At 68.5% G+C, this 53965-nt stretch carries 62 protein-coding genes (2 of these 62 cut by a window edge); 26 read left to right on the plus strand and 36 right to left on the minus strand.

All coding sequences use genetic code 11. The annotated features are described in order from the left end of the window. From AB0E63_RS07220 to AB0E63_RS07230, 3 genes are all read right to left on the minus strand, one after another. A protein-coding gene (locus AB0E63_RS07220; protein WP_360362742.1) for a hypothetical protein crosses the window boundary here: on the minus strand, window positions 1-16 show its start. It extends 503 nt beyond the left edge of the window; 16 of the gene's 519 nt are visible here — the first part of the coding sequence; it begins with the start codon at window positions 14-16; the stop codon falls past the left edge of the window. Window positions 17-193: 177 nt separating this feature from the next. Further along, on the minus strand, window positions 194-982 hold the full coding sequence (locus tag AB0E63_RS07225; RefSeq protein WP_360362744.1) for an ATP-binding cassette domain-containing protein: 789 nt from the start codon (window positions 980-982) through the stop codon (window positions 194-196). Continuing rightward, a complete protein-coding gene (locus AB0E63_RS07230) occupies window positions 970-2304 on the minus strand; it encodes a 2-isopropylmalate synthase (RefSeq protein ID WP_360362746.1) in 1335 nt (444 codons plus the stop codon). Before AB0E63_RS07230 ends, AB0E63_RS07225 begins: the two co-directional genes overlap by 13 nt. 198 nt (window positions 2305-2502) lie before the next feature. Between AB0E63_RS07230 and AB0E63_RS07235 the strand changes: the two genes are divergently transcribed. Beyond that, window positions 2503-3171 carry a FadR/GntR family transcriptional regulator gene (locus AB0E63_RS07235; protein ID WP_360362748.1) on the plus strand — a complete coding sequence of 223 codons (669 nt, stop codon included), beginning with the start codon at window positions 2503-2505 and terminating at the stop codon, window positions 3169-3171. Here AB0E63_RS07235 and AB0E63_RS07240 read toward each other — a convergent pair. From AB0E63_RS07240 to glpX, 3 genes are read right to left on the minus strand one after another with little or no spacing between them, the layout of a single operon-like run. Continuing rightward, window positions 3168-3644 (minus strand): hypothetical protein, encoded by a 477-nt coding sequence (locus AB0E63_RS07240; RefSeq protein WP_360362750.1) that lies wholly within the window; start codon window positions 3642-3644, stop codon window positions 3168-3170. The two genes, AB0E63_RS07235 and AB0E63_RS07240, sit on opposite strands and share 4 nt — an antisense overlap. After that, a complete protein-coding gene (locus AB0E63_RS07245; RefSeq protein ID WP_360362752.1) occupies window positions 3641-4594 on the minus strand; it encodes a carbohydrate kinase in 954 nt (317 codons plus the stop codon). Before AB0E63_RS07245 ends, AB0E63_RS07240 begins: the two co-directional genes overlap by 4 nt. Continuing rightward, window positions 4591-5625: a class II fructose-bisphosphatase gene (glpX, locus tag AB0E63_RS07250; RefSeq protein WP_360362754.1), complete on the minus strand. Its 1035-nt coding sequence runs from the start codon at window positions 5623-5625 to the stop codon at window positions 4591-4593. The genes AB0E63_RS07245 and glpX overlap by 4 nt, the downstream gene beginning before the upstream one ends. A gap of 69 nt (window positions 5626-5694) precedes the next feature. Here glpX and AB0E63_RS07255 point away from each other — a divergent pair, with 69 nt between their 5' ends. Together AB0E63_RS07255 and AB0E63_RS07260 are read left to right on the plus strand one after the other, a co-directional pair. Next, window positions 5695-6342, plus strand: a complete 648-nt coding sequence (locus tag AB0E63_RS07255) for a DUF4245 domain-containing protein (RefSeq protein ID WP_360362756.1) — start codon at window positions 5695-5697, stop codon at window positions 6340-6342. A gap of 189 nt (window positions 6343-6531) precedes the next feature. Continuing rightward, entirely contained in the window at window positions 6532-7221 is a 690-nt protein-coding gene (locus AB0E63_RS07260) for a nucleotidyltransferase family protein (protein WP_360362758.1), read from the plus strand. 319 nt (window positions 7222-7540) lie between these two features. Here the strand turns inward: AB0E63_RS07260 and AB0E63_RS07265 are convergent, their stop codons facing one another. Next, on the minus strand, window positions 7541-7861 hold the full coding sequence (locus tag AB0E63_RS07265) for a multidrug efflux SMR transporter (RefSeq protein WP_360362760.1): 321 nt from the start codon (window positions 7859-7861) through the stop codon (window positions 7541-7543). Beyond that, entirely contained in the window at window positions 7861-8460 is a 600-nt protein-coding gene (locus AB0E63_RS07270; RefSeq protein ID WP_360362762.1) for a flavodoxin family protein, read from the minus strand. The genes AB0E63_RS07265 and AB0E63_RS07270 overlap by 1 nt, the downstream gene beginning before the upstream one ends. Window positions 8461-8500: 40 nt before the next feature. Here AB0E63_RS07270 and AB0E63_RS07275 point away from each other — a divergent pair, with 40 nt between their 5' ends. After that, on the plus strand, window positions 8501-9127 hold the full coding sequence (locus AB0E63_RS07275; RefSeq protein ID WP_360362764.1) for a TetR/AcrR family transcriptional regulator: 627 nt from the start codon (window positions 8501-8503) through the stop codon (window positions 9125-9127). Here AB0E63_RS07275 and AB0E63_RS07280 read toward each other — a convergent pair. Both AB0E63_RS07280 and xseA read right to left on the minus strand, forming a co-directional pair. Then, window positions 9124-9339, minus strand: a complete 216-nt coding sequence (locus tag AB0E63_RS07280; protein WP_132208222.1) for an exodeoxyribonuclease VII small subunit — start codon at window positions 9337-9339, stop codon at window positions 9124-9126. The genes AB0E63_RS07275 and AB0E63_RS07280 overlap by 4 nt on opposite strands. Continuing rightward, complete coding sequence (xseA, locus tag AB0E63_RS07285; protein ID WP_360362766.1) at window positions 9336-10556, minus strand: exodeoxyribonuclease VII large subunit; 1221 nt, start codon at window positions 10554-10556, stop codon at window positions 9336-9338. The genes AB0E63_RS07280 and xseA overlap by 4 nt, the downstream gene beginning before the upstream one ends. A gap of 186 nt (window positions 10557-10742) precedes the next feature. Between xseA and AB0E63_RS07290 the strand changes: the two genes are divergently transcribed. Both AB0E63_RS07290 and AB0E63_RS07295 read left to right on the plus strand, forming a co-directional pair. Next, on the plus strand, window positions 10743-10934 hold the full coding sequence (locus AB0E63_RS07290; protein WP_360362768.1) for a hypothetical protein: 192 nt from the start codon (window positions 10743-10745) through the stop codon (window positions 10932-10934). A 121-nt stretch (window positions 10935-11055) separates the two neighbouring features. Then, the gene (locus AB0E63_RS07295; protein ID WP_360362770.1) at window positions 11056-12096 is read left to right on the plus strand and encodes a 4-hydroxy-3-methylbut-2-enyl diphosphate reductase; all 1041 of its coding nucleotides are present in this window, start codon (window positions 11056-11058) and stop codon (window positions 12094-12096) included. Here AB0E63_RS07295 and AB0E63_RS07300 read toward each other — a convergent pair. Then, window positions 12089-12484 carry a helix-turn-helix domain-containing protein gene (locus AB0E63_RS07300; RefSeq protein WP_360362772.1) on the minus strand — a complete coding sequence of 132 codons (396 nt, stop codon included), beginning with the start codon at window positions 12482-12484 and terminating at the stop codon, window positions 12089-12091. The genes AB0E63_RS07295 and AB0E63_RS07300 overlap by 8 nt on opposite strands. An 81-nt stretch (window positions 12485-12565) precedes the next feature. Here AB0E63_RS07300 and AB0E63_RS07305 point away from each other — a divergent pair, with 81 nt between their 5' ends. Further along, window positions 12566-13174 carry an NAD(P)H-binding protein gene (locus AB0E63_RS07305; protein WP_360362774.1) on the plus strand — a complete coding sequence of 203 codons (609 nt, stop codon included), beginning with the start codon at window positions 12566-12568 and terminating at the stop codon, window positions 13172-13174. Here AB0E63_RS07305 and AB0E63_RS07310 read toward each other — a convergent pair. The 4 genes from AB0E63_RS07310 to AB0E63_RS07325 are packed head-to-tail and all read right to left on the minus strand — an operon-like array spanning window position 13158 to window position 16327. Beyond that, window positions 13158-14279, minus strand: a complete 1122-nt coding sequence (locus tag AB0E63_RS07310; RefSeq protein ID WP_360362776.1) for an aromatic ring-hydroxylating dioxygenase subunit alpha — start codon at window positions 14277-14279, stop codon at window positions 13158-13160. The genes AB0E63_RS07305 and AB0E63_RS07310 overlap by 17 nt on opposite strands. Before the next feature lie 33 nt (window positions 14280-14312). Next, window positions 14313-14762: an SRPBCC domain-containing protein gene (locus AB0E63_RS07315; protein WP_360362778.1), complete on the minus strand. Its 450-nt coding sequence runs from the start codon at window positions 14760-14762 to the stop codon at window positions 14313-14315. Further along, window positions 14759-15097, minus strand: coding sequence for a metalloregulator ArsR/SmtB family transcription factor (locus AB0E63_RS07320; RefSeq protein ID WP_360362780.1), 339 nt, complete (start codon window positions 15095-15097; stop codon window positions 14759-14761). Before AB0E63_RS07320 ends, AB0E63_RS07315 begins: the two co-directional genes overlap by 4 nt. A 39-nt stretch (window positions 15098-15136) precedes the next feature. Beyond that, window positions 15137-16327 carry a glycoside hydrolase family 64 protein gene (locus AB0E63_RS07325; RefSeq protein ID WP_360362782.1) on the minus strand — a complete coding sequence of 397 codons (1191 nt, stop codon included), beginning with the start codon at window positions 16325-16327 and terminating at the stop codon, window positions 15137-15139. A gap of 251 nt (window positions 16328-16578) precedes the next feature. On the opposite strand from AB0E63_RS07325, the gene AB0E63_RS07330 reads away from it, so the two are divergent. After that, window positions 16579-17748, plus strand: coding sequence for a DNA recombination protein RmuC (locus tag AB0E63_RS07330; RefSeq protein WP_360362784.1), 1170 nt, complete (start codon window positions 16579-16581; stop codon window positions 17746-17748). Here AB0E63_RS07330 and AB0E63_RS07335 read toward each other — a convergent pair. Together AB0E63_RS07335 and AB0E63_RS07340 are read right to left on the minus strand one after the other, a co-directional pair. Then, the gene (locus AB0E63_RS07335; protein ID WP_360362785.1) at window positions 17745-18521 is read right to left on the minus strand and encodes a polysaccharide deacetylase family protein; all 777 of its coding nucleotides are present in this window, start codon (window positions 18519-18521) and stop codon (window positions 17745-17747) included. The genes AB0E63_RS07330 and AB0E63_RS07335 overlap by 4 nt on opposite strands. Window positions 18522-18594: 73 nt before the next feature. Then, entirely contained in the window at window positions 18595-19461 is an 867-nt protein-coding gene (locus tag AB0E63_RS07340) for a DUF817 domain-containing protein (protein ID WP_360362787.1), read from the minus strand. Between the two features lie 72 nt (window positions 19462-19533). Here AB0E63_RS07340 and AB0E63_RS07345 point away from each other — a divergent pair, with 72 nt between their 5' ends. Both AB0E63_RS07345 and ychF read left to right on the plus strand, forming a co-directional pair. Beyond that, entirely contained in the window at window positions 19534-20064 is a 531-nt protein-coding gene (locus tag AB0E63_RS07345; RefSeq protein WP_360362789.1) for a GNAT family N-acetyltransferase, read from the plus strand. Window positions 20065-20104: 40 nt separating this feature from the next. Continuing rightward, window positions 20105-21181, plus strand: coding sequence for a redox-regulated ATPase YchF (gene ychF, locus AB0E63_RS07350; RefSeq protein ID WP_360362791.1), 1077 nt, complete (start codon window positions 20105-20107; stop codon window positions 21179-21181). 39 nt (window positions 21182-21220) lie between these two features. Here ychF and AB0E63_RS07355 read toward each other — a convergent pair whose 3' ends face one another. Continuing rightward, window positions 21221-22156: a WYL domain-containing protein gene (locus AB0E63_RS07355; RefSeq protein WP_360362793.1), complete on the minus strand. Its 936-nt coding sequence runs from the start codon at window positions 22154-22156 to the stop codon at window positions 21221-21223. Between the two features lie 61 nt (window positions 22157-22217). On the opposite strand from AB0E63_RS07355, the gene AB0E63_RS07360 reads away from it, so the two are divergent. From AB0E63_RS07360 to AB0E63_RS07375, 4 genes are all read left to right on the plus strand, one after another. Continuing rightward, window positions 22218-23195: an ATP-binding cassette domain-containing protein gene (locus AB0E63_RS07360; RefSeq protein WP_360362795.1), complete on the plus strand. Its 978-nt coding sequence runs from the start codon at window positions 22218-22220 to the stop codon at window positions 23193-23195. Then, window positions 23192-23959 (plus strand): ABC-2 family transporter protein, encoded by a 768-nt coding sequence (locus AB0E63_RS07365; protein WP_360362797.1) that lies wholly within the window; start codon window positions 23192-23194, stop codon window positions 23957-23959. The genes AB0E63_RS07360 and AB0E63_RS07365 overlap by 4 nt, the downstream gene beginning before the upstream one ends. Beyond that, entirely contained in the window at window positions 23956-24741 is a 786-nt protein-coding gene (locus AB0E63_RS07370; protein ID WP_360362799.1) for an ABC-2 family transporter protein, read from the plus strand. The genes AB0E63_RS07365 and AB0E63_RS07370 overlap by 4 nt, the downstream gene beginning before the upstream one ends. 69 nt (window positions 24742-24810) lie before the next feature. Then, window positions 24811-25539, plus strand: coding sequence for a class I SAM-dependent methyltransferase (locus AB0E63_RS07375; protein ID WP_360362801.1), 729 nt, complete (start codon window positions 24811-24813; stop codon window positions 25537-25539). Here AB0E63_RS07375 and AB0E63_RS07380 read toward each other — a convergent pair. Further along, window positions 25526-26413, minus strand: coding sequence for an aminoglycoside phosphotransferase family protein (locus AB0E63_RS07380; RefSeq protein ID WP_360362873.1), 888 nt, complete (start codon window positions 26411-26413; stop codon window positions 25526-25528). The genes AB0E63_RS07375 and AB0E63_RS07380 overlap by 14 nt on opposite strands. 68 nt (window positions 26414-26481) lie before the next feature. Next, on the minus strand, window positions 26482-27132 hold the full coding sequence (locus tag AB0E63_RS07385) for a LysE family translocator (RefSeq protein WP_360362803.1): 651 nt from the start codon (window positions 27130-27132) through the stop codon (window positions 26482-26484). 172 nt (window positions 27133-27304) lie between these two features. On the opposite strand from AB0E63_RS07385, the gene AB0E63_RS07390 reads away from it, so the two are divergent. Beyond that, entirely contained in the window at window positions 27305-27481 is a 177-nt protein-coding gene (locus AB0E63_RS07390; RefSeq protein ID WP_360362805.1) for a DUF5302 domain-containing protein, read from the plus strand. A 112-nt stretch (window positions 27482-27593) separates the two neighbouring features. Here AB0E63_RS07390 and AB0E63_RS07395 read toward each other — a convergent pair whose 3' ends face one another. The 3 genes from AB0E63_RS07395 to AB0E63_RS07405 are packed head-to-tail and all read right to left on the minus strand — an operon-like array spanning window position 27594 to window position 29427. After that, entirely contained in the window at window positions 27594-28022 is a 429-nt protein-coding gene (locus AB0E63_RS07395) for an SRPBCC domain-containing protein (RefSeq protein WP_360362807.1), read from the minus strand. Then, on the minus strand, window positions 28012-28329 hold the full coding sequence (locus tag AB0E63_RS07400; protein WP_360362809.1) for a metalloregulator ArsR/SmtB family transcription factor: 318 nt from the start codon (window positions 28327-28329) through the stop codon (window positions 28012-28014). The genes AB0E63_RS07395 and AB0E63_RS07400 overlap by 11 nt, the downstream gene beginning before the upstream one ends. A 33-nt stretch (window positions 28330-28362) precedes the next feature. Further along, window positions 28363-29427, minus strand: coding sequence for a class I SAM-dependent methyltransferase (locus AB0E63_RS07405; protein ID WP_360362811.1), 1065 nt, complete (start codon window positions 29425-29427; stop codon window positions 28363-28365). A 90-nt stretch (window positions 29428-29517) separates the two neighbouring features. Here AB0E63_RS07405 and AB0E63_RS07410 point away from each other — a divergent pair, with 90 nt between their 5' ends. The 4 genes from AB0E63_RS07410 to AB0E63_RS07425 all read left to right on the plus strand — a co-directional run bounded on the left by AB0E63_RS07410 (window position 29518) and on the right by AB0E63_RS07425 (window position 35344). Beyond that, window positions 29518-32208, plus strand: coding sequence for an AAA family ATPase (locus tag AB0E63_RS07410; protein ID WP_360362813.1), 2691 nt, complete (start codon window positions 29518-29520; stop codon window positions 32206-32208). After that, window positions 32205-33386, plus strand: coding sequence for a cytochrome P450 (locus AB0E63_RS07415; protein ID WP_360362815.1), 1182 nt, complete (start codon window positions 32205-32207; stop codon window positions 33384-33386). Before AB0E63_RS07410 ends, AB0E63_RS07415 begins: the two co-directional genes overlap by 4 nt. A gap of 98 nt (window positions 33387-33484) precedes the next feature. Next, window positions 33485-34114, plus strand: a complete 630-nt coding sequence (locus tag AB0E63_RS07420) for a DedA family protein (protein WP_360362816.1) — start codon at window positions 33485-33487, stop codon at window positions 34112-34114. 90 nt (window positions 34115-34204) lie between these two features. Further along, window positions 34205-35344, plus strand: a complete 1140-nt coding sequence (locus AB0E63_RS07425) for a hypothetical protein (RefSeq protein ID WP_360362818.1) — start codon at window positions 34205-34207, stop codon at window positions 35342-35344. Here AB0E63_RS07425 and AB0E63_RS07430 read toward each other — a convergent pair. The 10 genes from AB0E63_RS07430 to AB0E63_RS07475 form a co-directional block, all read right to left on the minus strand. Next, window positions 35341-36165: an acyltransferase domain-containing protein gene (locus AB0E63_RS07430; RefSeq protein WP_360362820.1), complete on the minus strand. Its 825-nt coding sequence runs from the start codon at window positions 36163-36165 to the stop codon at window positions 35341-35343. The genes AB0E63_RS07425 and AB0E63_RS07430 overlap by 4 nt on opposite strands. A gap of 46 nt (window positions 36166-36211) precedes the next feature. Then, window positions 36212-37285: a hypothetical protein gene (locus AB0E63_RS07435; protein WP_360362822.1), complete on the minus strand. Its 1074-nt coding sequence runs from the start codon at window positions 37283-37285 to the stop codon at window positions 36212-36214. A gap of 105 nt (window positions 37286-37390) precedes the next feature. Then, window positions 37391-37678 carry a 4a-hydroxytetrahydrobiopterin dehydratase gene (locus tag AB0E63_RS07440; RefSeq protein ID WP_360362824.1) on the minus strand — a complete coding sequence of 96 codons (288 nt, stop codon included), beginning with the start codon at window positions 37676-37678 and terminating at the stop codon, window positions 37391-37393. Window positions 37679-37688: 10 nt separating this feature from the next. Next, window positions 37689-39101, minus strand: coding sequence for an MFS transporter (locus AB0E63_RS07445; RefSeq protein ID WP_360362826.1), 1413 nt, complete (start codon window positions 39099-39101; stop codon window positions 37689-37691). A gap of 34 nt (window positions 39102-39135) precedes the next feature. Beyond that, on the minus strand, window positions 39136-41112 hold the full coding sequence (locus AB0E63_RS07450) for an AarF/UbiB family protein (protein ID WP_360362828.1): 1977 nt from the start codon (window positions 41110-41112) through the stop codon (window positions 39136-39138). Between the two features lie 272 nt (window positions 41113-41384). Continuing rightward, on the minus strand, window positions 41385-42137 hold the full coding sequence (locus tag AB0E63_RS07455; RefSeq protein ID WP_360362829.1) for a succinate dehydrogenase/fumarate reductase iron-sulfur subunit: 753 nt from the start codon (window positions 42135-42137) through the stop codon (window positions 41385-41387). Next, window positions 42134-44011, minus strand: a complete 1878-nt coding sequence (locus AB0E63_RS07460) for a fumarate reductase/succinate dehydrogenase flavoprotein subunit (RefSeq protein WP_360362831.1) — start codon at window positions 44009-44011, stop codon at window positions 42134-42136. Before AB0E63_RS07460 ends, AB0E63_RS07455 begins: the two co-directional genes overlap by 4 nt. Before the next feature lie 31 nt (window positions 44012-44042). Then, complete coding sequence (locus AB0E63_RS07465) at window positions 44043-44843, minus strand: hypothetical protein (protein WP_360362833.1); 801 nt, start codon at window positions 44841-44843, stop codon at window positions 44043-44045. Between the two features lie 79 nt (window positions 44844-44922). Then, window positions 44923-45225 (minus strand): hypothetical protein, encoded by a 303-nt coding sequence (locus AB0E63_RS07470; RefSeq protein ID WP_360362835.1) that lies wholly within the window; start codon window positions 45223-45225, stop codon window positions 44923-44925. Between the two features lie 107 nt (window positions 45226-45332). Beyond that, entirely contained in the window at window positions 45333-45959 is a 627-nt protein-coding gene (locus AB0E63_RS07475) for a hypothetical protein (RefSeq protein WP_360362837.1), read from the minus strand. A gap of 49 nt (window positions 45960-46008) precedes the next feature. Here AB0E63_RS07475 and AB0E63_RS07480 point away from each other — a divergent pair, with 49 nt between their 5' ends. The 5 genes from AB0E63_RS07480 to AB0E63_RS07500 all read left to right on the plus strand — a co-directional run bounded on the left by AB0E63_RS07480 (window position 46009) and on the right by AB0E63_RS07500 (window position 50284). Beyond that, window positions 46009-46377, plus strand: a complete 369-nt coding sequence (locus AB0E63_RS07480) for an NUDIX domain-containing protein (protein ID WP_360362839.1) — start codon at window positions 46009-46011, stop codon at window positions 46375-46377. Between the two features lie 151 nt (window positions 46378-46528). Continuing rightward, entirely contained in the window at window positions 46529-46825 is a 297-nt protein-coding gene (locus tag AB0E63_RS07485; RefSeq protein WP_360362841.1) for a LuxR C-terminal-related transcriptional regulator, read from the plus strand. A gap of 43 nt (window positions 46826-46868) precedes the next feature. Continuing rightward, the gene (gene mshB / locus AB0E63_RS07490) at window positions 46869-47780 is read left to right on the plus strand and encodes an N-acetyl-1-D-myo-inositol-2-amino-2-deoxy-alpha-D-glucopyranoside deacetylase (RefSeq protein ID WP_360362843.1); all 912 of its coding nucleotides are present in this window, start codon (window positions 46869-46871) and stop codon (window positions 47778-47780) included. 72 nt (window positions 47781-47852) lie between these two features. Continuing rightward, window positions 47853-48368 (plus strand): flavin reductase family protein, encoded by a 516-nt coding sequence (locus AB0E63_RS07495; protein ID WP_360362845.1) that lies wholly within the window; start codon window positions 47853-47855, stop codon window positions 48366-48368. Between the two features lie 137 nt (window positions 48369-48505). Then, a complete protein-coding gene (locus AB0E63_RS07500; RefSeq protein ID WP_360362847.1) occupies window positions 48506-50284 on the plus strand; it encodes a VanW family protein in 1779 nt (592 codons plus the stop codon). 44 nt (window positions 50285-50328) lie between these two features. Here AB0E63_RS07500 and AB0E63_RS07505 read toward each other — a convergent pair whose 3' ends face one another. Next, window positions 50329-50766 carry a type II toxin-antitoxin system PemK/MazF family toxin gene (locus tag AB0E63_RS07505; protein WP_360362849.1) on the minus strand — a complete coding sequence of 146 codons (438 nt, stop codon included), beginning with the start codon at window positions 50764-50766 and terminating at the stop codon, window positions 50329-50331. A 213-nt stretch (window positions 50767-50979) separates the two neighbouring features. Between AB0E63_RS07505 and AB0E63_RS07510 the strand changes: the two genes are divergently transcribed. After that, entirely contained in the window at window positions 50980-52356 is a 1377-nt protein-coding gene (locus tag AB0E63_RS07510; RefSeq protein WP_360362851.1) for an MFS transporter, read from the plus strand. Here AB0E63_RS07510 and AB0E63_RS07515 read toward each other — a convergent pair. Continuing rightward, entirely contained in the window at window positions 52338-53264 is a 927-nt protein-coding gene (locus AB0E63_RS07515; RefSeq protein ID WP_360362853.1) for a GNAT family N-acetyltransferase, read from the minus strand. The two genes, AB0E63_RS07510 and AB0E63_RS07515, sit on opposite strands and share 19 nt — an antisense overlap. Window positions 53265-53391: 127 nt before the next feature. Here AB0E63_RS07515 and fdxA point away from each other — a divergent pair, with 127 nt between their 5' ends. Next, window positions 53392-53718, plus strand: coding sequence for a ferredoxin (gene fdxA / locus AB0E63_RS07520; RefSeq protein WP_131285641.1), 327 nt, complete (start codon window positions 53392-53394; stop codon window positions 53716-53718). A gap of 44 nt (window positions 53719-53762) precedes the next feature. Here the strand turns inward: fdxA and AB0E63_RS07525 are convergent, their stop codons facing one another. After that, window positions 53763-53965 carry the final stretch of a hypothetical protein gene (locus AB0E63_RS07525; RefSeq protein ID WP_360362855.1) on the minus strand. 769 nt of this gene lie beyond the right edge of the window, so the window shows 203 of its 972 coding nt (coding positions 770-972); its start codon lies beyond the right edge, outside the window; it ends in the stop codon at window positions 53763-53765.

Genomic DNA, 53965 nt, shown 5'->3' on the forward strand with positions numbered 1-53965 from the left:
CGCCCATCACCGTCATGTGTCCCCCAGCCCGCACGACCCCGCCCCCGAAGCACGCTCACTGTAGTGCACGACAAGCCCCGTGCGTTCGGCGAGAATTGGCGGATGGGGGCGGGTCCGCGCGGTGCTCAGGTGTCCGTGCGCGGCCCCGAACCGACGGGGTGTCCGGATTGGTGGTGCGCCGGGCTCGGTGTGCTTAGTGGGGTCGGGTGCCTGGTTGGGCGGTGGCGGTCCAGCGGCCGGATTGGTGGGTGATGTGGATGGGGTGGTTGAAGGCTTGGGAGACCAGGTCGGTGGTGAGGACGTCGTACGCCGGGCCGGCTGCCAGGACTCGGCCTTCGTGGAGGAGGGCGGCGTGGGTGGTGCAGGTGGGGAGTTCTTCGAGGTGGTGCGTGACGAGGACCCAGGCCAGGTGGGGATGTGAGGCGTTGATCTGGTCGAGGGTTTCGAGGAGTTGCTCGCGGGCCGCCACGTCGAGACCGGTCGACGGCTCGTCGAGCAGCAGGAGACTCGGGTCGGAGATCAGCGCGCGGGCGATCAGCGCCCTCCCGCGTTCCCCCTGGGACAGGGTCGTCCAGGAAGACGAGGCCAGCGCGCTGATGCCGAGCAAATCGATCAGCTCGAGCGCGCGGGCCCGCTGAGCCGGAGTCGCCTGCCAGCGTGGCATCAGCTCGATGGTCCCGGTCAGCCCGGTGAGGACGATGTCCACGATGCTCAGCGGCGACCGCAGTGGGTGCCGCGGATTGACGTGGCCGATCGATTCGCGCAACGTGCGGATGTCCACGGTGCCGAGCCGGCGGCCGAGGATCTCGACGGTCCCGCGGGTCGGGTGCGCGATCGCGCCACACAACCCCAGCAGGGTGCTCTTTCCCGCGCCGTTCGGCCCGAGCAGCGCCCACCGCTCGCCCTCGCCGACCGTCAGCGACACCCCGCCGAGCAGCAGCTTGCCGTCCCGGACGAAGTCGACATCCTTCAGTTCGAGCACCCGAAAACCTCCTCGTACAACGCCTTCAACTCCTTCGCACTCGCTTCCCGCCCGGTCCCGTCGGTGTGCCGCTGCACGTGCTGCGCGAACTCTCGTTCCTGCTCGGACGACAGTCGAACCCCGTACGCCGACTCGAGGACATGCGCGATCCCGCCCTTCCCCGACTGGCTGTTCACCCGGACGACGGCCTCGTATCCCCGACCCACGTCCATCGGATCGATCGGCAGATACGGCACCTCCCAAACACCAGGACCCTGTACGGCGAAGCCCTTCCGGATCGCGTCCTGATGGGTCCCCGAGAACGCGGTGTACACGAGCTCCCCGACGTACGGGTGCCGTGGATGGATCGGCATCCGCGTGCAGTACTCGACCACGTCCCGGATCCGGTCGATCTCGGAGAAGTCGATCATCGGGTCGACCCCTTGGGCGTGCAGGTTCAGCGCGAGCGTGGCGATGTCGACGTTCCCGGTCCGTTCGCCGTTGCCGAAGATGCAGCCTTCGACCCGCTGCGCACCGGCGAGTACGGCGAGCTCCGCGCAGGCGATGCCCGCGCCACGGTCGTTGTGCGGGTGCACCGAGAGGATCACGCCGTCGCGCCGCGGCAGGTTCTTGTGCATGTACTCGATCTGGTCGGCGTACACGTTCGGTGTCGCGGCCTCGATCGTGGCCGGCAGGTTGAGGATCACCGGCCGCTCCGGCGTCGCATCCCACTGCTTGGTCAGGTGATCGCTCAACTCGAGCACGTAATCCGGCTCGGTCAGGTTGAACACCTCGGGCGAGAACTGGAACCGGACCGAGTCGCCGGCCAGCCGCAGGATCTCCTCGGACCCGGCGTAGATCATCGACGCCAGTTCGTCCTGGGTACGACGCAGTACGACGTCCCGCCACACCGGAGCGGTCGCGGCGTACATGTGGATCACCACATCGCCGCGCATCCCGGCAACGGATTCCACCGTCCGCGCGATCAGGTCGGGCCGGGCCGGCGTGAACACCACGATGGTGACGTCGGCAGGCACGAGGTCCGAGGTGGCGAGCATCCGGACGAAGTCGAAGTCTGTCTGCGAGGCGGACGGGTAACCGACCTCGATCTCTTTGTAGCCGATGGCAACCATCAGTTCGAAGAACGTGCGCTTGCGCTCGGGGTCCATCGGCTCGGCCAATGCCTGGTTGCCGTCGCGGAGGTCGACCGGCACCCACAGCGGTGCGGTGCTGATCCGGCGGTCCGGCCACTCCCGGTCGATCGGCTCCACCGGGACCTTGGCGAAGATGTCGCGGTAGCGGTGGCTGGGCATGGGGGAGTGCTGCTGGCGGTTCCAGTCCATGAGGTGTCCTTCGGTTGCTGCCAGGGGACCGGCGGACGACGGCACTCCACGGAGGGAGCGCCGATCGAGTCAGCTCCCGCCGTGGCGGCCAAGAAGGAGGAGGCCCGCAAGCAGGAGGTTCGAGGACATGGCAGCCACGCTAACCCGAAACCAACTCCTCAGACAAGCTGAGAACTTTGAGCCACTAGACTGACCCGCATGATTCGCCGTCACCCGCTCGCCGAACAGGCCGCCGAGGAGTTGCTCCGCCGGATCGGCGGCGGCGAGTGGGGGCTCGGCCAGAAGCTCCCCGGCGAGACGACCCTGGCCGCGCAACTGGGCGTCGGCCGGTCGACCATCCGCGAGGCGGTCCGTGAGCTGGCCGGTCGCCGGGTGCTCGAAAGCCGGCAGGGCGCCGGGGTGTTCGTGATCGCGCAGCAGGCCGCCGAGGACTGGGACAAAGTACTGCGGAAGGCCGACATCACCGATGTTCTGGAAGGCCGGCTCGCGATCGAGACCGAGGCGGCCCGGCTCGCCGCCGAGCGCCGTACGCCGGCTGACCTGAAGACCTTCCGCTACACGCTGGCCGACCGGAAGAAGGCGTCCGAGAAGTCACCGGACGACTGGTACGTCGAGGCGGACCTGGCCTTTCACCGGGCCGTGGTGATGGCCGCGCACAACGCCGTACTGGCTGAGCTGTTCGACACGTTCGTACCGCGGATCCGGCGGGCGATGATCGACATGCTGAAGCTCGACGACCAGCATCGGCACCGCCACGATCAGGCCGCCCACGAGGCGATCGCCGACGCGATCCGTGCTCGCGACCCCGAGCTGGCGGCGGCTCGCTCACGCGAACACCTCAGCGCGGTCCGGAGCAGCGTGTCCTAGGACCTGTGCTGGTCGAGCAGGGCGCGCAGCCAGGGAGTCAGGGCGGCCAGATCTTCGACGTTGTCCTGGGAGATGGTGATCGGGCGGGTACGCCGATCTGTCGGCCGGACCTGGACAGCCCGGATCCCCGGTAGCCCGGCTGGGTCGTCGATGCTGGTGATCCCGGACCACCGCAGGCTCCGGCCGCGAGTGATGCCGTCGGCATCGATCCTGACGACCGGGCGCTGGGCGACCAGCTGCCAGACCGTCAGCCCGGTGCCGTAGACGAACGCGGCCAGCGCCGTCAGCCGCAGTACGCCGAGCGCGCCCGACACATCGTCCGCCCGGAAATGGTCGACATTCGTCCACGCGGACAGCACCATCAGCAGGCCGAACCCGGCCAGCCGAAGCACGAGCCGTCCCCGGCGCGGCAGGAACACCACACTGCCTTTGGACTCCAGCTCGGAAGTCCAAGCCTCGGCAGACACCGTCATGAACCCCACTTTGCCGCGTGCTCGGCGGCGGTGGGCGGGTCGGCGCCGTGTCGCGTGCAGGTGATCGCGGCAGCCTTCACCGCGTAGTCCACGACCGCTCGCAGGTCCTCGGGGGTCAGCCCGGCCAACCGAGTCGCGCCGAGCAGACCGCGAGCCTGCAGTCCGGCGATCAATGCGGCCATCAACGAGTCGCCCGCGCCGACGGTGTCAACCACCTCGATCGCCGGGGCCGGCACCTCGAGGCGGTGGTCCCGGGTGACCCCGAGCGCGCCGTCGCCGCCGAGGGTGATCACCACGCACTTGGTCCGCTCGGCAGTCAGCAATTCGGCCGCTATGTCGTCCGGCGTACGCCCGGGCTGCAGGAACGCGCAGTCCTCGTCGCTCAGCTTCACCAGGTCGGACCATTCGGCCAGCTCCCGGACAGCGGCCCACGTCGACACCGGATCCGGAGTGATCGCCGGCCGGGCGTTGGGGTCGAAGGTCACGGTGACCGGCTGCCCGGCGACCGCCTTCAGGAACTCGCGGATCGCCGTCGCCCCGGGCTCGAGCATGGTCGCGATCGAGCCGGTGTGGATCGCCGGGCACCCGCGCGTCAGTGAGAGCGCCGGTGGGTCCCACGTCATGTCGAACTGGTACGACGCGACCCCGGCCGCATCGAGTGTCGCCGTCGCAGTGCTGGTCCGGAAACCCGGGTCGACGGCGCCGGGCGCGAGCTGCACCCCGTTCCCGAACAGGTGCGCTCCGAGCATGTCGCCGTACGCATCGGTCCCGAACCGCGCCACCAACTCGGTCGGTACGCCGAGCCGCGCGAGCCCCACCGCGACATTGGCAGCAAACCCGCCGGGCACCGCGCTCGGCTTCCCATTCCCGTTGCCGTTCCGCGGCGTCCGCGGCGCCGGACCGACGATGTCCACGAGAGCCTCGCCAATGACGAGGACAGGTGCGCTCATCGGGCGTGCTCGAAGTCGATGGCCGAGTACGCGCGGAGCTTCTCCAGTTGGTGGACGCTCTCGATGCTGCGGATTGTGCCGCTGCGGGATCGCATCACCAGTGAGTGGGTCCGGGCGGTGGATCGGCCGTACCGCACGCCGCGGAGCAGTTCTCCGTCGGTGATTCCGGTTGCGACGAAGAAGCAGTCGTCACCGCTGACCAGGTCGTCGGTGCTGAGCACGCGGTCGAGGTCATGGCCGGCGTCGATCGCCTTCTGCCGCTCCTCGTCGTCACGCGGCCAGAGCCGGCCCTGGATCAGGCCGCCCAGGCACTTCATCGCGCAGGCGGCGATGATTCCCTCGGGCGTACCGCCGATGCCGAGCAGCATGTCCAGACCGGTGTCCGGCCGAGCCGCCTCGACCGCACCGGCCACGTCCCCGTCGCTGATGAACTTGATCCGCGCGCCGGTGGCCCGGACCTGCTGGGCGAGGTCCTCGTGCCGCGGCCGGTCGAGTACGACGACCGTCACGTCATCGACCGTCGATCCCTTCGCCTTCGCGACCCGGCGGATGTTCTCGGCGACCGGGAGCCGGATGTCGACCACGTCGGCCGCCTCCGGACCGACCACGAGCTTCTCCATGTAGAACACCGCGGACGGGTCGTACATCGAGTTCCGCGCGGAGACCGCCATCACCGCGATGCCGTTGTTCATGCCCTTGGCGACGAGCGTCGTACCGTCGACCGGGTCGACCGCGACGTCGCACGCCGGTCCGTCGCCGGAGCCGACCTGCTCGCCGTTGTAGAGCATCGGGGCGTTGTCCTTCTCGCCCTCGCCGATCACCACCACGCCGTTCATCCCGACCGTGCCGATCAGCGTCCGCATCGCGTTCACCGCCGCGCCGTCGGCGCCGTTCTTGTCGCCACGACCGACCCAGCGGCCCGCCGCCATCGCCGCGGCCTCGGTGACCCGGACCAGTTCGAGGGCGAGGTTGCGGTCAGGCGCGTGCGCGTCGACCTCCAGATGGGCAGGTGGCGTGGTCGGGTCGCTCATGCCACCGGATCGTAGCCAACTGGTGTGGGCGCTGTTCGGGCGCATTGGGGGTCGCGAGACACTGGTGGCATGAGTTCGACAGGTCAGGGCCCTTCCAACGACGGCGCTCCCGCGGCGACGGAAGATCCGCGGGCGGTTGCGGCTGCCCGGGAGAAGGCGCGGGCGCGGGCCGAGGCGATCGCTTACCGGGAGCAGAACCGGAAGGATCGGGCGAAGGCGCGCACGCTGCCGAATATGGTCTGGGCGCTGGTGGCCTGTTTCATCGTGGTCGCGTTCCTGATGATCGTCACGTGGCGGCCAAAGGCAGAAAAGGTCAACGCGGTCGAGTACTCCGCTCAACTGGAGGACGCCCGCAAGGTCGCCCCATGGGTCCGCGGCCCGGAGCCGATGCCGACCGGTTGGACCGCGACCAGCGTGGAATTCCGCGCCCCGGAGCAGCGGCCCATGACGTGGCACCTCGGCATCGTGACGACCGAGAAGAAATACGTCGGTCTCGAGCAGTCCAATGTCACCGGCGGACAATTCCAGTCCGACAAGATGGGGCGGACCAGCGACGACGGGACCAGCACGGTCAGCGGAGTGACCTGGCAGCGCAAGGTTCTGCTCGACCGCAAGGAGGAGAACGCCTTGGTGCTGGTCGGTTCCGGAGTCACCACGATCGTCACCGGAAATGCCGGATATCCCGCGCTCGAAGCGTTTGCTTCGACATTGCGTTAAACGGTCGTTGCGGACTGTCACCCGTCGTACTGCCCAGAATTCCGGGGGTTACTGACCACGTTCCGGACGGTCGTTGACACATGTATCCGGTGCGAGGTTCCATCGATTCTTCGGCTTGTACACGCTCGGGGAAAAGCGCGAAGGAGCCCTCACGTGGTTGCGCCATCTCCGGGCGGGAGCTGATCTGCCATGTTCGTCACCGGGCTTCTGCTGGGCGCCGACAGTTCACCACACCTCGGTGTGCCCTGGCAGTTGCTGGCTTACCACGGCGAAACCCTGCTCGGCGCGACTCTTGACGTCGCGCGGGAATGCTCCTTCGACCAGCTGATCGTCACCCTGGGCAGCGCGTCGGAGCAGATCCATGATCGCGTCGACTTCGACGGTGCCCGGGTGGTCGAGTCACCGCACGCGGATACCGGCAGTTCGTCGATTGTGCCTGCGCTGGACGCGGTCGATCGCCGCACGGACGGCATCGTCGTACTGCTCGGCGACCAGCCCGGCGTCACCTCGGCCACCGTCTGGTCCCTGGTGGCTGAGGTCGCCGGACCGGCCACCCCGATCGGGGTCAGCCGGTACGACGACGGCCACGGACATCCGTGCTGGTTCGGCAAGGAGCTGTTCGGCGAACTGCGGCAGTTGCGCAACGACGCCGACCTCTGGGAGCTCATCGAGGGCGGCCGCTACCCGCTCACCCAGGTCGATGCCATCGGCAACGTTCCGCCCCGGGCCGGCACCTGGGACGACTACCGCCGCCTGGTCTCCGGCTACACCCCCGCCGCCGGCGCCTTCACCCCCGGCGCCTTCGAAGGCCCACCCGTCGACACCCACCCCGTCCCCCTCCCCACCCGCTCCCGCCCCCGCCGCCGAACCGCCCACTGACCCAAACCCGCGGACCCCCACTGACCCAACCTCGCGGACCGCCAGGCCATCACAATCACGCGCTCCAAGCCCCCCGCAGGCGGCGCACGGCTCTCGCCGGCCGATTGCGATGGCCTGGAGGTCCGCAACCACGCCCGGGCCGGACGGTGGCCTGGAGGTCCGCGGTCTCGGGGCGGACCGGACGTCGGCCTGGAGGTCCGCGGCCTCGGGCTGGGGCGGACGCCGGCCACTCACCAACCCGGCTGCTCGGCTGAGGTTCAGGCGTGCGCACGCCTGCGGGGTGGGGTGTGGGTGGGGTTGGTGAGTGGTGGGGTCCGCGTCAGTCGGCGCCGGCCAGGCGGAGGCCTACGACGCCGGTGACGATCAGGGCTATGCAGGCCAGGCGGGCCGGGGTGATGGGCTCGCCGAAGAGGACGATGCCGAGTGTCACCACCCCGACCGAGCCGAGGCCGGTCCAGATCGCGTACGCCGTGCCGACCGGGAGCCGGTCCAGCGTCTTGGCCAGCAGAACGACCGAGATGACCCCGAACACGAGCACGCCGACGGTCGGCCACAGCCGGCTGAACCCCTCACTCGGTTTCAGGCTGAGAGCGAACGCGATCTCGAACGCCGCGGCCGCGAGCAGCACCAGCCACGTCATCAGGCCGCCATGGCTCCGCGCAGATGCCGCTGGGTGACGGTCGCAACCCGGGCGCCGAGGGCAGCCGCGGTCCGCAGGTCCGTTTCCGGCGGCGCCTTCTCGGCGGACAGATCGGCGTCGGACTGCGCCATCGCGCCGAGCCAGCTGCCGAGCCGGTTGAGGTCCTCGATGCTCGCTGTGCTCTCCGCCCAGCCGGGGTAGAGGTCCAGCCCGACCCAGATCATCCCGTGCTGCGCGGCGAACACAGCGAGGTCGACCAAGCTGTTCAGCTTGTCGCCGGACATCGCCTTGGAGTTGGTGAACCCCGCGGCGATCTTGTCCCGCCAGGCGAGGTCGGCGGCCCACACCCGCACGCTCTCCTCCGCGAACTTCTTGAACACCGCGCTCGGACTGCCCATGTACGTCGGTGCGCCGAAAACGATCGCGTCCGCGGCGGTGAGCCGGTCCCAGACGTCCTCGGTCAACTCGTCGAGCGGGACAAGCTCGACCACGGTGCCCGGCACGGACTCGGCACCGGCGGCGACCGCCTCGGCCTGCTTGGCGGTGTGGCCGTACCCGGAGTGGAACGCGACCGCGATCCGGGCGGGGGTAGTGCTCATGTGCTTCCTCCAAAGTCGTTAGCGGACTACAGTCCGTCTTATGAACGACAGTACCGGACCGCAGTCCGCTTCACAACGGGGTCTGCCGGTCGTCGGCGAACCACGCCCGGAACGCGCCGACGCCCGGCGTAACCGGCTGCGGGTGCTGGAGGCGGCCGACCGGCTGTTCACCGAGCACGGCGTGAAGAACGTGTCGCTGGACTCGATCGCCGCGGCGGCGGGCGTGGGTAAAGGCACGGTGTTCCGCCGCTTCGGCGACCGGGCCGGCCTCGCGGTCGCCCTGCTCGACGAGCGCGAACAGGAATTGCAGGCGAAGATCCTGAGCGGCCCGCCGCCGCTCGGCCCGGGCGCCCCGCCGGTCATCCGGGTGATGGCTTTTCTGGATGCCTATCTGGATCTACTCGATCGGCATGTCGAGCTGTTCATGGACAGCGAGAACGCCTCGGACGGCGCCCGCTACCGCATCGGGTCGTACCACCTCTGGCACCGGCACTTAGCGATGCTGATCGAGGGCGCCAACTCGGATCTCGATGCCGACTACACCGCCCACATCCTGCTGGCACCCTTGGCCGCCGACCTGCACCACGCGCTCCGCACCCAAGGCTTCGACCTCGCCCGGATGAAGTCCGGCCTGCAAGCAGTCGTCACCAACCTGCTGGGACCCTAGTTCGGCTTCTCCTCGTGGGCGGCCTGGGCTTTGGCGAGGCGTTCGCGGGCGCCATCCAGCCAGCGCTGGCAGGTGGCGGCCAGTTCCTCACCGCGTTCCCACAGCGCGAGGGACTCCTCGAGGCTGGTGCCGCCGGCCTCGAGTTTGCGGACCACCTCGACGAGCTCCTCGCGGGCCTGCTCGTAGGAAATCTCCGGTCGGTCGCCGCTCACGTGTTCTCCTCGGACTTGACTTCGACCGCGAAACGGCCGTCACTGACCCGCGCCTGCAGCAGGTCGCCGGGCGCCACCTGCGCCACTTCCCGTACGGCGGTCCCGTCGGCCAGCTGGAGCACGGAGTACCCCCGCTCCAGCGTCGCCTTCGGGGACAGCGCCCGTACGCTCGCCAACCGGTGCGTGATGTCGTCACTCGCACGGTCCAGGCGATGCGTCAGCGTCCGCCGACTCCGCTCGATCAGGGCCGCGACCTCCTCGGATCGCCGCTGCAGACCAGTCACTGGAGCCGCGAGTGCGGGCCGGCTCCGGATCGCGGCCAGCGCGTGCATTTCCCGATCCAGCCACGAGGTGATCGCCCGCTGCCCGCGCTCCCGCAGCAGGCGGACTCCGTCGAGCTCCTCGCGCACATCCGGCACGATCCGCTTCGCCGCATCCGTCGGCGTCGACGCGCGCAGGTCCGCGACCAGGTCGAGCAGGGGTGAATCCGGCTCGTGCCCGATCGCGCTCACGATCGGCGTCTTCGCCTGCGAGACCGCCCGGATCAGCCCTTCGTCGGAGAACGGCAGCAGATCCTCGAGTGAGCCGCCGCCGCGCGCGATCACGATCACCTCGACCGTGTAGTCCCCGTCGAGCTTCCGCAGCGCCGTCATCACGTCACCGGCCGCCGCCGGCCCCTGCACCGACGCGTACTCGACCCGGAACGCGACCGCCGGCCACCGCCGCTTCGCGTTCTCCAGTACGTCGCGTTCGGCCGCGGAATCGCGTCCGCAGATCAGCCCGATCGTGTGCGGCAGGAACGGCAGCTTCTGCTTGCGGTACGACGCGAACAGTCCCTCGGCCGCGAGTAGTTGCTTCAGCCGCTCGATCCGGGCCAGCAGCTCACCGATGCCGACGTGCCGGATCTCGCTCACCGCGAGGGCGAGCGTGCCGCGCCGGGCGAAGAAGTTCGGCTTCGCGTTCACGACGACCCGGGATCCGTCGGTCACGGGCGGATCCACCGCCTCGAACACGCGCCGGTTGCAGGTGAACCGCAACGAGATGTCCGCGTCCGTGTCCCGCAGCGTCCCGAACACCGTCGTCGTACCGCGCCCGATCGAGACGTCCGTCAGCTGGCCCTCGACCCACACGGCGCCGAGCTGGTTGATCCAGCTGGCGATCCCGTTCGCAATCGTGCGAACGGCCGCAGGCGCATCCGGTGAGGTCTCCAAAGCCACCCCCAGACCCTACGACCCGCCACCGACAAACCCATAACGTTGAGTGATGCGACCGCTCCTCCTCCTCGACTTCGACGGCCCGCTGAACCCCCACCGCGCCACTGAAATCCCGCCTGGATACGTCTGGCCGTCGAGGGGAGGCCAGTACTACGTGGCTCGTGGAAGACGCCGTACGTCGCGAGCTGGGTGGGGGACCGTCCGTTCGTCTGGGTCGACGACGAAGTGGGTGAGCCCGAGCGGATCTTCTTCGCCGGCGAGCATCAGTTGGTCCATCAGGTCGACGCGCAAACCGGGCTCACGGCAACCGACTTCGCGGCGATCCGCGCCTGGGCAGATGGAAAACCCTTTGCCGGTAAGGCTTTCCGGCCGCAGAATTGACGTACTGGTAACACCTCCCACGGGGGAGCCGTCCGGACAGGGCGGACGGCTCCTCGACGCCTTCCCGTGATGCTGCTCACAGATCCGGTCGACGCGGGCGTCCTCAGCCACGGCCCGTACCATGGGGACCGTGACTGCCCAGCCCGAAGACACCGGTACGACGACCGCCGTGAGGACCAAGCGGGTGCTGCTCGCCGCGCCACGGGGGTACTGCGCCGGCGTGGACCGGGCGGTCGTGGCGGTCGAGAAGGCGCTCGACCTCTACGGGCCGCCGGTCTACGTGCGCAAGGAGATCGTGCACAACAAGCACGTCGTGCAGACCCTGCAGTCGCGCGGCGCGATCTTCGTCGACGAGACGGACGAGGTGCCCGAGGGGCAGACGGTGATCTTCTCCGCGCACGGCGTCGCCCCGGTGGTCCACCAGGAGGCCGCCGCGCGGCAACTGAAGACGATCGACGCGACCTGCCCCCTGGTCACCAAGGTGCACCACGAGGCGAAGCGGTTCGCCGCCACCGACTACGACATCCTGCTGATCGGTCATGAGGGCCACGAGGAGGTCATCGGGACCAGCGGCGAGGCGCCGGAGCACATCCACCTCGTCGACGGACCGCGCGACGTGCCGAACGTGGTGGTTCGCGACCCCGAGAAGGTCGTCTGGCTGTCGCAGACCACCCTGTCCGTCGACGAGACGATGGAGACGGTACGGCGGTTGCGCGAGCGGTTCCCGAAGTTGCAGGACCCGCCGAGTGACGACATCTGCTACGCGACCCAGAACCGCCAGGCCGCGGTCAAGAAGCTGGCCCCCGAGGCCGACCTGATGATCGTGGTCGGCTCCCGCAACTCCTCGAACTCGGTGCGCCTGGTCGAGGTCGCCGTCGAGCACGGCGCGAAGGCCGGCTACCTGGTCGACTACGCGGCCGAGATCGACGAGTCCTGGCTGAACGGCGTCGACTCCGTCGGCGTCACCAGCGGTGCGAGCGTGCCGGAGATCCTGGTCCGCGACGTGCTCGACTGGCTGGCCGAGCGTGGGTACGCCGACGTCCAGGAGGTCACCACGGCCGAGGAGAGCCTGACGTTCGCCCTGCCTCGTGAGCTCCGCAGTGACCTCAAGGCCGCCGGCCTCCCCACCACCGGCACCTCAGATCACGCCTGGACTATTTGACCGTCACCGCGGACGTGTTTGTGGTGGAGGCGTCGTACTGCGCCTGGGCCTCGGTGATGGCGGGCAGGTGCTCCTCGGCCCAGTCGCTGACGGCGGTGATCGGCTTGATCAGGGACTCGCCCACCGGGGTCAGGGCGTAGACGACGCGCGGCGGCACCTCGGCGAAGACCTCCCGGGTGACCAGGCCGTCGCGCTCCAGTCGGCGCAGCGTCTGGGTCAGCACCTTGGGCGCCACCCGGCCGATCCCGTCGCGGAGCTCGGTGAACCGCAGCGGGCCGTTCCGCAGCAGCAGGACGGCGAGGACGGTCCACTTGTCGCCGATCCGGTCGAGGATGACGCGGGTCGGGCAGTTCGGGTCGAAGACGTTGCCTCGCTCATTGGTTACCACAAGGTACTTATAGCACGTTGAAGTAGCCAGTTACCAATGGATACCGTTGGCCGCGATGTCAGCCAATCGAGAGGAACGGTCATGAGGATCGCGGTCTACGGAGCGAGTGGCATGGTGGGCAGCCGGATCGCCGCTGAGGCGGTCAGTCGCGGCCACGAGGTCGCCGGTATCACCCGCTCCGGCGGTGAACTACCGGCCGGCGTCCGGGCGGCGCAGGGGAGTGCCAACGACGTCGCGTCGGTGAAGGAGGCCGCGGCGGACGCGGACGTACTGGTCGCCGCGATCGGCCCGAGCCGGACCGGCGGTGACCACCAGGACTACCTCGACGCCATCGACAACCTGGTCGCGGCAGTGCGCGGTACGGCGACCCGGGTGCTCGTGGTCGGCGGCGCCGGCAGCTTGGTTGTCAACGGCAACCGAGTCGTCGACGGACCGGAGTTCCCGGCCGAGTACAAGGCGGAGTCGCTGACTGTCTCGCAGGCACTGGAGAACCTCCGGGCCGCTGACGCCGACTGGAGCATGCTGTCCCCGGCGTTCGTCATCGCGCCGGGCGAGCGCACCGGCACCTTCCGCCTCGGCCTCGACGAGCCCGTCGGCGACCACATCTCCGCCGAGGACTTCGCCGTCGCCCTGGTCGACGAGATCGAGCAGCCCGCACACCAGCGCCGCCGCTTCACCCTTGGCTACTGAGCGGCTTGCCGAGATACCCGCGGGCGATCATCGTCACCCATTGGTAGACGGCGTCCTCCGCGGGTGCGAGTGGGCCGGGGCGGAAGTGCGGTGATTCCGCGCCACGCTGGACGGACTCGCACGCGGCCCAGTCCTCCCGATTCGTCACGTCCCAGAAGTCGACGGCGTACGACGGATCCGTTACCTCGGCGGGGAAATACCACGAGCATTCGATGGCGGTCAGCCCCGGCGCGCGTGGCTCCAGGCGATGCGTCATCACGTAGTCCGGGTGCAGCGAGAGCAGCAGGTTAGGGAAGAGTCCGAGGTAGTTCACCCGTCGCGGATCCACGCCTGGCAACGGGACCCCGCGCGACCGCCCGTCGAGCGACATCGTCTCGGCCTCCGGGCGGAGGTCCATCAGTCCACCGACCCACGCGCCGGGGAGATTCCAGTTGTCGCCCGAGTTCGGCGGTGACACCTTGCACAGCTCGGGGTGGATCGACGGGCAGTGGTAGCACTCCTGGTAGTTCTCGACGATCGTCTTCCAGTTCGACGCCACGTCGTACGCGTGCCGCGCCTTCAGGACCAGGGTTTCCGGCGCGTACGGCGCGACCAGGTCGGTGAGCCCACCCACGTGCTCCTCGAACGACGACGCCGTACCGGTCGCGTTCACGAACATCCAGCCGTGCCATACCTCCGAGGGCAACTCGACCAGGTTGTACGGCGAGGGGTCGAAGCTGTCGCCCATCCGGGGTGCTGCCTTCACGGCGCCGTCGAGTTCGTACGACCACCCGTGATACGGACAGACCACGGCCCGCCGATCGCTGGTCTCGTCGCGCTGGAGCAGTTCGTGACCGCGATGCCGGCAGGTGTTGGCGAACGCGCGTGGTCGGTCGCCGAACGTCAGCACCACCGCGATGTCGCCGATGGTCGTCGCGCGATGCGTCGTACCGGCGGCCAACTCGTCGGCCCGGCCGAGGCAGGTCCAGGTTCCGGCGAAGAACTGCCGTCGTTCCCACGCGAGTACGGCGGGATCGGTGTAAGCCTCGCGCGGCAGCATGACCGACTCACCATGCGGCCGCAGTGGGGCCTCGAGAGCGCGAGCATCAACGGGAGCGTTCGCCATCTGCCCACTATCGGCTGTGTACGGCGTGCCCCGCTACTGCAACGAGGAGACGTACTGGCCGAGGACGTAGTCCCAGCCGGTGTCGTAGCCGGCCCGGGCGCGGGCCGCATCCGGTCGGCGCTCCCACCCGGAGTGCACCAATTCGACCTCGGTTCCGGCGTCCGACGGGGTGAAGGAGACCGTCACCTGTCCCGCCTGCTGTGGATCGCTGCCCGGGTGCCAGGTGAAGCTCACCGCCTTCGGCGGATCCCAGTCCGACACCGTCCCCCACGTTGCGATTTCGCCGTCGTCGCCGTACTCGACGATCCGCCCACCCACGGCACCCTCGAGCCGCACCGCGCGGGCTTGGACCTCGCCCACCGAGTGTGAAGGCAGCGGCCACCAGGCTGACATCTCGGCGGTGAACACCTCGAACGCCCGATCCACAGCCACCGGCACGACAATCTTCTTCACCAGCGGCGCAATCCCTTGCTCCACAGTCATCCCCGCTCCTCCTCGGTCCGTTCGATGTGGTCGGCGTACGCCTGCAGTGCGTCACCCCAGAACTTGTCCAGCCAGTCCCGGAGCTCGTCGAGCCCGGCGCGATGAATCCGGTAGATGTTCCGCGTCCCACGTGATTCGTGGCGCACCAGTCCGACCGCCCCCAGTACTTTCAGGTGCTGCGAGATCGCCGGCCGGCTGACGGGCACCTGCTCGGCCAGCACACTGACCGAACAGGGCCCACCCCGCCGCAAAGTCTCCAGAATCACCCGCCGCGTCGGATCGCCCAGCGCATCCAGCACCGGGCCTGCGGTCTCCAGTGATTCGTAAGTCCCCACGAACGGTAAGTTGCCACTAACCAAGGCTGGAGTCAAGCCTCAGTTGAACGGGTCGAGGATCAGGCCGGCCTGCTGCGGATTGCCGTCGTGCACCAGGGCCTCGTGGTTGCCGACGTCGTCGAACGCGAAGCCGTACGCCGTCCCGTCCGCCATCTGCGCGTGGATCGCGCGGGAGTAGTGGTTGGTGACCGCGTCCTGGTAGAAGCCGCTGTCGTTGGGGTCGGGCTGGTTGGTGCTGGTCAGCAGCGTCGAGCGGTTGAAGCCCGCGCACAGCGTGCGGGAGATCGGGCCGCGGACCTGGTCGTTCGGCGCGTCCAGCAGGCCGGCGCAGCCGAAGATGCCGGCCGAGTTCGGCTTCTGGAACGACGTGACGATGGCACCCGAGGTGTTGGTGAAGTTCATCACGTTGCCGGATACGCGACCGAAGTACTTGATGTCCGGCTGGTCACCGAACGGCGTGACAGTGAGCGTCTCGGAGCTGTACTTCGCCCAGACCCGGTTCACGTAGTCGTCCAGCACGTTCGACGGGAGCGCGCCGGTCTCGACGCCGTACAGCGGGGAGAGTGCCCGCAGCACCGAACCGTCGGGTGCTGTCTGGATCAGGTTCGACCACCCGCCGGACTGGCCGCGGATAGCGTCGTACAGGGCGTTGTAGCCGCCGGCCTTCAGGTGGCCCGTGGTCTTGGTGCTGCCGTCGGCCGCCTTCACGGCAACGGCGTACGGCGCGGAGACCATGTCGACCTGGGTGCTGTTGATCCAGATCCCGGAGTCGTTCAGCGTGTACTCCGACCAGTGGAACAGGATGTTCCGGTTCGGATCGCTCGGATTCTGTACGGCGGGCTGCACCAGGCCGCCCGTGGTCAGCTTGAAGACCAGCTTCTGCCCGTACGAGAAGTACACCCGGCCGGAGAACTTCGGCATCTGGATGGTGATCGACTGGCCGTTGGCCGGGCCGGCGATCGAGGCGTCCGGTGCCGGGGTGGGCGGGTTGCCGCCGGCCGGCCAGGCGTGGAAGTTGCCTGCGGCATCTGCCCAGCCCTGCTGGCCAGTGGCCAGGTTCGTACCCAGGTTGTAGATGTAGACCGCGTCGCCGCGGCCGGAGTTGTTGGTGATCTGCAGTGGAATGGTGGCCGGGACCGCTTGGGCGGGCCCTCCGATGGCTGCGGTCAGCACGCCGGCCACGCTCGCCGCGGCCGCGACGAGTGCCGGCACTCGACTTCTGATGCGCACAGTTCCTCCTCTGGTCAGTCCCTAGGAGAAGGCGATGCGCCGGCCGGCCCACCCACAGCACCACCAGGCAGCAGCGGCACCCGAACCGGCGCTCAGGTCGGAACGACGAGGGACGGTGAACCGCCGAACGACCGAGAGAGCGCTCTCATCGTTCCCCAATCCCGCCCCCCACTGTCAACACCCCACCCCTGTCGGGTTTCCGACAGCGGGTCCTCCGGAAACTGTCGGTGGGGTTCGGCACTATCTGTGACATGACGGGTACGACGGTGTTGCTGGTCCTGCTGTTCCTCGCGGTGGGGTTGCTGCTCGGGGCGGTGTTCGGCGTGCTCTGGGTGCGCGGGCGCGACGGTGCTCAGCTCGCGCGAGTGACCGCCGAGCGGGACGCGGCGGAGGATCGCGTCGTCGAGCTCACGCAGGAGCGGACTGCCGTCGGGCAGCAGATGGGCGGTCAGGCTGTCGTGAAGGAGGCGCTGGATCGGCTGCATGCACAGCTGAATCAGCTCGAGCAGGGCCGTGCGGCGTGGCAGAGCCAGCTTCATCAACAGGTCAACGAGGTGCGGATGAGCGGCGAGGCGCTGCGGCGCGAGACCGCGTCGTTGTCGACCGCGCTGCGAAAACCGCAGGTTCGTGGCCGGTGGGGTGAGCTGCACCTGCGCCGTACCGTCGAGCTCGCCGGGATGGTCGCCCATTGCGACTTCACCGAGCAGGCGACGACGTTCGGCGAGGACGGGGTGCTGCGGCCGGACCTGGTCGTGAGGCTTGCCGAGGGCAAGAATCTCGTCGTCGACTCGAAGGTGCCGCTCGCGGCATTCCTGGAGGCGGCCGAGTCGGACGACGCCGGGTTCCGCGAGGAGCGGTTGCTCGCCCACGCGAGACACCTGCGCACGCACGTCGATCAGCTGGCGGCGAAGGCGTACTGGACCCGGCTGTCACCGTCACCGGAGTTCGTCATCCTGTTCGTACCGGGTGAGTCGTTCCTGTCCGCGGCGCTCGACGTCGAGCCGTCCCTGCTCGAGTACGCCGCCGAGCGCCGGGTCATCCTGGCGACGCCGACGACCCTGATCGCGACGCTGCGGGCGGCGGCGTACGCGTGGAACCAGTCGGCGCTGACCGAGTCCGCGCAACAGGTGTTCGAGCTCGGCCGCGAGCTGTACGACCGCCTGAGCGTCATGGGCGAGCACCTCGGGCGGGTCGGTCGCTCGCTGACCACCGCGGTCGAGGCCTACAACGGCACCGTCGGCTCCTTCGAGCGCCGGGTCTTCATCACCGCTCGCAAGCTCCGCGACCTTCACGTCACCGAGGCCGAGCTCACCGCGATGGAGTCGATCGAAGCCTCGGTCCGCCCACTTACCGCTCCGGAGTTCCTGGCCGTCGAGGACACTCAGGACACCAGACGATGGCCGCCCTCCCAGACCGGCTAGCAGTCCATGGCGGGGAAGGAGTAGCCCTGGGTCTTGAGGATCGGCAGGACCTGGTCGAGGGCCGCGACCGTCTGGGCGCGGTTCCCGCCGCCGTCGTGCATCAGGATGATGTTGTGGTTGTGCGCGTGGGTGAGGATGTTGTGCACGATCGCCGGGGTGCCGGGGCGGGCCCAGTCGCGGGGGTCGACGTCCCACAGGACCTGGACCATGCCGGCGGCCCTGATCTCGGCGCGGACCTTCGGGTTCGAGGCGCCGTACGGCGGCCGGAAGCAGGTCGACCTCGGACCGTCGAAGATCTCGTGGTGCCGCCTGGCGGGCGAGATCGCGGTCAGTTGCGGGTGCGTGATCGAGTGGCTGCCGATGGTGTTGCCGGCGGCAAGTACCTGCTCGCGCAGACCGGGGTGGGCCATCTGCATGGAGCCGAGCTCGAAGAACGTCGCGTGCGCGCCATGCTTCGCCAGTACCTGCAGGACCTTCGGCGTCCAGTACGGGTCCGGGCCGTCGTCGAAGCTCAGGAACAGCACCTTTTTGTTGCCTGCTGCAAGTGCTGCGGTCGGGTTCGGCGCCGGGCGGTGCGGCGTCGACGGCGGGGCGTTGACGATGGGCGTCTGTGTCGGTGACGGCGTTGTGGGCGGGGTGGTCGACGAGGTCTGCGTGGTCGCGGCGGCCGGTTTCGGTGGCCGCGAATGCCCGAGCGCCAAGACGAGCAACGATCCGACGACGACGGCCAAAGCCACCCCGGTCGCGACGAAAGCTGCGAACTTTCGGGACATGACGCTCCCTTGCAGATCAGGCGGATGTTCCCCAGTCGCTCCCGCTCAGGAGCCTCACATGGAGAAAGACGCCCTACCTCCTGCTCTGGTTGGCGTCCCCGTGTTGCGGTGAGATCTCGACTGTCGCGGGCGCGCCACGGTGGTACAGCCGGCCCTCCAGCGACTTGACGCTGGCGACGAGGACGAAGCTCATGCTGACCAGCAACGACCATGCGCCGAACTTCTGCGGGTGGACCAGGTGCCACACGTCGACCTGGTCGGGGTAGTTCCACGCGTCCAGGAAGGTGCCGAAGTTCTCCGCGATCCACAGGAAGAAGCCGATCAGCGCGAACGACACCGCGAGCGGCATCCGATAGCGCCGTACTCCGACGGTGTAGAAGACCCAGGTACGGCGGAGCACGACGAGCAGCCCGAGGGCGATCGGGATGCGCAGGTCGGGAATCCAGTGGTGGGTGAAGAAGTTCGCGTAGATCAGCGCCGCGAGGATCGTGGTCTGGATCGGCCGGTAGCCGCTCACCCGCAGGTCGAACCGCCGCCATGCCTGACAGAGGTAGCTGCCGACCGCGGCGTACATGAACCCCGCGAACAGCGGCACCCCGGCAATCTTGGTGACCGCGTCGCCCGGGTACTGCCAGGACCCGATCTGCACCTTGAACAGCTCGAGCCCGAGCCCGATCAGGTGGAACCCGAAGATCACCGCGACCTCGCGCCACGTCTCCAGCCGGACCACCCAGAACAGCAGCGTCAGGCCGAGGCAGTAGATCAGCAGAGCGTCGTACCGGGCGATCGGGAGGTCGACGTACTTCGAGATCGCCAGGCCCGCGAACAGGAAGGCCGGGAAGAGGCACGAGACCACCTCGAGCCATCCGAACCGCAGGAATTGCAGGCAACTGAACACGAAGCGTGAGGCGGATCTGGTGCGCAGCGTCCAAGTGGTCACAGACTGGAGACGTTGCTTGCTCCGAGCTGGTTGGGACGGATAGATGAATCGGCAAGCGATGGGGAGGTGCCGATGGATCCGAAGGTGGTCTACGAGACGGACCGGCTTGTCGTGCGTGACTGGGTGGACACGGACGAGGACCGGGTGTTCGACATCTACCGGCGCTGGGAGGTGTCCCGCTGGCTCGGTGCCGAGCCGCGGGTGATGACGGATCGCGGCGCGGCCGGCAAGGTGATCGAACGCTGGAACGAGCGCAACCAGGACCCGACGTACGGCGTCTGGGCCGTGGCGGAGCGGACTACGGGGATCGTGGCGGGGACGGTGTTGCTCGTCCCGCTGCCCGAGCCGTCCGATGGGACCGCGAGCAAGGGCGAGATCGAGGTCGGGTGGCACCTCCATCCGGACGCGTGGGGTCGCGGGCTGGCGACCGAGGCGGCGCGGGGTGCGATCGGGCACGGGTTCAAGGCCGGGCTGAGCGCGATCTACGCCGTGGTCCGTCCCGACAACGCCGCATCACTCGCGGTCTGCCACCGCCTCGGCATGCGGTCCATCGGCCGCGTGAGTCGCTGGTACGGCGCCGAACTGGAAGCCTTCCTGATCTGAATTGGGGTGCGACGGGGTTCCCCGCGTACTCTTGACGCCCGTGGCACTCACCATCGGAATCGTCGGGCTCCCCAACGCGGGCAAGTCCACCCTGTTCAACGCACTCACCAAGAACGACGTGCTCGCCGCGAACTACCCGTTCGCGACCATCGAGCCGAACGTCGGGGTGGTCGGCGTACCGGACGCGCGGCTGGGCAAGCTGGCCGCGCTGTACGACTCCGCGAAGGTGATCCCGGCCACCGTGCAGTTCGTCGACATCGCCGGCATCGTCCGCGGCGCCTCGGAGGGTGAGGGGCTCGGCAACAAGTTCCTCAGCCACATCCGCGAGTCGGACGCGATCTGCCAGGTCACCCGGGTGTTCCGCGACGACGACGTCACCCACGTCGACGGCAAGGTCTCGCCGGCCGACGACATCTCCACCATCCAGACCGAGCTGATCCTGGCCGACCTGCAGACCGTCGAGAAGGCGATCCCGCGGCTGGAGAAGGAAGCGCGGCTGAAGAAGGAGAGCGCGGTCGTGCTCGAGGCGGTCCGGGCCGCGCAGAAGCACCTCGAGGCGGGTACGCCGATCATCGCGACCGACGTGGACCGGGACGCGATCCGCGAGCTCATGCTGATGACGGCCAAGCCGTACCTGTTCGTCTTCAACTGCGACGCCGACGAACTGTCCGACGAGCCGCTGAAGCAGCAGATGCGTGACCTGGTCGCGCCGGCCGAGGCGATCTTCCTGGACGCGAAGTTCGAGGCCGAGCTGGTCGAGCTCGGCGACGAGGACGAGGCGCGCGAGATGCTCACCGAGATGGGTATCGACGAGCCCGGCCTGGACGTACTGGCCCGGGTCGGCTTCGACACCCTCGGCCTGCAGACGTACCTCACCGCCGGCCCGAAGGAATCCCGCGCCTGGACCATCAAGCGCGGCGCCACCGCCCCCGAGGCCGCCGGCGTCATCCACACCGACTTCCAGCGCGGCTTCATCAAGGCCGAAATCGTCTCCTACACCGACTTGATGGAAGCCGGCACCATGACCGCCGCCCGCTCGGCAGGCAAAGTCCGCATGGAAGGCAAGGACTACGTGATGCAGGACGGCGACGTAGTCGAATTCCGCTTCAACGTCTAGAAGCCCTTGCAGGGGACTGCGACGTAGTGGAGTTCCGGTTCAGCGTGTAGTTGCTTCGAAGATGGTCCAGGCGGCGTCTCGGACCAGGTCTGTTAGTTCGGGTGGGGCGATGACTTCTGCGTTGCCTGCCTGGGCGAGTACGGCGGCGCAGGCTTCGTGGATGTTCTCCAGGTCGGTGTGGATGATCCACCAGCCTTCTTCTCCGGTGGGGAGCATGGGGGCGGTGGGGCGGAAGCGGCGGATGGCGTGGTCGCGGACTCGGAGGACGATGGGGTACGACGGGCGGCTGGCGCGGAACTCGCGTTGGGAGGCGGCCCAGTAGGTGGCGAGGTCGAAGGCGGGCGGTCTGGTGAAGGGCTCGTTGGTGAGAGTTGCTGAGGTCAGGCGGCCCAGGCGGTAGGTGCGGAGCTGGTTGTCGGGGCGGGCGGCGACCAGGTACCAGGTGCGGGCTTTGGCTACCAGGCCGAGGGGCGCGACCGTGAAGGCGTCGGTCCGGTCGGCGTAGGTGATGGAGATTCGGCGTTCCTCCCAGACTGCTTGCCGGCACAGGTCGAGCCAGCGGGGTGCCTCGCGGCGGTCGTCCCAGCCGGCGTGGTCGATCAGGAGTCGTTGGCGTGCGTACTCGGCCTCTCGTCGGGTGCCCTCGGGAAGCGAGGCGATCAGCTTCGCCACGGCCTGATCGCTCGACGCATCGAGCCCTAGATCGGCCAGCACGTGGGCGGTCGCGCCGACGAAGACCGACATCACCTCGGACGGCGTCAGCCCGGTGAGGCGGCTGCGGTAATCGGGGAGGAGAGCCCAGCCGCCGCCGCGCCCGCGGATCGAGTAGACCGGGACGCCGGCCAGGCTGAGTGCGTCGAGGTCGCGCTGGACGGTTCGCGGCGAAACCTCCAGGGCGTGCGCGAGCTGGTCCACCGTCGACTGACCGCGAGTCTGCAGGTGCAGCAGCAGTCGGAGGAGCCGTTCGGCGCGCATGGATCGACTATGGCAGGAAAACAAGCCATCAGCTGGCGTGTTTTCTTCCTACGGTCGGCGCATGACTGTTGTCGAGGTCGACGAATTGACCATGTCCTATCGCGCCCCGGTCCGCCAAGGCGGTCTGCGGGCGGCGCTCGGTTCCCTCGTCCGGCGTGAGTACCGCGAGGTGCAGGCACTCGATCAGGTGACGTTCGCGATCGAGCCAGGTGAGGTCGTCGGCTTCATCGGCCCGAACGGTGCCGGCAAGACGACCACGATGAAGATCCTGTCCGGGATCCTGCACCCGACCGGCGGCCGGGTTCGCGTCCTGGAGTCCGTTCCGTGGCAGCGTCGGGCCGGCTTCCTCAAACGGATCGCGTTCGTCCGGGGCAGTCAGCCGGTCGGCGGTTCGCAGGAACTGACGGTGATGGACTCACTCGAGTACCAGCGCTTGTTGTACGACGTACCGCGCCCGGACTTCCGCCGTACGCTCGCCGAACTGGAAGCGCTCCTGAAGTTGGGTCCGCTGCTCGAGCGGCAACTGCGGGCGCTGAGCCTCGGCGAGCGGATGCGCATCGGGTTGGCGATGGCGCTGATCTATCGCCCGGAGGTGCTGTTCCTCGACGAACCGACCATCGGGCTCGATGTCACCGCGGGCAGTCAGATCCGCGAGTTCGTCGCCGACTACGTGCGGCAGACCGGCGCGACGGTGTTGCTGACGAGCCACTACATGGCCGATGTCGCGTCGTTGTGCCCGCGGCTGATCCTGATCGACAAAGGTTGCGTCGAGTACGACGGACCGCTCGCGGAACTGTCTGCACGACTGTCGCCGTACAAGCTGATCCGGATCGCGGCGCGTGGTGACAGCGGCTCCCTCGAGGAGTACGGCGAAGTGGTCGAGTCCGCCGAGGGACAGTGGGTGCTCCGGGTCCGGCGCGACGAGGTCGCGCAGACGACCGGGCGACTGCTGCAGGCACTCGAGGTCGTCGATCTGTCGGTGGAGGAACCGCCGCTGGAGAAGGTCATCGACCGGGCGTACCGGGAGGGCCTGCGATGAGGACCGCACAGTTGCTCGGGTTTCGTATCCGACAACAGGTGCTGGAGTGGTCGGGCGCCTGGTGGTTCCTGCTGACGCTCGTCGTCCAGGCGGTCGTCGCGCCGTTGATCGGGTTGTTCATCTGGTCGGCGGTCTACCCGGACGATCCGGCGATCGCGCGCTACTACGTGGCCGTCATGCTCGTGACGTTGATGACCGAGTCGTTCGAGCAGCACACGTTCTCCGGAAAGATCTACGACGGCACGCTCAGCCACGAACTCCTGCGACCGCAGCCGGTGGTGATCGGCGTACTCGGCGAGAATCTCGCCGTCCGCGGCTGGCTGACCCTCCTCGGCGCACCCATCGTTTTGTTGACCGGCATCTCGCTCCGAGTCGGCTTCGACTGGCGATCGGTGGCGCTGAGCCTCCCGTGCGTCGCGCTCGCCGCGGTGCTCGTCTTCTTGTGGACATTCCTTCTGTCCATGGCCGCGTTCTGGACCGATCGCGTACATGCGGTGGTCGGCTTCGGCAGTCAGTTGATCTTCCTGTTCGGTGGTACGGCGGCGCCGATCACCGTGCTGCCGGACCTCTGGCGCCGGATCGCGGAACTGTCCCCGTTCTACGGCATGAACGGACTGCCGGCCGAGATCGCGTCCAGTACGCCGTACGCCGGATCGCTGGCCTCGGCACTCGGATATCAGCTCGTCTGGGTGGTGGTGTTCGTGGTCATCGTCGGTGCTGTCTGGCGAGCCGGCGTACGGCGCTATACGGCGGTGGGATCGTGAAGCTGCTTCGCCTGCTGGGTGCGGGCTTCTCGATGTCACTGCGGCGGAGTGTCGCCTTTCGGATCAATCTGGTCTTCGATGTGTTGCTCGCGTTCACCGGTCTCGGTACGGCGGTGGCCGCCGTACTGATCGTGTTCACCCGGGCCGACACGTTGGCGGGGTGGTCGAAAGGCGAGTTCCTGGTGCTGATCGGTACGTATCAGCTGATCACGGGGCTGCGCGGGACCTTCATCGATCCGAATCTCTCCTGGTTCCCGGAGAACGGGATCCGCAACGGCAAGCTCGACGGGTATTTGTTGCAGCCGGCATCGAGTCTGTTCCTGGCGAGTCTGTCGCTGTCGTCGCCGTTGGCGCTGATCGAGTGCGCGCTGGGGCTCGGGGTACTCGGATGGGGGATCGGAGCGGTCGATGACTTGCCCGGGCCGGGTGGGGTGGTGAGTTGGGTGGTGCTGGTCGTGGCTGCGCTGGTGGTGACGTGGGTGCTGAGCGTGTTGCTGGCTTGCCTGGCGTTCTGGGCGCCGAAGTTGCAGCTCGATGTGTTCTATCACTCGGCGTGGCAGCTCGGGCGGTATCCGACGGATGTCTTCGCGCGGCCGATTCGGGTGGTGCTGACGTATGTGTTCCCGATGGCGCTGATCGCGTCGGTCCCGACAGTCGCTTTGCTGCGCGGTCCACAGGTTGGCGTGCTGGCGGGCGGGGTGGCGGCCGCGTTGGGTGCTGCCGCCCTGGCAACCCTCGCATGGCGAGCCGGCCTCCGCCGCTACACCGGCGCCACGTCCTGACGGGCTCGCGTGCAGCCCGACCACGAAATGCGGTCGCCGTTGAGCGGGTGGACGGGCTAGCGTCGCGGGATGGTTGATGCTTTGTTCGGGGTACGTCGGTTGGCGGCGGTCTATGACGTGCTGGAGGCGGGTCGGGGGGATCTGGAGCATTACGCCGCGATGGTGGCGGAGTTCGGTGCGCGGCAGGTCTTGGATGTGGGCTGCGGGACCGGTGAGCTTGCCTGCCTGCTGGCGCGGCAGGACGTCGAGGTCGTCGGGGTCGATCCCGCCGAGGCGTCGCTGGAGGTTGCTCGAGGCAAGGAATTCGCGGACCGGGTGCGGTGGATCCACGGTGACGCGACGACCTTGCCGCCGCTGCAGGTCGATCTCGCGGTGATGACGGGGAACGTGGCGCAGGTGTTCCTGACCGATGAGGAGTGGTCGGCGACGGTGGCCGGCGTACACAAAGCTCTGAAGCCCGGCGGGCGGTTCGTGTTCGAGACGCGGGATCCGGCGCAGCGGGCGTGGGAGGAGTGGCAGGAGTGGACTCGCGAAAACACGCATCAGGTGATGCCGCTCGAGGGCGGCGACACGGTGGAGAACTGGGGCGAGGTGACCAGTGTGGAGTTGCCGTTCGTGTCCTTCCGCGGCACCTACGTCTTCGCGTCCGATGGCGCCGTACTCACCTCTGACTCGACGCTGCGCTTCCGGGAACGGGATGAGGTGGAGCAGTCGCTGGTCGGGTTCGTGGTCGATGAGGTGCGGGACGCGCCGGATCGGCCGGGGAAGGAGTTCGTGTTCGTGGCTACGCGGCAGTGAGCAGCGCCGTCAGCGTGTGGTGGGCGGTGCGGGACATGACCGGGTTGGTCTCGACGTAGTACCAGAGGCAGCCGATGGCCTGAGCGAACGACCAGCCCATGCCGCGGCGCCACTCGTCGTCGTCGCTGCCGAGCGCGGCGCGGAACGCCGAGCGGGCGCGCGCGTCCAGAAGGTTCCAGGCCGGCTGGAGATCCATGGCGGGGTCGGAGACGGTGAACGTGCCCACATCGATGACCCCGGCCAGGCGACCGTCGGCGACGAGCAGGTTGCCCGGCATCAGGTCGCGATGTGTCCAGACGTCCGGCTCGGTGCGTGCGGTGTTGCGCAGGTCGGCCCAGAGCCGGGCGAGCGCGTCCACGTCGATCATGCCGCGACTGCGCTCCAGCCCATCGGCGACGTACTCGTCCTGGGACGTCAGTACGCCGCCCCGCCAGGTGCCGGTGAATACCCGGCCCTCGGTCGGCGCCGCCCGCAATGCGAGTACGAAACGCGCGAGGTCCTCGGCGAACGCGGTCGATCCGGCGACATCCGCGTCGTACGCGATCCTGCCGTCGAGCCAGCTGTAGACGGCCCAGGGCAGCGGGTAGCTCTCGCCGGGTTCGCCGATCGCGATCGGTTCCGGCGTCGGGTACGGCGAGATCGCGCGCAGCCGGCGCGCGGCGTCAGCCTCGTCCTCGAGCTCCTTGCGGATGACGACCGGGTCGGCGGGCAGGATCGGGAACCGCCCGACCAGGTGATCGCCGATCCGGAACAGCGCATTGACCGTCCCGTGTGACGGCACCGCGCGGATCGCCGACGTACTCCACTCCGGGAACTGCCGCCGAAGTAGCCCTTCTACCAGGTCGGTCGTCACATCCAGCTGTCCAGCATGCATCGCCACGCCCAGCAGTATCCAGGCGCGCCCCAGCCCGCCGCACACGATTTAGCCCGGCACTGCAAGGCTCAGTGGGTGGCCAAGGGGCGGGCTCGGTCGGTGGCGAGGCGGATGGCGAAGACGGCCAGGGCGGTGCCGGTGAGGTAGCGGTGGATGCGCATCCAGGTCGGACGGCGAGCGAGGAAGACAGCGATCGACCCGGCGGTGATGACGAAGACCGCATTCATCGCGACGCCGACCGCGAGCTGGATCAGGCCGAGGATCAGGCTCTGCGCGCCGACGTGACCGCGGCCCGGGTCGAGGAACTGCGGCAGCAGTGAGATGTAGAGGATCGCGATCTTCGGGTTCAGCAAGCAGGTGAGCAGGCCCATGCCGAACAGCTTCCGCGGGCGGTCGGGCTCGAGCTCCTGTGTTGCGAAGACCGAGCTCCCGCCGGGGCGCAGCGCGTTCCAGGCGAGCCAGAGCAGGTAGGCGGCACCGGCGAGCTTCAGCGTCAGGTAGATCTCCGGGACCAGCGCGAACAGCGTGGCCAGGCCGACGCTCGCCGCGAGCAGGTACACGAGAAAGCCGATCCCCACGCCGGCCAGCGAGATCAGCCCGGCCCGGCGGCCCTGCGCGATGGACCGCGACACCAGGTAGATCATGTTCGGTCCCGGCACGATCACCAGGCCCAGCTCGACCAGCGCGATCCCGAGCATCGCCTCACCACTGACCAGCATCCCCAGTCCCCTTTCCTCGTCCAAGAACCTACAGGCGTCAGACCTTGGCCGCCGGGGTTATCCCCAGGATGAGATACGTTGCGGGGTGAGGTGACGGTATTCCGGTCGCGGTCTGTCCGGACCCTCGGTTAGCGTGGGGTCCGTACGCCTGACGGTTTGTGAAGGAGACGGTATGAGCGACAAGTCCAGCGAGCCGGCGGACGATCTGCAGAAGAAGTTCCGTGAAGCGCTCGAGAAGAAGAACGCCCATCACAGCGCGCACCCGGGGTCCGGGACGCGCCGCGAGGGTGTCGGCGAGGCGCACAACGACAAGCAGAAGCGCCAGTTCCGGCGCAAGTCCGGCAGCTGAAGTCAGCCACCACTGTCCATCCATCCGCCAAGGGTCGTGTCTGGTGGTCCCGACACGACCCAGCCCCGGGTTACCGCCCGGGGCTCGACCTTTTGTACGCCGGGGGAGGCGCTCAGCCCCGGTCGGCTGACAGGGCGGTGAGCAGGTTGGCCAGCCGGCCCAGCTCCGGCTCCCAGCCGAGACCGTGGTTGGCGGCGTCCTCGGCGGTCGCGAAGCCGGTGTGGGTGAGGAGCATGCGGGTGCCGTCCGCGACCTCGGACAGCTCGACCTCGACCCGGGTCGGCTCGTCCTCGGTGCCGTCCCACTTCCAGCTGAACGCCAGCCGGCGCGGCCGCTCGGCCTCGAGATAGGTCCCCCGAACCACGTGCGGTCCCATCTCGACGACGTAGTCACCGCCGACCCGGACATCGGCGCTGACCTTCAGCTCCCAGGCCGGGTTCGGGCAATACCACCGGGTGAGCAGCTCGGCCCGGGTCCAGGCGTCGTACACCTGTCCGATGGTTGCCGGCAGCACCCGTTCGATGCGTACCTCAGTGTCCATGCCCGTCCCCTCGCAAGAGTTCTTCCAACCGGTCCACGGTGCTGTTCCAGTACGACGTGAGGTCGCCGAGCCACTGCTCGACCTCGGAGAACGCCTCCGGCCGGATCGTGCACACCACGGTCCGGCCGACCTTCCGCCGCGTCACCAGCCCGGCGTCGACCAGCACGCCGACGTGTTTGGTCATCGCCGGCAGGGTGATCCGGTGCGGCTCGGCGAGCTCGCCCATGGTCGCGGCGCCCCGGCTCAGCCGGCTCACGATGGCCAGCCGAGTCGGGTCCGCGAGCGCCCCGAAGGTCGTCGTCAGCACACGCAATACTTCACCAATTGGTTAAGTCTCTTGTCAAGGGCGGACTTCGAACACCAGGTTGAACGGTGTCTGGGCGACCGTGCGGAAGCGGCTGAAGCCCGCCGCCGTGGTGACGTCCCGGATCCGGGCCGGGCCGGCTTGGGTGCCCAGTGCCAGGCCGACCGGTTGTGAGAGCGAGGACGGCGTACACAGCAGGGTGGAGAAGCCGTAGTACGCGCGGCCGACCGGATTGAGGTTGTCCTCGACACGATCGCCGGCCATCGGCTCGACCAGCATCCAGGTGCCGTCCGGCGCCAGCGACTCCCGTACGTGCCGGGCCGCGCCGACCGGGTCACCCATGTCGTGCAGCGCGTCGAATGTCGTCACCAGGTCGTAGCCGGAGCCACTGAAGCCCGTGGATGGTGCGACCTCGAAGCTCACCCGCTCGCCCAGGCCCACCTCAGCCGCCCGCAGCCGGGCGGTCTCGATGGACTCCTGGTGGTAGTCGGAGCCGATGAACGTCGACCGCGGGAACGCCTCGGCCATCAGGATCGTGGACGCGCCGTGCCCACAGCCGATGTCGGCCACCGTGGCGCCGCGCTCCAGTTTCGCCACCACACCGTCGAGTGCGGGCAGCCAACTGGTCAGCAGATTCGCGTTGTACGACGGCCGGAAGAACCGCTCGCAGCCGACATGGACGTCGGAGGTGTGTTCGTGCCATCCGGTCCCGGCGCCGCTGCGGGCCGCGTCGATCGTCTGCGTGGTGTGCTGCACCGTTCCCAGGGCGATCTGGAAGAAGCCCGGCAGGTACGCCGGACTGGTCGGGTCGGTCAGCGCCACGGTCTGCTCGGGTGGCAGCGTAAAGCGGCCGGAGTCCGGGTCGTACTCGACGAAGCCGCCCGCAGCTTGGGCATTGAGCCACTCCCGGGTGTAGTGCTCGCTGGTGCTGGTCGTTTCGGCCAGTTCACCCGGTGTGAGCGGGCCGAGGTCGGCGAGAGCCTGGTAGTAGCCGAGTCGGTCGCCCATCACGACCAAGGCGGCGTTCAGAGTCGCCCCCACCTCGTCCACGGCCCTGTAGACCAGGCCCATCAGCTTGTCGGCGTCGATTGCAACAGTCATTTGCTTACTCCCCCTTAGGTTGTACGCCGAACCTAGGTAGGGCTGCTCGTCCGTCGCATCAGGTGGGGCACCTGGTGCACACTGCGAGACATGCTCATCGGGCGGGAGGCCGAGTGCCGGATGATCGAGCAGTTGGTCGCGGGGGCGCGGGTCGGTGCCGCCGGCGTACTGCTCGTCACCGGCGAAGCCGGCATCGGTAAGACCGCACTCCTCGACCAGGCCGCCGCTCTGGCCGGCGGACTCCGGGTCCTGCGAGCGCGTGGTACCGAAGCCGAGCAAGAGCTCCCCTTCGGCGCCCTGCTCCAACTGCTGCGTCCCGCACTCGACAGCCTCGACCGCATCCCTGGACCGCAACAGGCAGCACTAGCCTCCGCACTGGCACTCGGACCGGCCACCCCGGCGGATCGCTTCGCCGTCGGTGCGGCCACCCTCAGCCTGATCTGCCGCTATGCCGAAGAGGCGCCCCTCGCAATCGTCGTCGACGACGCGCATCTGCTCGATCGTCCGTCCGCAGAAGCCCTGTTGTTCGCGGCTCGGCGCCTGGTAGCGGATCCGATCGTGTTGCTCATCGCCGCACGGGCTAACGAGCCGCATCCGTTGGCCGATGCGGATCTTCCGACGCTCCAGCTCTCCGGACTGCCGCTGGACGCCGCGCGCCAGATCGTTCGGCACCTCCCGGGTGAGCTGGTCGAACGACTGCACCACACGTTCGCGGGCAATCCGCTGGCCTTGCTGGAGCTCGCCGACGATCCGGACGAGCTCCACCGCATGCCACCCGACGTTCCGCTCCCTGTCCCCGCACTGCTCGCGGAAGCCTTTACCGCAAGGGCAAACCGGCTCAGCCCGGATGCGCGGACCGCGCTGCTCGTGGCCGCGATCGACGACTGCGAACTCAGGGCGGTGTCCAGGGCGTGCGAGGTGCTCGACGTACAGGTCGCAGCGCTCGAGGAAGCCGAGGCGGTCGGACTGGTGGCCATCCGTGAGGGTGAGGTGCAGTTCCGGCATCCACTGGTCCGTTCGGCGATCTATGCGAGTGCCGGGCCGGCTGAACGTCGTACTGTGCACCGGGCTGTGGCTCAGATCACGCCGGACGAGGACAGACGCGCATGGCACCTGTCCGAGGCGGTGCTGGGTCCGGACGACGACGTTGCCGCCGGACTGGTTGTCGCCGCGGAGCGTGCGGCCGATCGTGGCGCGCACGCCGTCGCAGCAACTGCGTACGAGCGCGCCGCTCGCCTCAGCGAAGGACTGCTGGACCGCGCGCTGAGACTGGTCGCGGCCGGCGAGGCGGCCTGGTCTGCCGGACTCGCGGACCGGGCCGACGTTCTGCTCGACGATGCGTTGTCGCTGGACCCGCCGCTCTCGGTCCGGATCGGTGCGGAAGAACTCCGCGCTGACATCGAGGTCAAGTGCGGATCACCGGCCCGGGCCCGCGACATCCTGCTGGCGGCCGCCGCGGAATGTGCGGACCCGGACGTGGCCACCGTGCTGCTCGCCGACGCGGTCGGGGCCTGCTTCCGGCTATGCGACACCGCTGCGGCTCTAGAGGTGGCTCACACCATCGATCGACTGCAGCCCGCTGTCGAACGGCAAGGTCCGCGCATCATCGGCATGCTGGCCAGCGGCGTCGCCAAGGTCCTGGGCGGACAACGCGGTACGGACCAGATCCGTACGGCGGTCGCACTGGCGCCGTCGGACGAGCTGGACCGGAACCGCCGCCGACAGGTGTGGATGGTGATCGCCGCCTTGTTCCTGCGGGAGAACGGCGCTGGTCGGGCGCTGCTGCAGCACGCCATGCTGGAGCGACGGGAGGAGGTCGCGCTCGGCACTCTGCCTGGGCTGCTGTTCCTCCTGGCCCGCGACGATGCCACGACCGACCGCTGGGCCGACGCGGCGACGTCGTACGACGAAGGGATCCGGCTGTCCCGGGAGACCGGTCAGACGACCGAACTGGTGATGAATCTGGCCGGACAGGCGTGGCTGTCCGCACACCAGGGACGCGCGGACTGTCAGACCCTCGCCGCCGAGGCACTGCGGATCTGCACCGAGCGACAGATTCACCTGGGGACAGTCTGGTCGCTGTTCGCGCTGGGAGACCTGGAGTTGGGTCGTGGCGATCCAGCGCTAGCGCTACCGCACTATGAGCGGCTGGCCGAGGTACTGGCCACCAACGGGCTCAAGGACGCGGACCTGTCGCCAGCACCGGAGTTGGTCGAGGTGTACCTGCGGCTGGGCCGGTCCGACGAGGCGGAGCAGGTGGCCCGGGAGCACGCCGTACTCGCGGAGGCGAAGGGGCAACCATGGTCACTCGCGCGGGCCGCGAGGGCCCGTGGCTTGGTCGGGGAGAGCGAGGCGGAGTTCGAGAGCGCACTGGGTTGGCACGCGGAGACTCTCGACGTGTTCGAGCTGGCCCGGACGCGATTGGCGTACGGAGCCTGGCTGCGCCGCGTGCGGCGGCGTGTGGACGCGCGTACGCAGCTTCGGCAGGCGGTCGAGGCCTTTGACGCGTTGGGCGCGGCCGGCTGGGCGGATCAGGCCGCAGCGGAGCTGAAGGCGACAGGCGAGACCGCACGGCGCAGGGTACCGAGCACTGTGGACGAGCTGACCCCGCAGGAGCGGCAGATCGCGGTGCTGCTCGCCGACGGACAGAGCATCCGGGAGGCTGCGGCCAGGCTGTTCCTCAGCCCGAAGACCGTCGAGTACCACCTCCGCAAGGTCTACGCGAAGCTCGGCATCCACTCGCGGTCTGAACTGGCCACGCACCTAGGCTGGCGAACATGAGGCAGCCGTTCACCGAAACCAGTGGGATCGCCCGGCATTGGGGCTTCGAGGACCTCGCGGCCAACGGGCCGGTGCAGTACCTGACACTGTTCACCGGCGTCCCGGTCTGGCTCGTCACCGGGTACGCCGAGACCCGCGAGCTGCTCGCCCACCCGGATGTGGTCCGGTCGCCGATGGACGGGCCGCATCGCGACACGGTCGAGGACCAGCTGATCAACCGCACCGAGCGGCACATGCTCGGCGCCAACCCGCCCGACCACACCCGCCTGCGCAAGCTGGTCACGGCCGCCTTCACCCGCCGCCGGATCGAGGCGCTGGAGCCGCGGATCCGCGAGATCGCCGCCGGCCTGCTGGATGAGATGGCCGCCGGGGGAGATCGTGCCGACCTGGTGAACGCCTACGCCTACCCGCTTCCGATCACTGTGATCTGTGAGCTGATCGGGATCCCGCCGGTCCGCCGCGAGGACTTCCGCCGGTGGTCGTCGGTGTTCGTGAACGCGACCATGCACACCGCCGAGGAGTACGTCGAGGCGACCACGCTGATGCTCGGCTTCGTGCACGACCTGATCGAGGAGAAGCGCACCGCGCCGGCCGACGACCTGCTGTCCGGCCTGATCGCGGCGCGTGACGGCGGCGACCGTCTCAGCGAGGACGAGCTCACCTCGATGATCTTCCTGCTGCTGGCCGCCGGTCACGAGACTACGGTCAGCCTGATCGCCAACGGCGTACACGCGCTGTTGCGGCACCCCGACCAGCTCGCGCTGCTGAAGGCCGAGCCGAGCCGGCTCCCGGCCGCCGTCGAGGAGTTGCTGCGGTACGACGGCCCGCTCCAAGCCGCGATCCCCTACATCGCCCAGGCGCCGATCGAGATCGCCGGCGAACGGATCGGGGCCGGCGAGGTGATCGTGTTCGCGCTGCTGCCGGCCAACCGGGACCCGCGCCGGACCGATCGGCCGAACGAGTTGGACATCACCCGGACAGAGAACGCGCACCTCGCCTTCGGGCACGGGATCCACCACTGCCTCGGCGCTCCGCTGGCCCGGCTCGAAGGCCGGATCGCGCTCGGCATGCTGTTCGAGCGCTTCCCCGGCCTCCGGCTGGCCGAGCCGGACCGGGACCCGGATCGGACGCCGGGTCTACTGATGAACGCCATCCGCGAACTGCCCGTACTGCTCTGACCACACCCTGCGGTCCACCCTGAACATCCGATGAACCACGGCTGAATCACAACGGTGGGATTGCGGCGGTTTTGGCAAGAGATGGCATCCTTCTTCGGGTGACGGAGTTGATGGAGGTCTCGCGACACCTGCTGGGCATAGCTATGGCCTCGCACTGGCTGCTGCTCATCCTGTTCGCGGCCGCCGCTGTCGACGCCGTTTTCCCGGTGATCCCGAGCGAGGGCATGGTCGTGACCGCGGGGATGGCCGCTGCCGCCGGACACCAGAACCTGCTGCTGGTGATCGTGGTCGCGATGCTCGGCTCCGTCATCGGCGAGTCCGTGTGCTACTTCATGGGCCGCGGTTCCGGCCCGGCACTGCACCGCTGGATGAAGCGGCAGGAGCGCCGGCAAGCGATGTACGACAAGGTGTCCGCCGCGTTGCACTCCCGCGGCGGGCTGATCCTGATGACGGTCCGCTACATCCCCGGTGCCCGGATGGTCGCGACGCTGACCGCGGGCGCGACCCGGTACTCGTTCAAGAAGTTCATCGTCTTCACCTTCGCGGGCGTGACCGTCGCCTACACGTACGTCGCGCTGCTCGGTTACGTCGGCGGTGATGCGTTCGCGCACGACTCGCTGAAGGCGCTCGCGTTCAGCCTGAGCCTGGCGGCGGTGATCGGCCTGGTGGTCGAGACGTCCCGCCGGATCGCCGTGAAGCGCCGGGCTGCCAAGATCACAGCCGCGTAACGATCCACCCCCGGGTTTCCGCCCGGCTGCGTGTCCCGAACCACCCTGAGCAGGCCCTCATGCGTCAGTAGGGACGTGGTGAGGCCTGGGGTGAACCTCGTGGGCGTCGCGCTCGTGGTGGCGGCGCTGCTCGCCGGGTGCGCCGACGTACCCCTCGAAGGAGCTCCCAGCCCGAGCACCAAGCCGACCAAATCCGCGTCACACCGCCCCACCCGGAGCCCAACTCCAAAACCAACTCCCACTCCCACGGCGAAGCTTCTCGTCGCGGCTCCGGTGACCCGTGCGTTCCCGGGTCGGTTGCCGAGTGGCAAGCCACCGCTGTTCGTCGTCGTCTCGTTCGACGGCGCCGGTGATCTCGCACTCTGGGCCCGCTGGCGCGCCGTGGCTCGGCAGGTCAACGCGCGGATGACGTTCTTCCTCTCCGGCCCGTACCTGTACCCCGGCGACCATCGCACCGACTACAAACCGCCGTTCCACCAGCCCGGAGCCTCCGACATCGGCTGGGGTGATGTGAGCAACGTGCTCGGGCGTACGACGGTGCTCCGGCAGGCGATCGCCGAGGGGCACGAGATCGGCACCCATGCGAACGGGCACTTCTGCGGTACGACCGGCATCGGCCGGTGGACGACGGCGCAGTGGACCGCCGAGCTGAGCGCGTTCGACCAGATGGTGCGGACCGGGCCGACCTTGGCTGCCGGCAAGACGGTCGCGCCGCCGTTCGACCCGGCGACGGTCAAGGGGCTGCGGACGCCGTGTCTCGAGGGCAACCGACCGGCGTACCGGCAGGCGATGGTCCAGCGCGGCATGCTGTACGACGCCTCCGAGCCCGGCTACATCGCCTGGCCGAAGAAGGTCGACGGCCTGTGGAACTTCCCGCTGCAGTCGGTCACCCTCGCGGGATCCAGCAAGAAGACGCTGACGATGGACTACAACCTGTGGTTCAGCCAGACCGGCGCGAGGACCGCGCCGGTCGCCCAAGTGCCCGCGCTGAAGGCGCAGGTACTCGCGACCTACCGCCAGGCGCTGGCCAAGTCCCGGGCGAGCGGCAACCCGCCGCTGTTCCTCGGCAACCACTTCAACCGGTGGAACAACAGCGTCTACTCCGACGCCCTGACCACCTTCGTCGAAGAAACCTGCACCCAACCTGACGTCCGCTGTGTGAGCAACATGGAGCTCGTCAGCTGGCTCGCGAAGTACGGCGGGCCGACCGGGCGGAACCAGCCCGCCTAGAGGCGCAGGTACCCGTACGCGCTCTGCCAGGTGCCGCCGTCCTTGATCCTCCCGACGACGAGCCGCTGCAGCCTGGTGTCCTGCGGAAGCTCGTCCAGGTGGTCGGTGCCGTGGGTGCGGAAGGTGAAGAAGATGGCGCCGTCCTGGCTGTCGGTCGGCGTCCCGTACGGCGTGAAGCGGCGGCCGAACCGGACCATGTTCGAGTCCTGCGGGAGGTTGTCGAGCAGGTAGGGATCGATCAGCCAGGACCACAGGTTCGCGGTCTTCACCGGATACTCGGGGAAGTACCGCGGGAAGAACTCGCGGGCCTGCGCGAAGCTGTCGTCGACCGCCTCAGGCGTCAGCGGGCCGGTCTCCGGGATGTGGACGCCGATGATCCACTCACCGGGCTCGGTCCCCGGCACCGGCTTGTCCGCCGGGACCTGGTGCAGCAGGAACTGCAGCCGGCCGAGCGCGTAGATGTGCCCGGTCCACGCGATCGTCAGCCACCAGTGCGTCTCCAGGCTGTACTCGCCGTGCGTCCGGCGACTCACCTTCAGCTGCTGCCCGAGGTCCGCCAGGCTGGCCCAGCTGATCTCGTCCGGGATCCCGCGCTCGGTGTGGAACCTGCGGATGTCCGGCACGGTGTCGAGGAACGCCTGCACCGAGTTGCGCCCGTCCTCCGGCATCCGCAGCTGCGGCTCACGGCCGAGCTTCCCGATCTCGGCCCGGATCTGGTCGGCCAGGTCCTTCACGATCGCCTGATCGGGGCTGAATGCCTCCGCCGCCTCCCGGTCGGCATCGGCGAAGCCCAGCAGGCGGTACTCGTCAGCAGTTGTCACTCGCCAACGGTAACCGATCCGGCAGCGCCAGAGACTTACGTTTCAGTCAGCGTTCCTCGGCCAGTCCGAGGTACAGGATCTTCGGGTCGGACGGGTTGAAGGCGAGCGACGGGATGCCGTCGTTGCGGTTGTGGTTCTTCGTGAGCTCGCCGGTGGACGGACGGAAGCGGTAGAGGTCGGCGCCGAAGTTCGCGAACGACGTGCCGTAGCTGAAATACAGCAGATCCGGGTCGGCCGGGCTGGCCCACATCCGGTTGCCGTTGATCAGGTCGGCGCGGCTCTGGTCCAGCACCTCGCGGAACTTCAGCCCGCCGTCGCTCGACTCCCAGATGAACCGGGTCGACCGATCCCGGTCGTACCCCTCCAGCCAGACTTTCGACGGGTCGGCCGGCGAGATCGCCAGGCTGAACGCGTTCACCCGTTCGACCGGCCGCGATCGGGTCCACGTGCGGCCGCCGTCGTACGTCACGTAGACGCCGTCCGACATCACGCCGATGACGATGTGGTCCGGGTTCCGCGAGTCCACGACAGCGTCGTACATGAAGAGATCACGAGCCGCCGGTACGCCGCTGCGCTGCCAGCTCACGCCGTCGTCGGTCGAGTCGTACACCTGGCTGTCGCCCGCGACGACCCGCAGCCGGCCGGGGCGAGCAGCGAGCGCGGCGAGACCGCCGCCGGCGACCGGTCCCTGGACGGTGGTGACGCGGCTTCCCTTGACCCGGTGGATCGGCTGGTCGTTCACGGAGTAGATGTACGCCGTGTCGCCCGGGCCCGGCTCCACGTCGTACGTACTCAGATCGTCGGGTGCCTTGTCGAGCAGTTGCCAACTGCAGCCCGCGTCACTGAAGCGCTGGATCGACTGCCTGCCGATCGTGATCAGCGTGTTCGGTTCCTCCAGCGCGGCAACCTTCGCATAGGTGACCGGCTGGAGCTTGCCGGTCGTCGGTGCGAGCGTCGCGCCGTCGGTCTCGGTGATCGTCACCGAGCCATCGCCGTACACGGTGTCGCAGTGTGGCTGGTTCCAGAACCAGCCCGGACTCGACGCGCGGGCGGGTGTGGGGACGAGCGCGAGCAGGACGGCGGCGGTGGCAGCGAGGGCGGCGAGGCGGCGTGAGGGCATGCCCCAAGATCTACGGGCCGATCATGCTTGTCTGCCAGCACTTGCGCTGGCAGACAACCGCCATGACGTACTGTGGCCAACCGGGCGAGGGCCAACCGGGCGGGGTCAGCCTGCCGCGGTGTCGATGTGGCGGGCCAGGATGAGGTCGTCCTCGGTGACGCCGCCGGCCTCGTGGCTGCTCACCCGGAAGGTGATCGTGGTGTAGCGGATGTCGATGTCCGGGTGGTGGTTCATCGACTCGGCCAGCTGGGCGACCGTGGCGACCAGTCGGATGCCGTCCAGGAAGGTGGCCGCCTTGACGCTGCGGACCAGCTCGCTCTCCACGACCTTCCACTCCGGCAGGTGGTCACGGATCGCAAGATCGATCTGGTCGTCGGTCAGCAGCTCAGCCATGGGGGTCACTCTAGACCCCAAGCTGATCGGGCTGCCGCCGCACTCGGCCGGCGGCGAGTAGTCCGACGAGCGCGAGTGCGGCGCCGGTGGTGATGATCGATCCGAAGACCCACGGTTGCGGGTCGGATGCGTTCAGGGCGAGCAGGGTCCCGCTCACGGCCAAGGCGGTCGCGATGCTCATGGTGGCGGCCATCTGGCCGGCGCTGCTGTTGCGGCCGGAGTTGTTGCGGTCGGACAGATCCAGGGTCAAGACCGACAGGCTCGACGAGCTCAGTCCCATCCCGATGCCGGCGAACGACCAGCCGATCAATCCGAACCACGTCGTCGCATCCGTCCACGCGAGCAGCGAGGTGATCACCAGACCACCAGTCATGAACGCGAGCCCGGCCCGCAGTACGTTGCCGCGCTCGATCCCGTGATCCCGTCCCTGCAGCCACGACCCGAGCGCCCAACTCACGCCGGTGATCGACAACGTCACACCGGCCCGCGACGCACTGAAGTGATGCTGCAACGTGAGCAACAGCGGCAGGTACGCGCCCACCCCACCGAACGCCGCTCCACCGAGCGCGCGGACGGCGACCACGGCCGGGAAGCCGCGACGCGCTACGAACATCCCCTTCGGCATGACTCGTACGGCGGCCAGCCCGAGGATCACCACCGCCACGGGAATCGCGACGCCGGCGAGCACCCGATGGGCCTCGAGCTGATCACCGGCCAGCGTCATCGAGAACAGCGCGACCGACGCCGCGAACGCCCAGGGCAGCGCGGCCCGCCAGGCTTCCAATTCAGCCGCGTCCTCGGCACTCCGCTCGGGCGCCGGAGTGTTGAGCGACTGACGCATCGCCGGTCCGAGCAGCATCCAGCTCGGCACCAGCAGGACGACCGCGCCGAGGAACACCCAGCGCCAGCCGAACTGCTCGGTCACCACACCGGTCAGCACCGGACCGAGCACCGACGGCAGGATCCACATCGCGGCGAACAACGAGAACATCCGCGGCCGCAGTACGGCGGGCAGTGCGCGGGCGACCAGCACCATCAGCGAGACGTCGAGCAGGCCTTCCGCGAAGCCGCTGAGCAGTCGACCGGCGACGACCATCGGCATCGCCGTCGCGGTCCCGACCAGCAACTGGGCAAGGGCGAACGCGATCGCGCCCGCGCGCAGGGTCGGGATCGGCCCGTGCCGATCGGACCACAGGCCGGCGATCGCGAGCGAGATGAGGTAGCTCGCGCTCGGGGCCGCGTTGGCCAGCCCGAAGCTGCCCAGCGCGTCGAACTCGCGCACCATCGTCGGCAGCGCCGTACCAACCGCTCTGTTCTCGAACGCGCCGAGGGTGACGAGGCCGATCACGCCGAGCACGAGCGGCACATGCGGCCCGCTGAACAGCCGTTGGCGAGGGGCGTCGACAGGCGTGGTGGAAGTCATGCCCGCTATCGTCGAAGTTCAAGTTGGGTTGAAGTCAAGACGATCTGTGGTCGGGGAGGCGGAAGACCAGGACCAGGACGCGGAGGACCAGGACCGCGGAGATCACCAGCAGGTTGTAGCCGAACAGTTGGAACAGGCTCATCGACTCGGTGACGCTGGGGCCGCCCGGCGTACCGAGTAGCAGGACGGCCATGATGCCCGCGGTCGCGCCGAGAACCGCCAGCAATGCCTGGTGCAGCAGGCCGGTGAAGTGCCGGCGATCGCGTTCGTCCGCGAACAGCCGGACGTTCAGGCCGAGCCGCCCGCTCTCCGCCGCGGCCGCGATCCGGTCGATCCGCCGCGGCAGCCGGCGCAGCATCGGCAACAACGTCACCAGTTCCTCGGTCGCCGTACGGCGGATGGCGTCGGGAGCGAGGCGGTCGGTGACATGGGCCGCGGCGAACTGGCGGGACGCCGCGACCAGATCGAAGCCGGGGGAGATCCCCGAGATCGTGCCCTCGATCGTCGCCAGCGCGCGGAACACCGCGGCCACTTCCGGCGGTACGCCGAGATCGTGCGACGTGATGATCGTGAACAGGTCGTTGAACATCGCCGGCCCGAGCGTCACGCCCGCGGCGAGGTGCCGGGTCATGAACTGGCCGACGGAACGCTCGAGCGCACGCTCGTCGATGACATCGGGACGGTAGACGATCTCCAGCAGGGCGTCGGTCGCGGCGACCGGATCGCCGTGGTCGATCGCGAGCAGGAAGCGCTGCAGCGCCTCGCGGGTGGCCGGGTCGAGCCGGCCGACCGAGCCGAGGTCGAGCATGCCGATCCGGCCGTCGGCCAGCAGGAGGAAGTTGCCGGGGTGCGGGTCGGCGTGGAAGACGCCGTCGATGGCGACCTGACCGAGCAGGCAGTCGAACAGCGCCCGGCCGAGGTGGGCGGCGTCCAGGCCGCGCTCGGTGATCGCCTGGGCAGCGTTGCCCAGGCCGATGCCGTCCAGTCGCTGCATGGTCAGCACTCGGCGGGTGGACTGCTCCGGGTACAGCTCGGGCACCACCAGGTCATTGCTGGCGGCAACGGATCGGCCGGCCGCGACTGCGGTCATGTTGCCGGCCTCGACGGTGAAGTCGAGCTCCTCGCGGATCGCGTCGGCGAACCCGCCGGCCAGCGAGCGGACGCCCATCGAGCGGCCCCAGTCGGTGTTCCGTTCGAGCAGGCGGGCGAGCCGGGAGACGATGTCCAGGTCGCGTTCGACGACGGTCGCGATGCCGGGACGCTGGACCTTCACCACGACGCGCGGACCGTGGGGCAGGCGGGCCGTGTAGACCTGCGCGACACTCGCGGAGGCGAGTGGCTCGATGTCGAAGTCGGCGTACAGGTGGTGTGGGGATGCGCCGAGCTCCTCGGTGAGGACCTGCTCGATGCCCGGCCACGGGGCGGGGGAGACCTGGTCCTGCAGGCGGCTGAGCTCGGTGGCGACCGAGGCGGGGATGATGTCGCCGCGGGTGGACAGGACCTGGCCGAGCTTGACGAACGTGACGCCGGCCTCGTCGAGGGCGAGCCGGAGCGAGCGGGCCAGCTCGGCCTGGCCGGCGGCGTTCTCCCGGCCGGGGCGACGGCGGCCGCGCAGGTACGGGCCGAGGCCGTGCCGGATCGCAATCCGGAGGATCTGCAGGTACCGCTTCGTGCGCGCGATCCGGCCGCTCAGGTCCCGCCGCAGATCCCGGGCCCGGGGCAACGACCCGGTCGGTACCAGGGCCTCGGACAGCACCAGGAAGACGAGCCCGGCCAGCATCGAGCAGACCGCCGTCAACGCCAGAAACGCGACCGCGGCGGCATTGGAGCCCTCGAAGGGCAGCTTGCCGACCAGTGCGTTGGCGATCGGACTGAACACCGTGAGCGTCAGCGCGGCCCCCAGCGCCAGCCGCACCAGCCCGAACCGCACCCCGAGCAACCGCTGCGAGAACGGCACGAAGATCGTCATGAAGACGGCGATACTGAACAACCCGGCAACAACGATGTCCATGCCGAAACCCTAGGTCCCGAGAGCCCGCCCAAGCCTCCCCCACCCGAGTGACCACCCCCGGACCCAACCCCTCGCACAACCCTCCAACTGAGGGGTTAACCCCCGAGTTGGAGGGTTGCCACCTCAGATTCTCAGTGGGCAACCCTCCAGGTGAGGGGTTAACCCCCGAGTTGGAGGGTTGTGCCGGGAGAGGGAGGGGAGGGGGTGGGGTGAGGTGGGGATGCGGCGAGCCCCTGGCCGGGTGGGTCAGGGGCTCGCGGGTGGGGCTGGGGTCAGGCTGGGCGGCGGCGGATCTTGTTGCCCAGCCAGACGATCGGGTCGTACTTGCGGTCGGCGACGCGCTCCTTCATCGGGATCAGCGCGTTGTCGGTGATCTTGATGTGCTCGGGGCACACCTCGGTGCAGCACTTGGTGATGTTGCAGAAGCCCAGGCCGTGCTGCTCCTGGGCGGCTTTCTGCCGGTCGGCGTCGTCGAGCGGGTGCATGTCCAGCTCGGCGATCCGCATCAGGAACCGGGGACCGGAGAAGCTTTCCTTGTTCTCCTCGTGGTCCCGGATCACGTGACAGGTGTCCTGGCACAGGAAGCACTCGATGCACTTGCGGAACTCCTGCGAGCGCTCCACGTCGACCTGCTGCATCCGGTACTCGCCCGGCTTGACGTCCGCTGGCGGCTTGAAGGCCGGGATCTCGCGGGCCTTCTGGTAGTTGAACGACACGTCCGTGACGAGGTCCCGGATCACCGGGAAGGTGCGCATCGGCGTCACCGTGACGACCTCGTCCTCGCCGAACGTGTTCATCCGGCACATGCACATCAGCTTCGGCATGCCGTTGATCTCGGCGCTGCAGGACCCGCACTTGCCGGCCTTGCAGTTCCATCGAACGGCCATGTCCGGCGCCTGCGTCGCCTGCAGCCGGTGAATGACGTCGAGGACGACCTCGCCCTCGTTCACCTCGACCTCGTAGTCCTTGAGGTCACCGCCCTCGGAGTCGCCCCGCCAAACGCGGAACTTGCCCTTGTAACTCATGTGGCCGGCAGCTCCTCTTCCGTGAGGTACTTCTTCAGCTCGTCGAGCTCGAACAGTTCCAGCAGATCCTCGCGCATCGGGATCTGGTCCTTGCGGACCACGTTCACCGAGTCGTCGGCATCCAGTGAGCAGACCAGCAGAACCTTGCGCCAGTCGGCGTTCATGCCCGGGAAGTCGTCGCGGGTGTGACCGCCGCGGGACTCCTGCCGCTCCAGGGCCGCCTTCGCCACGCACTCGGACACGGTCAGCATGTTGCGCAGGTCGAGCGCCAGGTGCCAGCCGGGGTTGAACTGCCGGTGACCCTCCACCGTCATCTTCGCGATCCGGCCGCGGAACTCGGCCAGCCGGCCGAGCGCCTGCTCCATCTCCTCTTCCTTGCGGATGATGCCGACCAGGTCGTTCATCGACTGCTGCAGTTCCTGGTGGATCGAGTACGGGTTCTCGCCGCCCTCGAGCTCGAACGGCGCCAGCGCCTCGACGGCCGCCGCGTCGACATCGGCCTCCGCGATCTTCGGCCGTTCCTGCAGTGAGTCGATGTAGATCGCCGCACCCATGCCGGCCCGGCGCCCGAAGACGAGCAGGTCGGACAGCGAGTTGCCGCCCAGCCGGTTCGACCCGTGCATGCCGCCGGCCACCTCACCGGCCGCGAACAGCCCCGGTACGACGGACTGCGCGGTGTCCGGGTCGACCTCGACGCCACCCATCACGTAGTGACAGGTCGGACCGACCTCCATCGGCTCCGCGGTGATGTCGACGTCGGCCAGCTCCTTGAACTGGTGGTGCATCGACGGCAGCCGCCGGGTGATCTCCTCGGCCGGGAGCCGCGTCGACACGTCCAGGAACACCCCGCCGTGGGGCGTACCGCGGCCGGCCTTGACCTCGGAGTTGATCGCCCGGGCGACCTCGTCGCGCGGCAGCAGCTCGGGTGGGCGCCGGTTGTTGTCCGGGTCCTTGTACCAGCCGTCGGCCTCTTCCTCGGTCTCCGCGTACTGCGCGCGGAACACGTCCGGCACGTACTCGAACATGAACCGCTTGCCTTCGGAGTTCTTCAGTACGCCGCCGTCGCCGCGGACCGACTCGGTGACCAGGATCCCCTTCACCGACGGCGGCCAGACCATGCCGGTCGGGTGGAACTGGATGAACTCCATGTTGATCAGCGTCGCGCCGGCCCGCATCGCGAGGGCGTGGCCGTCACCGGTGTACTCCCACGAGTTCGAGGTGACCTTGAACGACTTGCCGACGCCGCCGGTGGCCAGGATGACCGCGGGCGCGTCGAACAGGATGAACCGGCCGGACTCACGCCAGTACCCGAAGGCGCCGGAGATCGCTTCGCCATCCTTGAGCAGCTCGGTGACCGTGCACTCGGCGTACACCTTGAGGTTGGCCTCGTAGTCACCGGTCTTCTCGAAGTCCTCCTGCTGCAGCGAGACGATCTTCTGCTGCAGGGTGCGGATCAGCTCCAGGCCGGTACGGTCGCCGACGTGCGCGAGCCGTGGATAGGTGTGGCCGCCGAAGTTGCGCTGGCTGATCCGGCCGTCGGGCGTCCGGTCGAACAGCGCGCCGTACGTCTCCAGCTCCCAGACCCGGTCGGGGGCTTCCTGCGCGTGCAGCTCGGCCATCCGCCAGTTGTTCAGGAACTTCCCGCCGCGCATCGTGTCGCGGTAGTGGACCTGCCAGTTGTCGTTGGAGTTCGCGTTGCCCATCGCCGCCGCGCAACCGCCCTCGGCCATCACGGTGTGCGCCTTGCCGAACAGGGACTTGCAGACGATCGCGGTCCGCTTGCCCTGCTCACGGGCCTCGATCGCCGCGCGCAGGCCGGCGCCGCCGGCCCCGATCACGACGACGTCGTAGGAGTGTCGTTCGAGCTCAGTCATGTCTGGAGAAATCCCTAAGAATTAAGCACTGTCAGTTGAGAATGCGCAGGTCGGAGAACCAGCCGGCCGACAGCGCCATGATGTAAGCATCGGTGAGGATCACGGTGAACAGCGACGCCATCGCGAAAGTGCCGTGCTTCGGGTTCAGCGTGGACACGAAGGTCCAGTACCGGTAGCGCATCGGGTGCTTGGAGAAATTCTTCAGCCGGCCGCCGACGATGTGCCGGCAGGCGTGGCAGGACAGCGTGTACAGCCACAGCATCACCAGGTTGACCCAGATGATCACCGTGCCCAGGCCGATGCCGAAGCCGCCGTCCTTGCCGTGGAAGGCCTGGATGCCGTCGTACACGTTGAGCAGGCCGAAGAGCAGCGCGCCGTAGAAGAAGTAGCGGTGCAGGTTCAGCGCGATCAGCGGGAACTTCCGCTCACCGGTGTACTTCTTGTGCGGCTCCGGGACCGCGCAGGCCGCCGGTGCGAAGAACAGCGACCGGTAGCCCGCCTTGCGGTAGTAGTAGCAAGTGCCCCGGAAGCCGGCCAGCACCGCGAAGGTGATGATGCCGAACGGGATGAACACGGGGAACTTCGGGAACCAGGTGCCGAGGTGACTCGACCCCTGGACGCAGGACTCCGTCACACACGGCGAGTACAGCGGTGTGAGGTAGTGGTAGGCGTCGACCCAGTACCACTTGTTCATGAAGATCCGGATCGTCGCGTAGACCACGAAGAAGACCAGGATCACGCCGATCCGCAGCGGCGCCAGCCACCAGCGATCGGTCCGTAGTGTTTTCTGCCCGATCTGTGCGCGACCGGGTGCGCTTACCCCAGTCGCCATCAGAGTCGTCCTCGCTTCGCTGCGGGCGACTCTGCTGGCGAAAGGCCGCTCTGCTTATTGGTTTCCTCGCTGCGCTCGGTCACGGAGCGTGCCTGTCCGGCGCGCCGAAGCCTTCATGCTCCGCGTCTGTCCACATGGACGCGTCATACTCCACGTCGGGAATCTCCTCGAGTTCCTCCGGAACCGGTCCGGGTCTGTGCTTGGGGTCGGGTGGGCCGAGCTCTGCGAGGTCGTCGTTCAGCCGGGCCACGTCGGACACCAGGCGGCGGATGCCGAGGGTGTCACCGTACTCCTGGCTGAGTTTGCCGACGGCCGCGTGCAGGCCTTCGAGCGCGCGGACGACTGCGGCGGTGACCTCACGGCCGCTGTTGCCTTCACTCATGCCGACTCCAGTGATGGTTATGTAGCTGTCAGTATGGGCACACTTTGCCCCTGCCAGGCGCCCAACGGAAGACCCCTCGGTACGGCGTGTTCCCAGTTAGGGTCACCTCAGTTGCGGCCTGCTGACGGGTGGAGTAATGGAACGAATCCGGCCTGCAGCACAACGAGATTCGCCGGTGGGGTGAGGACGGCGACCTCGCGCAACCCGGGTGGTTCGAGGGGATCGCCGTACCCCTGCCAGGACCAGGGCAGGACCTGGTGGTCCAGGACGAGGGCCGGGCGTCCGTCGTACCGGATCATCGCTCCGTCGGGGAGGGTGGCGAGCTCCTGGATGGTCGTGCGTTGTTGCCTGGTGCGCGGTTCGACACGTTCGCTGTGGAGCTGGGCGTCCATCGCGGCGGCGCGCGGACGCTCGTCGAGGTCACGGCCGCGCGCCCAGGCGCCCGCGTAGAGGAGGAAATCCCTGCGACGGCAGTAATGACAGGGGCGATGGCCGGCGGCGAGGGCGACGGCTTCGTCGAAGAAGAACAATGCCGTCCAGCGTCCGGGGGGCATCGGATCGCGCTGAACGCCCTTCCAGTCAAGGACGCAGCAGATCCACGCCTTCGAGCGCCAACGAGTCGTCCCGAGGCGGCGATCCGGGCTGTGCAGGGTGCCGCGGTTGCCCATCAGGAGGCCGCGGCCGGCTTCGGCCACGATCTCCTGGGTGGGCAAAACCCTGTTCTGCAACGGCATGGAGATCATCTTGCCGAGGTTGACCGACAGTTTCTGGCAGAGTCACGACGTGCAGATTGTGGTGGGAGTGGCCGTCGTACGGGGTGGTCTTGTGCTGGCGGCGTACCGGCCGGGGCCGGAGGGCGGCTGGGAGTTTCCCGGCGGGAAGGTCGAGCCGGGGGAGACCGAGGAGCAGGCCGCGGTGCGGGAGATCCGCGAGGAGCTCGACCTGGAGATCAAGGTCGGAGCGGCGCTCGGACCCGCGGTGGACATCTCCGAGCGCTACCGGCTGCACGTGTATCTGGCGTCGATCGTCGACGGCGAGCCGGTACGGCGGGAGCACGACGAGCTCCGGTGGTTCGGGGTGGCGGAACTGGACGAAATGGACTGGCTGGTGCCCGATCGGCCGTTCGTCCGGGAGCTGCGGACCCTGCTCTGAGTGGCAGAAGTCACACCGGCCGGAGGGTGCGGAACGCCATCACCGGCTCACGCAGAGGAACTGTATGGGTCAGTTGTATGGGTTGTACCTGGTGAGCGGATCGGACCACCGAGAGAATCCTTGCCTGAGACTTCTTGGGGAGGAGTGCGGCATGTCGGTGTATCCGGCCGTTCCTGCGGTGCGAAGAGAGGACTTCGCGCCGGAGGTCGTCTGCGAGGTCTACGAACTGGGGTCGCGACGGCAGAGCCCGGTGGCGGTCAAGGAACTGACCAGCCGCCAGGTGGCGATCGGCCGGATGATGTCCACCGGCGCGAAGGACGCCGCGATCGCGCGCGAGCTGGGGCTGTCGCTGCGCACCGTGCGAGCCGAGATCAGTGCCCTGATCCTCGGCCTCGGCGCCAAGTCCCGCTTCCAGGCCGGCTGCCTGCTGGTCCGCCGCTTCGGCTGAGCGACCTTCCATTTCTGTCCGGGGGCCGACGTAGGCTTTCGGCATGGTTGAGCTTCCGGATCGCCGGCTGATGCTGGTGCACGCCCACCCCGACGACGAGACGATCAACAACGGTGTCACGATGGCGCGCTATGTCGCCGAGGGCGCCCACGTCACCTTGATCACCTGCACGCTCGGTGAGGAGGGTGAGGTGCTCGTCCCGGACCTCGTCCACCTGGCCGCCGACCAGACCGACCAGCTCGGTGAGCACCGGATCGGTGAGCTCGCCGCCGCGATGGCCGAGCTCGGGGTCACCGACCACCGCTTCCTCGGTGCTCCGGGCAAGTACCGCGACACCGGGATGATCTACAACGACGAAGGCAACGCGGACGTCCCGCCGGAGACCCGGAAGGACAGTTTCTGGCAGGCCGACCTGCTCGCGGCCGCCAACGACCTGATCCCGGTCATCCGTGAGATCCGGCCGCAGGTGCTGGTGACCTACGACCAGTACGGCAACTACGGCCATCCCGACCACATCAAGGCCCACCGGGTCGCGACGTACGCGGCTGCCCTGGCGGGCGCACGTTCGTACCGGGAGGACCTCGGCGAGGCGTGGGACATCCCGAAGATCTACTGGACGGCGATGGCCGAGTCGCGGATGCGCGCGAGCCTGCGCGAGCTGCGCGAGGCCGGTGACACCACGACCTTCGAGGGTCTGGACCCCGACGGCCCGCTCGGCCCGTTCATCACGCCGGATCGGCTGATCGACTGCGTGATCGACGCCGCCGCGTACCTGGATCGCAAGATGAACGCGATGAAGGCGCACGCCACCCAGATCACCGTCGACGGCCCGTTCTTCGCGCTGTCGAACAACAACGGCAACCAGATCTGGGGCTCGGAGCCGTACCGCCTGGTCAAGGGCACGGCCGCGCCCGGCCCGGACGGCGTCGAGCACGACCTCTTCGCCGGCCTGTAGAGCTCGAGCGGCGTGACCGTTCCCACACGCTCGGTTGAGGCGTCAACCTTCCTGCGGGCATAGTCTGCTGGGGTGTCGTCGGAACCCAGTGGGAGCGTTGCGCCCGAGGAGTTCCGTGCCGCGTTGGGGCGGTTCGCGTCCGGCATCACGATCATGAGCACGCTGCAGGACGGCGTGGCTCACGCGATGACGGCGAACGCGTTCACCTCGGTCTCGATGGATCCGCCGTTGGTGCTGGTCTGCGTCGACAAGGGCGTCCGGATGCACGCCGCCGTCCAGGACTGTGGCTATTGGGCGGTCTCGGTCCTGGCCGGTGACCAACGGGCGATCGCGGACCGGTTCGCCCGGTCCGGACGCGACCTGTACAGCCAGTTCGACGGCATCGGTACGGCGGCCGGCCCGAAGACCGGGTGTCCGTTGGTCGACGGCGCGCAGTCCTGGCTCGAGTGCCGGACCTGGGCGACGTACGACGGCGGCGACCACACGATCGTGGTCGGCGAGGTGCTCAGCCTCGGGCTGGGCGAGCCCGCCGATCCGAGCGCGCTGATCTACTACTCCAGTCACTACCGGGAACTGCCCGACGCCTGACGGTGATCATGGGGCAACCCGGGCCTGCCCCAACGGTCTGAGGGGCATGCCCCGTCCCGTAGTATGTGCCCTTGTGCCTGCGCCGTATCCGTGATGGAGCGGCCTGTCCATGGCTTCGAGCAGGAGGACTCTGTCCGGTGGGGAGAAAGCAGCTCGCGGGGATCATCGCCGCGGCGGGGCTCGGTGTGCTCGTGGTCGGATACGGGGCGGCCTTCGCCTTCGCCGGCGACAAGATCCCCGGTGACACCACCGTCCTTGGCATCCCGGTCGGCGGCCTCTCCGAGTCCGACGCCAAGGCCAAGCTCGAGGCCGGTCTCCAGGACCGGGTGGGCCAGCCGATCGCGCTGAAGGCGGGCGACTCGAAGTTCCAGGTGAACCCGGCCGACGCCGGCCTGTCGGTGGACGTGGCCGCCACTGTGGCCGCTGCGGGCGCGGGCCGCAGCCTGGCCCCGGGCCGGATCTGGCACGGCCTGACCGGCGGCGACGCGATCCAGCCGGTGGTCACCAAGGACGACGCGAAGCTGAAGGCCGCGGTCCAGAAGCTCGCCGGCCAGGTGAACCGGCCGGCCACCGAAGGCACCATCACGTTCGACGGCACCAAGCCGGTCCCGCAGGCGCCGGCCGACGGTCTGCAGCTGGACAACGCCAAGGCCGAGGACGCGGTGCTCGCCGCTTATCCCGCCGATGGCGCCGCGAAGGACCTTCCGGTCGGCGTGACCAAGCCGGAGGCCGGTACGGACGCGCTCGACAAGGCCATGAAGGAGTACGCCGAACCGGCGATGTCCGGCCCGATCCGGCTGACCGTCGGGTCCAAGTCGGTCGAGCTCGAGCCGGCCGAGATCGCGCCGGCGCTGGCGGTGACGCTTCCCGGCGGCAAGCTCACGCCGGTGCTGAACGCGAAGAAGCTGGAGCCGTTGTTCCAGCAGCGGTTCAAGGCGCTGGAGACGTTGCCGAAGGACGCGACCGTGCAGATCGTCGGCAACGGGCCGAGGGTGATCCCGGCCGTCGACGGCATGGTGGTCGACCGGACCAAGGTGGCGCCGGCGATCCTCGACATCCTGGCCAAGCCGACCGGCGAGCGCCGGGCCGCGGTCGGGCTGACGCACACCGAGGCGGCGGTGACGACCGAGCAGGTGACCGCGCTCGGGATCAAGGAAGTGATGGGGGAGTTCACCACCCACTTCCCGCACGCGCCGTACCGCAACGTGAACATCGGCACCGCGGCGGCCAAGATCAACGGCACGCTGCTGAAGCCGAACGAGACGTTCAGCCTGAACAAGATCGTCGGTGAGCGGACCAAGGAGAACGGCTTCACCGAGGGCAACATCATCAGTGGCGGGAAGTTCGTGCTCGACCTCGGCGGTGGCGTGTCGCAGTCGGCCACGACCACCTTCAACGCGGCGTTCTTCGCCGGGCTGAAGGATGTCGAGCACAAGGCGCACAGCGTCTACATCAGCCGCTACCCGATCGGCCGGGAGGCGACGGTCGCCTGGGGGTCGGTGGACATGAAGTTCCAGAACGACTCCGGCCACGGGGTCCTGGTGCAGACGATCTTCAAGGCGTCCACGCCGGGCACGCAGGGCACCATCACGGTGAAGATCTGGGGCACCAAGGTCTGGGACATCACCGCGGGGCAGTCGGCGAAGTCCAACCCGCGCGCACCGAAGGTGGTCTACAACACCGCGCCCGACTGCCGGGCGCAGGCGCCGACCCCCGGGTTCGACATCACCGTCTTCCGGTACTTCGCGCAGAACGGCGTACGGAAGAAGACCGAGTCCTTCACCACCAAGTACAACGCCGCCGACGACATCCGCTGCGGCCCGAAGCCGGGCACCACCCCGCCACCGCCCGGCATCAGCACCCCGCCGAACCTCGGCAAACCCACCACGGAAACCACCCCCCGCCGCCCCCAGTGACCCGCCAGGCTCCCCGCCGCGCCCCTGAAGTGGGGACGGGACAGTCAGTTGCGGTGGAGGGTGTGGAGTTCGGCGGCGACCTGGTTGAAGAGGTCTTCGCCGATGACGGCGCCCTCGCGGCGGACCTGGGCCGGGTCGATGCGTAGTACGCGGTCCAGGCGGACTTCGCTGCGACGGCCTTCCTTGTCCCACGGGCCGCTGCCGATGTCCAGCCAGACCCGCCCCCAGCGCGCCTCGTCGGCGGCGTCGCGGTCGTGGTCCTTGCTGGTCAGGATCAGCGCGAGCAACAACGGCCCGTCCGACCCGACCACGAGCACCGGCCGGTCCTTCCCGCGGGTGTAGTCCTCCTCGAACGGCACCCAGGTCCACACGACCTCGCCCGGATCCGCCACCCCGTCGTCCGGATGCGGCGTGTACTCCACGTGCACCGTTCCCTCGAAGTCCCCCGCGTACTCGGGCCGCTCAGCCACGTGATCCGCCATGGGACCCGAGACTAGCGTCTCGTCTAGGCACGTTTGGCACGTCTAGCGGCGCCCCAGTCGCCCGCTGGCGGCGTTGTCGTCGTCGCACGATGCTCCGCATCGCTCTCCTCCTCCGCCTTGCCAGCGAACGACTGGACCACCGCTAGCCGCACCAACATGCCTAGACGAGACGCACGCCCTCACATCTCACCCGCCTCACACCGTTCCAGCGGTGTGGCACTCACACAGACCCCAACGCTCAGCCGGAACGCGATCCTCGCCGTCCTGCTCACCGGCCAGTTCATGGCGAACATCGACACCGCGGTCGCGAACATCGCGGGACCGTCGATCGGCGCCGATCTGCACGCGTCCGAAGGCGCGGTCGGCCTGGTCGTGTCCGGGTACGTCGTCGCCTTCGCGGTCCTCCTGATCACCGGCGCACGCCTCGGCGCGTCGCTCGGCTACCGTACGACGTTCCTCCTCGGGCTGACCGTGTTCACGGCAGCCTCGCTGGCGTGCGGGCTCGCGCCGGAGATCGTCACCCTGGTCGTCGCCCGCTTCATCCAAGGCGCCGGCGCCGCGCTGATGGTCCCGCAGGTGCTCAGCGGCATCCAGCTGCACTTCCAGGGCCGCGACCGCCTGAAGGCCCTTGGCTACTTCTCGATCGCCCTGTCCGGCGGTGCCGTGGCAGGACAGATTCTCGGCGGCGTCCTGATCGCGGCCGACCTCTTCGGCACCAGTTGGCGGCCGATCTTCCTGGTCAACGTCCCCATCGGCATCGCCCTCGCGATCGCCGCGCGCCGCCAGCTCCCCGCCGACCCGGCCGGGCATCGCGATCGCCTGGACCTGATCGGCGTACTCACCTTGTCCACTGCGGTTCTGCTCGTCATCGTCCCGCTTCTGCTGGGCTCCGAGCGCGGCTGGCCGGCCTGGTCCTGGCTCTGCCTCCTGCTGAGCCTCCCAGCCCTGGCCCTCTTCGAGTACGGCGAACGCCGTACAGCCGCACGAGGTGGTCGTCCACTGATCGCTCGCCAGGTCCTGAGGAACCCATCAGTGCGGGCCGGTCTGCTCGCTCACGGCTGCACCTCGGGCACGTACTTCGCCCTACTCTTCGTGCTCGCCCTCTACCTCCAGAACGGCCTTCACAAAGGCCCTGCGTACTCAGGCTTCGCCATGGTCGTCTGGGTCGCTGCCTTCGGCCTGGCCGGCCCGATTCTGCCCAGACTGCGCAGGGGAGTGCGGTGGATGCCGGTCGTCGGCTGTCTGGTCCTGGCGGCCGGCTATCTGTCCGTGCTGGCCTATCTGCTGCTGGGCGGCCGCACTGGAGCGCTTCTGTTCGTACTGCTGGGCATCGGCGGCCTGGGCCTCGGGATCAGCGCCAACACGCTCATCGGGGCGGTCACGTCCAGCATGTCCCCGCAGTACGCCGCGGACCTCTCCGGAGTTGTCGCCACCAACGCTCAGCTCTCAGGCGCACTGGGCGTCGCTCTGGCCGGTTCCACCTATGCGGCGCTCGCAACTGACCCGGAGCGCGCGCTGGGCGTCGTACTAGCCGGGTTTGTCGTGCTGACGCTGGTCGGGGCGGGTGCGGCTCAGCGGCTGGTCAGATAGCGGTAGCGGTACGCCTCGCGGTAGCCGAGCCGCCCGTAGGCGGCGATAGCGGGCGCGTTCTCCTCCAGCACCTCCAGATAGGTACGGCGACCGCCCAACGGACCGGACCAGCGCGCCAGAGCCTGCAGGATCGCGGAGCCCAGCCCACGGCGCCGGTACGCCGGGTCGACGCGGATCGCATCGGCGCCAAGCCAGTGGCCTGTCATGGATCCACGCCCAACTGCCACCGTCCGGCCGTCCAAGCTGATCGAGGCGAAGACCGCCTTCGGTGCGCCCTCCAACACCTTCGGCGCGGGCTCGGGCACCGGTCCGTCGAAGGCGGCGGCGTACCAAGCGTTTTCGGGGTGCTCGGCGATCAGTACGTCGTACTCCGGCGCAGCGTTCACGTGGTCGAGCGTGGTGTGCAGGACCAGTACGTCGGACTGCTCGGGACGGGCGTCGATCCAGCCGAGGGCGCGGAACTCCTCCGCCTCCGGGCTACCGAGCCGGATCAGGGCCTGTGGGGGCAGTCCGCGCTCGTCGTAGAAGGCCTCAGCGTGCTTGAGGGCCTCGGCCACGGGCATCCCGGGGCTTCCCGCCGGCAGCAGCGAGTTGCCCCGGCCGGTCCAGCCGGCCGATGCCCGCAGTAACCAGTGACCGACGTACGACGTCTCGACCGCGGGGCGGCCCAGTGCGGTACTGAGGAAGAGTTGCTCGACGTCCACCGGCCGCAGTGGGGTCTCGGGGATAGTTTTCGCCGCTGTCACCTCATCGGCATCAATCTGGTGCACACTGCTGTCAGCGTGGCGAACAGCCAGGCTGGTCGGGTCCCAGGACTGCAGTACGCCGATCACATCGGTGAGGCCGCCCGGAATCCGGTGCCGGACGACGACACGGTGGCCGATATCACGGGCCTGCAGGCCTGACACGATGCGGACTCCTGGCAGAGTGGGCGAAGTACTACCGTGATACTAGAGACCCTGCACCAAACACAGCATCACCGCATCGCAGCACCCAGAGTCTCAGCTGCGCTTGCCTGCCATAGGAGGAGTAGCAGTGACCTACGTCATCGCGCAGCCGTGTGTTGACCTGAAGGACCTCGCCTGTGTCGAGGAGTGCCCCGTCGACTGTATCTACGAGGGCAACCGGATGCTGTACATCCACCCCGACGAATGCGTCGACTGCGGAGCCTGCGAGCCGGTTTGCCCGGTGGAAGCGATCTACTACGAAGACGACACCCCGGAGCAGTGGAAGGACTACTACACCGCGAACGTCGACTTCTTCAACGACCTGGGCTCCCCCGGCGGCGCGTCGAAGATGGGCAAGATCGACAAGGACCACCCCTTCATCGCCGCCCTGCCCCCGCAGGAACACGACGAGTAATCGTCTGAGCACTTACTGAAGCGGGGCGTCCGGTGGGCGCCCCGCTACTGCTCCAGGACGTCTACGTGGACGTGGTCGAGGTGGCGGAGGATGGCTGGGTCGCCGGAGCGTTCGGGTGGGGTGTAGTCCCGCCAGCCGCTGTCCGAGCGCCCGCCCGCGGTCCAGATCTTGTCGCTGAAGATCACCGTCTTGATCTTCAGCACGTCCGCCCGCGCGACCAGGTACTGCGCCATCGCCCAGCCCTTGG

The organism is Kribbella sp. NPDC026596 (assembly GCF_040638415.1).
GTDB lineage: Bacteria > Actinomycetota > Actinomycetes > Propionibacteriales > Kribbellaceae > Kribbella.

Coding starts and splice junctions, on each gene's coding strand:
- AB0E63_RS07230 (WP_360362746.1), bottom strand. CDS start 2,304: ATGGACTGGAACCGCCAGCAGCACTCCCCCATGCCCAGCCACCGCTAC.
- AB0E63_RS07235 (WP_360362748.1), top strand. CDS start 2,503: ATGATTCGCCGTCACCCGCTCGCCGAACAGGCCGCCGAGGAGTTGCTC.
- AB0E63_RS07240 (WP_360362750.1), bottom strand. CDS start 3,644: ATGACGGTGTCTGCCGAGGCTTGGACTTCCGAGCTGGAGTCCAAAGGC.
- AB0E63_RS07245 (WP_360362752.1), bottom strand. CDS start 4,594: ATGAGCGCACCTGTCCTCGTCATTGGCGAGGCTCTCGTGGACATCGTC.
- glpX (WP_360362754.1), bottom strand. CDS start 5,625: ATGAGCGACCCGACCACGCCACCTGCCCATCTGGAGGTCGACGCGCAC.
- AB0E63_RS07255 (WP_360362756.1), top strand. CDS start 5,695: ATGAGTTCGACAGGTCAGGGCCCTTCCAACGACGGCGCTCCCGCGGCG.
- AB0E63_RS07260 (WP_360362758.1), top strand. CDS start 6,532: ATGTTCGTCACCGGGCTTCTGCTGGGCGCCGACAGTTCACCACACCTC.
- AB0E63_RS07265 (WP_360362760.1), bottom strand. CDS start 7,861: ATGACGTGGCTGGTGCTGCTCGCGGCCGCGGCGTTCGAGATCGCGTTC.
- AB0E63_RS07270 (WP_360362762.1), bottom strand. CDS start 8,460: ATGAGCACTACCCCCGCCCGGATCGCGGTCGCGTTCCACTCCGGGTAC.
- AB0E63_RS07275 (WP_360362764.1), top strand. CDS start 8,501: ATGAACGACAGTACCGGACCGCAGTCCGCTTCACAACGGGGTCTGCCG.
- AB0E63_RS07295 (WP_360362770.1), top strand. CDS start 11,056: ATGGGGACCGTGACTGCCCAGCCCGAAGACACCGGTACGACGACCGCC.
- AB0E63_RS07305 (WP_360362774.1), top strand. CDS start 12,566: ATGAGGATCGCGGTCTACGGAGCGAGTGGCATGGTGGGCAGCCGGATC.
- AB0E63_RS07310 (WP_360362776.1), bottom strand. CDS start 14,279: ATGGCGAACGCTCCCGTTGATGCTCGCGCTCTCGAGGCCCCACTGCGG.
- AB0E63_RS07315 (WP_360362778.1), bottom strand. CDS start 14,762: ATGACTGTGGAGCAAGGGATTGCGCCGCTGGTGAAGAAGATTGTCGTG.
- AB0E63_RS07330 (WP_360362784.1), top strand. CDS start 16,579: ATGACGGGTACGACGGTGTTGCTGGTCCTGCTGTTCCTCGCGGTGGGG.
- AB0E63_RS07335 (WP_360362785.1), bottom strand. CDS start 18,521: ATGTCCCGAAAGTTCGCAGCTTTCGTCGCGACCGGGGTGGCTTTGGCC.
- AB0E63_RS07345 (WP_360362789.1), top strand. CDS start 19,534: ATGGATCCGAAGGTGGTCTACGAGACGGACCGGCTTGTCGTGCGTGAC.
- AB0E63_RS07355 (WP_360362793.1), bottom strand. CDS start 22,156: ATGCGCGCCGAACGGCTCCTCCGACTGCTGCTGCACCTGCAGACTCGC.
- AB0E63_RS07360 (WP_360362795.1), top strand. CDS start 22,218: ATGACTGTTGTCGAGGTCGACGAATTGACCATGTCCTATCGCGCCCCG.
- AB0E63_RS07365 (WP_360362797.1), top strand. CDS start 23,192: ATGAGGACCGCACAGTTGCTCGGGTTTCGTATCCGACAACAGGTGCTG.
- AB0E63_RS07375 (WP_360362801.1), top strand. CDS start 24,811: ATGGTTGATGCTTTGTTCGGGGTACGTCGGTTGGCGGCGGTCTATGAC.
- AB0E63_RS07380 (WP_360362873.1), bottom strand. CDS start 26,413: ATGCATGCTGGACAGCTGGATGTGACGACCGACCTGGTAGAAGGGCTA.
- AB0E63_RS07385 (WP_360362803.1), bottom strand. CDS start 27,132: ATGCTGGTCAGTGGTGAGGCGATGCTCGGGATCGCGCTGGTCGAGCTG.
- AB0E63_RS07390 (WP_360362805.1), top strand. CDS start 27,305: ATGAGCGACAAGTCCAGCGAGCCGGCGGACGATCTGCAGAAGAAGTTC.
- AB0E63_RS07395 (WP_360362807.1), bottom strand. CDS start 28,022: ATGGACACTGAGGTACGCATCGAACGGGTGCTGCCGGCAACCATCGGA.
- AB0E63_RS07405 (WP_360362811.1), bottom strand. CDS start 29,427: ATGACTGTTGCAATCGACGCCGACAAGCTGATGGGCCTGGTCTACAGG.
- AB0E63_RS07410 (WP_360362813.1), top strand. CDS start 29,518: ATGCTCATCGGGCGGGAGGCCGAGTGCCGGATGATCGAGCAGTTGGTC.
- AB0E63_RS07415 (WP_360362815.1), top strand. CDS start 32,205: ATGAGGCAGCCGTTCACCGAAACCAGTGGGATCGCCCGGCATTGGGGC.
- AB0E63_RS07435 (WP_360362822.1), bottom strand. CDS start 37,285: ATGCCCTCACGCCGCCTCGCCGCCCTCGCTGCCACCGCCGCCGTCCTG.
- AB0E63_RS07440 (WP_360362824.1), bottom strand. CDS start 37,678: ATGGCTGAGCTGCTGACCGACGACCAGATCGATCTTGCGATCCGTGAC.
- AB0E63_RS07445 (WP_360362826.1), bottom strand. CDS start 39,101: ATGACTTCCACCACGCCTGTCGACGCCCCTCGCCAACGGCTGTTCAGC.
- AB0E63_RS07450 (WP_360362828.1), bottom strand. CDS start 41,112: ATGGACATCGTTGTTGCCGGGTTGTTCAGTATCGCCGTCTTCATGACG.
- AB0E63_RS07455 (WP_360362829.1), bottom strand. CDS start 42,137: ATGAGTTACAAGGGCAAGTTCCGCGTTTGGCGGGGCGACTCCGAGGGC.
- AB0E63_RS07460 (WP_360362831.1), bottom strand. CDS start 44,011: ATGACTGAGCTCGAACGACACTCCTACGACGTCGTCGTGATCGGGGCC.
- AB0E63_RS07465 (WP_360362833.1), bottom strand. CDS start 44,843: ATGGCGACTGGGGTAAGCGCACCCGGTCGCGCACAGATCGGGCAGAAA.
- AB0E63_RS07470 (WP_360362835.1), bottom strand. CDS start 45,225: ATGAGTGAAGGCAACAGCGGCCGTGAGGTCACCGCCGCAGTCGTCCGC.
- AB0E63_RS07475 (WP_360362837.1), bottom strand. CDS start 45,959: ATGCCGTTGCAGAACAGGGTTTTGCCCACCCAGGAGATCGTGGCCGAA.
- AB0E63_RS07485 (WP_360362841.1), top strand. CDS start 46,529: ATGTCGGTGTATCCGGCCGTTCCTGCGGTGCGAAGAGAGGACTTCGCG.
- mshB (WP_360362843.1), top strand. CDS start 46,869: ATGGTTGAGCTTCCGGATCGCCGGCTGATGCTGGTGCACGCCCACCCC.
- AB0E63_RS07505 (WP_360362849.1), bottom strand. CDS start 50,766: ATGGCGGATCACGTGGCTGAGCGGCCCGAGTACGCGGGGGACTTCGAG.